We start from the raw sequence: 57052 nt of genomic DNA, 5'->3' as shown, positions 1-57052 counted from the left end.
AAGACCGCGATGTCTTCCTCGACACCGTGCTCAAGACCGACCTTCCGGACAGCCCGCTCGGCAAGGCGGTTCGCTTCGACGACTACGGCAATCCCGTTTACGACGTCGTCATCCGCAAGACCATGAAGAACAAGGACGGCAAATTCTGGAATGTCCCGATCGGGGGTTATCCGCAGGTGTCGCAGTTCTGGAAGTACGACCCCGCGACTTACATGAAGCAGCCGCCCTATTCGCGGGATTTCCAGGGCATCAAGAAGACCTGAGACCATCAAAGACGGCCGGCTCGCCGGCCGCTACGTTCCGCCTGTTGACGAGAAAGCGCGTGCCGGACACTATCCTCAAGCTCGACCACGTCGGCGTCTCCTTCGATGCGTTGAAGGCGGTTGACGACGTGACCCTGCGGGTCAAACGTGGCGAGCGACGAGCCATCATCGGCCCCAATGGGGCCGGCAAGACCACGCTGTTCAACGCCATCACGGGCGTGGTACCTCCGACGTCCGGCCGCGTCGAATTCGATGGATGCGACATCACGAGGATGCCGCCTCACCGCCGAGCCGCTTGCGGCATCAGCCGCACCTTCCAGATCACCAATCTGTTTCCGAGCCTGACGGTCGAGCAGAACATGCAGCTCGCGCTTTGCGGCCTGACGCCGCGCAAGTTTTCGTTGCTCGGTTCGGGCGGGCTGACCGATACCGAACGCGGCCAGGCTGACCGCGCCCTCGGTTTATCGCGGCTCGGTCCACGTGCAAGATCGCTGGTGAGCGAATTGTCGTATGGCGAGCAGCGCCAGCTCGAGATGGCGATGGCGCTGGCGCCGAATCCCCGGCTGCTGCTGCTCGATGAGCCCGCCGCCGGCCTCTCGCCGGCCGAGCGTGTCATCGTCGCCGACGTCATCCGCAGTCTGCCGGCGGAGATCACCATCGTCCTGATCGAGCACGATATGGACCTGGTGCTCTCCCTGGTGGACTGGGTGACCTGCCTCAACAACGGCCGGTTCCTGGCCGAGGGGGCACCGGCAGAGATTCGCGGTAACGTTGACATCCAGGACGTCTATCTCGGCAAGGCGCACCGTCATGCTTGAGATCCGCGATCTTCATAGTTTCTATGGCGAGGCCCATGTGGTGCAGGGGGCTTCGCTCACGGTGCGTGACCGCGAGGTGGTCGCGCTGCTCGGCCGTAACGGCATGGGCAAGACCAGCCTGATCCGCTCGGTGATGGGCTTGTCGGCGCCCCAGGTGCGCCGGGGCAGCGTGGCGTGGAAGGGCGAAGTCCTGACCGGTATGACGTCGCACGAGATCGCCGGGCGCAAGATCGCGCTGGTGCCGCAAGGGCGGCGGCTGTTCCCCTCGCTCACCGTTACCGAACATCTCACCATGATCAAGTCCGTCCGCGCTCGCGACGGCTGGACCGTCGATCGCGTCATGGAGCTGTTCCCGCGGCTGGCGGAGCGGCGCCAGCACCGCGGCAACCAGCTCTCGGGCGGCGAGCGACAGATGCTCGCCGTGGCGCGCGCGCTGATGATCGACCCTGAACTCATCCTGATGGATGAGCCCTCGGAAGGACTGGCGCCGGTCATGGTCCAGCATCTGGAAGGGATCATCGCGCGGCTGAAGGAGGCGGGTCTGGCGATTCTGCTGGTCGAGCAGAACCTCTACAGCGCGCTTGCGGTCGCAGACCGCGTCTACGTCATCGAGACCGGAAAGATCGTCCACGAGGCGGATGCGTCGGCTCTGGTCGATAATCCCCAATCGCTGATACGCTTCCTCGGCGTGCATTGAGGCCCGACTGCATGAAGATCGACATCCATAGTCACGTCATTCCCGATCGCATCGTCAGCGCCATCGCCGCCGATCCCAAGCGCTTCCGTGCGCGTGTCGAAGGCGAAGGTGCTGCGCGCAAGATCATTCATGACCAGGGCTACGTCTATCCCTTGTTCGAGGAATTTCGTCAGACAGAGGCCAAGCTCGCCGCCATGGACCGCAAGGGCATCGAGATCTCCGTGATCTCGCCGGCGCCGCCAATGTTCTATTACTGGGCCGATGCCGATCTGGCGCTTGAAGTCGCCGGCCTCGTCAATGATGGCGTGGCAGACATGGTCGGCGTCCAGCCCGCCCGATTGCGCGGCATGGCGACTGTGCCGATGCAGCATCCGGATGCCGCCGTCGCCGAACTCGAGCGCATCGTTCGCGCCTACGGGTTCAGGGCGGTGGAGATCGGCACCTCGATCGAAGGCGCGCAGCTCGCCGAGGAGCGCTTTCGTCCGTTGCTGCGCCGCGCCAGCGAGCTCAACGTCTTCGTCTTCGCGCATCCTTATTATGTCGGGGCCAAGAGCGGGCTCGAAAACTACTATCTCACCAATCTCATCGGCAATCCGCTGGACACGACGATAATGCTGGCCAATCTCATGTTCTCCGGCCGGCTCGATGAACTGCCCGACCTGAAGCTCGTCCTGGCGCATGGTGGCGGCTTTGCGCCCTACCAGATCGGACGGCTCGTCCACGGACACGCGGTGCGCAGCGAAGCCAACGGCATCAGCAAGTCCTCCCCGAAGGAGCTGCTCAAGCGGATCTATTTCGACAGCCTCGTTTTCGAGCCGCAGGCGCTGCGTTACCTCATCGACCTTGTCGGCGCCGATCACGTCTGCATCGGAACCGATGCGCCCTTCGATATGGCCGATGCTGATCCCGGTGCGACGATAGACGCGGTTCCCGCGATCGCACCGCAGGAACGTCAATGCATCTGCTGCGGCACGGCGCTGAAGCTGCTGTGCGAAGGTTGAAAGAGAGGAAGAGATGTCCGAGCCCGTCGGCAATAGTCTTCGCAACCGGCTGTCCTACAGCCCGATCCACCGTAGACCGGCGCTCAAGCTCCCTAACGATGCGCGGGTGGCGGTGTGGACCATCGTCAATGTGGAGAACTGGAGTCCTAACGGTGCGATGCCGCGCGCTGTGCTGCCGCCGCCGATGGGGCAGCCGCTGCTGCCTGACGTTCCCAACTGGGCCTGGCACGAATACGGCATGCGCGTCGGTTTCTGGCGATTCCTGGAAGCGCTGGGCAGCCGGAATCTGAAGGCGACGTTCGCGCTCAACGGCTCCGTCTGCGAGGTTTATTCCGAAGCATGCGAGGCGGCGCGGGACGCGGGATGGGATTTCATGGGGCACGGCTTCGTGCAGAAGCCGATGCACAAGGTCGAGGACCAGAAGTCGGCGATCGCCGACACGATCGCTGCGATCACGAAATTCACCGGCAGGCCGCCCCGCGGCTGGGAAAGCCCGGGCCTCACCGAGACCGACGAGACGCTGGACCTGCTCGCTGAAGCCGGCATCGAATATGTCGCCGATTGGGTGCTCGACGAGCAGCCGATTCCCCTGAAGACGCGCCACGGCGACATCATCTCCGTTCCCTACACGGTCGAAATCAATGACGTCGTCATCAGCGCGGTACAGCAGCAGCCCTCAGACGAAATCCTGCGCCGCGGCCGTGATCAATTCGATCGGCTCTATTTCGATGGCGCCAAGGCGCCGCGCGTCATGGCCATTTCCATCCACCCTTATCTGACGGGTGTGCCGCACCGGATCAAATATCTCGAGATGCTTTACGACTACATTCTCGGCCACGACGGCGTCGTGATGTGGACCGGGGCCGAGATCCTCGATTGGTACCGCTCACAGGTGCCGGGATAGGACGGCGCCGGTGCGGGCCTGTCATGACAGGAAATCTTCGATCGACCGAATGAAGGCCTCCGGCTGCTCGAGGGGCGGACAGTGCCCGCATCCCGGCAGTTCACGATAGGACGCGCCAGGGATCTTGTCGGCCAGCAACCGGCAGAGGGGAGGCGGGGTGGCGGCATCGAGCTCACCGCACACGACGCGCGTGGGCTTGCGGATCGCGCCGAGCTGCGGCGTCAGGTCCGCCGTCATCAAGCTGCGACAGGCCGCGATGAAGCCGTGGGGATCGATGCCGAGCAATACGCGTCGCCGCTCGTCGACGGCACCGGGATGCGCGGCGAGATAAGACTCGTGGAAGACGCGGCTGGCCGAAATCGTCGCGACCGAACCGATACCCTCGTTCGCCACCTTGGCGGCCATCAGTTCAAAGGCTTTGCGGCCTTCCGGCGGAAAACCGGCAGCTACGTCGGAAAGGACGAGCTTGCCGAACTTCGCGCCGTGCCGCAGCGCCATCGCGACTGCAACCGTGCCGCCGAACCCGTTGCCGATCACCACGGTCTGTTCAGACAGGCCTTGGGGTGTGAAGAGTTGGGCGAGATGATCTGCGTAGCCCTCGATGCCCGGCGGGATGCAGGCCGAGCCGTGGAAGCCGGGCAGGTTCACGAGGGTGACGCGAAAACGCTGCGTGAGCCAGGGCAGGACGGGATTGAAGGCCGTCCGGTCCGCCAGAAGCGAATGAATGACCAGAAGATCGGGGCCCGAACCCGCCTGAACCGCCGTCAGGCGATCTGCGGCAAGGGTGACTGGTTTGAGCTCCACGTGCGACCCCTTGGAATATTATGGCAAGAAAAAATCTAGCCTAGACCTACCCCGATCTAGCTTATTTGAGCACAGACGGAAAGTATTTTCAGTGGCTTGTCAGTCACGGCAAGAAGTCTATAATATATCAGATGAACGAAATTCCCTACCAGCTGATGCGCTCTGATATCTACGGTGTTCTCCGCCGGGAGCTGTTGAGCTGCGCCATCCGCCCCGGCGCCGAGATCAGGGACGCCGAGATCGCCGAGCGTTTCGCGGTGTCCCGCTCGCCGGTCCGCGACGCGCTGCTGCGGCTGGAGGCTGAGGGGCTGGTGGTGATCAGCCCGCGCAAGGGCTATCGAGCCGCGCCGATCTCGATTGCGGACGCGCGCGATCTGTTCGAATTCCGCGCTATCCTCGAACCTGCCTGCGCGGCGAGCGTGGCATCCGAGGCGACCGATGAGGCCCTGCGTGGCCTCGATCACTTCCGCTCCATCGACGGTTTCGCTGCTGGGGTAGCGGAGGCCGAGCCGACCTTTGTGCAATACAACCGCGAATTTCATCTGGCGATCGCGGGTCTGTGCACGAACCAGCGCATGCGGGACGCGGCCATCGATCTGATCGAACAGTTCGATCGTCTCGTCATTGTGAGCATCAGCAGCAGCGAGGCCGGCGGCCAGCAGGAGGCGCTGATCGCCGAGCACTGCGAGATCATCACGGCGCTGCAGGCGCGCGATGGCAAGCGGGCGGGGCGCATTCTGGCGCGCCACGCCGGCCGCGCGCGCAAGCGTGTGTTGTCGGCGCTCTCGCGCTCGCCGATCGTGCCCTAGGGAGCCGGCGATGAAAGCGCCTCCGTTCGCCTATCACGATCCGCGCAGCCGCGATGATCTGATCGGGTTGCTCGCAGAGCTTGAGAACGCCAAGCTTTTGGCGGGTGGCCAGTCGCTGGTGCCGATGTTGAATTTCCGTGTGGTCGCGCCCGACCACGTGATCGACATCAACCGCATTCCGGATCTCGCCGGCATCCGCCTTTCCGCGGACGACGTTGTGCTTGGGGCCATGACGCGGCAGTGCGATCTGCACGCATCCGCGGAGCTCGCCGCAACGGCGCCGATCATTCGCCAGGCGCTGGCTCATGTTGGTCACTTCCAGACACGTTCACGCGGCACGATCGGAGGAAGCTGCTGCCATCTGGATCCAGCGGCGGAATTGCCGGCCCTGTGCGCGCTGCTCGACGCCGAGTTCGACGTCGCGGGGCCAAACGGCGCGCGCATCGTGAGGGGCGGCGACTGGTTCAAGGGCTATCTCGAATCTGCGCTCGAAGAACGGGAATATCTGCAGTCGATAAGGTTGCGCCGCTGGCCGGCCGGCCACGGCTACGGTTTCAGCGAATATGCGCGCAGGCGCGGCGATTTCGCCATCGCCGGCGCGGGTGCGCTGCTCGAATTTGCGGAAGATGCTCGCATCGGGCGCGCTGCGATCGTCGTGTTCGGTGTTGAGCCTGCGCCGATCAGGCTGGTTGAAGCTGAGCGGATGCTGGTGGGGCAGACATTCAGCGAGGCGCTGCTGGCCGAGGTGGCCGCCCAAGCGAGCGCGCTCGATGCGATGGCGGATGTGCATGTCTCCGCCGCTTATCGGCGGCGCCTTGCCGGCGTCGTGACCCGGCGCGCGCTCGCCGAGGCCGCCCGCCCCGCGAGGGAAGCGGTATGAGCGCCCGGAAGATCCATCTGACCGTCAACGGCGAAGCCGTCGAGGCCGAGGTCCAGGCCCGCGTCAACCTTGCCGATTTCCTGCGTCAGGCCATCGGGCTGACCGGTACGCATGTCGGCTGCGAACATGGGGTGTGCGGCGCTTGCACGATCATCGTGGATGGGCGGCCCGCGCGCGCCTGCCTGATGCTCGCCGTTCAAGCCGATGGCGCGAAGGTGGAGACTGTCGAGAGCTTGGGAACGCCAGAGTCGCTCTCGGAGCTCCAGCAGGCCTTCCGTGATCGTCACGCGCTGCAATGTGGCTTCTGCACGCCGGGCATGTTGATGACGATCGAGGCTCTTCTGCGCGTCGAAGCTTCGCCGACGCGCGAGCAGATCAGGGACGTGCTGTCGGGCAATCTCTGTCGCTGCACCGGCTATCAGGCCATTGTCGATGCGGCGCTGGATGCAGCCAAAGCGCGCAGGGGGACGCGATGAGCACGCGCTATTTCGGCGCCGCCGTTCCGCGCCTCGAAGATCCCCGTCTTCTCACGGGCAGGGGGACCTATGTCGACGACGTCGTCCTTCCCGGCATGCTGCACGCCGTCTTCCTCCGTTCGTCGGTCGCGCACGGCCGGGTCAGGAACCTCGATCCGTCGGCTGCGCTGTCGATGCCGGGCGTGCGCGCGGTCTATGCGATGGCGGATTTTGCCGGCTTCGGTTCAGGGCCGATGCCGGCGATGGCGCCTCATCCCCTGCTGAAGAGCCCGGTTACCTGCAGCCCGCTTGCCGTTGACGAGGTTCGCTATGTCGGTGAGGCGATCGCTATGGTTCTCGCCGACAGCCGCGCCGAGGCCGAGGACGCCCTGGCCGCGGTCGAACTCGACATCGAGCATCTCCCGGTGGTCGCAAACGCACGCCAAGGCGTTGCGGACGGCGCGCCGCGGGCCCATTCGGGCCGGGAGAGCAACGTGATCGCCACGCTGCGCGGGTCTCATGGCAATGTCGACGCGGTCTTCGCCGCAGCGGCGCATCGGTTCAGCGAGACGTTCGAAATCCATCGCGGGGGTTGCCATGCCATGGAATGTCGCGGCGTTGTCGCGGCGCCGGAGCCCCGATCAGGCGAATTGTCGCTCTGGACCTCGTCGCAGTCGCCCTACATGGTGCGGCGGCATCTGGCGACATATCTCGGCCGCGATGAAGCCGATATTCGCGTCACGGCGCCGGACGTCGGCGGCGGGTTCGGCCCCAAGGCCAATGTCTATCCGGAAGAATTCGCCGTCGCGCTTGCCGCGCTCGCCTGCGGCCGTCCGGTCAAGTGGATCGAAGACCGGCAGGAGCACTTCCTTGCCACCACGCAGCAGCGCGACCAGTTCTGGTCGCTGGAGGTCGCCTGCGATGCGACCGGCCGCATGTTGGGCGTACGCGGCCACTGCATTCATGACAACGGCGCCTATGCGCCTTATGGACTCATTCTGCCGGCCACGGCCCTGGCGTCCTTTCCGGGCCCTTACGCCCTTGCCGCGTTCGATCTGTCGATCGACGTCGTCCTGACCAATCTGGTGCCGACGTCGCCAGTGCGGGGCGCGGGCAGACCCAACGCCGCCTTCGTGCTGGAGCGCCTTGCCGATACCGTTGCCCGACGTTTGAATCTGCCGCGCGAGGAAGTGCGTCGCCGCAGTTTTGTCCGCGCCGAGCAGATGCCCTATGTGACGGGCGGAAAAATGCGCGACGGCTCACCGGTCGCATATGACAGCGGGGATTACGCGAAGGCGCTGTCGCTCGTGCTCGACAAGATCGGTGCCGCCGGCTTCGCGCGGCGCCGCGCCGAAGCTGCGGCTCGCGGCCGTCTGCTTGGACTCGGCTTTGCGTCCTGCGTCGAGGACACCGGCCTTGGGCCGTTCGAGGGCGCCTCGGTCCGCGTCACGCCGGCCGGCAAGGTTGTAGTCGCGACGGGCGCTGCGAGCCAGGGCCAGGGGCATGCGACGACGTTGGCCCAGATCGCCGCCGATGCGCTTGGGGTCGATCTGTCCCAGGTGACCATCAAGGCCGCCGACAGTCGCATCTTTCCGCTTGGGATCTCCACGATCGCGAGTCGCGTGGCCGTCACCGCGGGGTCTTCGGTCGAGATCGCGGCGCGCAAGGTGCGCGACAAGGCGATCAAGGTTGCCGCTCACATGCTGGAGGCGGGCGAGCACGATCTGGAGATCGAAAACGGGCAGGTTCGCGTGGTGGGCGTGCCCGACATGAACGTGCCGTTATCGACCATCGCGCGGGTTCTGTCCGGCTCCGCCGGCGTGCCCATCCCCGCCGGCGTCGAGCCGGACCTGGCGGCGACCGGCTATTTCGAAGCGAACCAGCTCGCCTTCGCCTACGGGTCTCAGGCCTGCGAAGTCGAAATCGATCCTGAAACCGGTGATACCCGGATCACCCGCTACGTGGTCGCGCATGATTGCGGAAGATTGATCAATCCGCTGATCGTCGATGGCCAGATCAGGGGAGGGGTCGTGCATGGCATCGGCAACGCCTTGTTCGAGCATATGCGGCACGACGAGGCGGGGCAGCCGTTGACCGCGACCTATGCGGATTACCTGCTGCCAGGCGCTGCCGAGATGCCGGATATTGAGATCCATCACATCGAGACGCCGTCGCCGCGCAATCCGATCGGAGCCAAGGGCGCCGGCGAGGGTGGCACGATACCCGCGGCGGCCTGCGTGATCTCCGCCATCCAGGATGCGCTCGGACCAGAAGCGCTCTTCGTCACGATGCATCCGCTCTCACCGGAGCAGATTGTGGAATGGATCGACCAAACTAGAAAATAAAACAGGGGGAAACGATGAGTGTAGTGGCAGAGACGACGGCTTTGACGGCCGCCTCAGCAACGATGTCGGTCCAGTCGGGAGCCAGGCTCGACCGTTTGCCGATTTCAGCGTTCCACACACGAATATTCTGGCTGATCGGGGCCGGGATGTTCTTCGACGGCTACGATCTGTATGTCGGCACCAGCGTGCTGGGCGCCACACTCGCGAGCAAGTTTTCGACCCTGGCGCAGAATGCGCAATTCGTGTCGGTCACCTTCATGGGCATGACGATCGGCGCTCTAGCCGCGGGTTTTCTCGGTGACTCCTATGGACGGCGCTTCACCTACCAGTTCAATCTGCTCCTGTTCGGGATCGCTTCTCTAGGGGCCGCGTTCGCGCCGTCCATGGAATGGCTGATCGCAGCCCGACTGCTGATGGGACTCGGCCTCGGCGCCGAAATCGTCGTCGGCTACTCTTCGCTCACGGAATTCGTGCCCCCCGCGTCGCGTGGCAAGTGGCTGGCGCTGATGGCCATGATCGTGGTGAGCGGCCTGCCCGCCACGACCCTGTTGGGTTCGGCCCTGATTCCACTGGTCGGCTGGCGCGCGATGTTCCTCATCGCCGGCGCTGGCGCGCTGTTTGTCTGGTACCTCAGAAAGGCCTTGCCGGAATCGCCGCGCTGGCTCGAAACCAAGGGTCGTACCGAGGAAGCGGAAGCCATCGTCGCCGAAATCGAGAAGGAGTGTGGTGCGTCCGCCTTGCCGCCATTGCCGCCCCCCGCCGCGGTCAAGAGCTTCAGCGCGGCGGAATTGTTCGGGCCGGTCCTGCTGCCCCGCTTGATCCTCGGGTCGATCGTTCTGATCGTGATCAATACCCTGATCTTCGGCTTCGTGACTTGGCTGCCGACCTTCTTCGTTCAACAGGGCATGACGCTGACGAAGTCGTTCGCTTATACTCTTGTCATGTCGTTGGCCGCGCCGATCGGTTGCGCATTGGGGAGTGTCCTGGCGGACCGTGCCGGCCGACGGCCAACGATCGTCGCCGGATCGGTGTCCACGATCGCGTTCGGCCTGATCTATCCCATGCTTTCCGATCCCGTGGCCTTCGTCGCCATCGGGTTCTGCCTGCTACTGTCAATCTATGTCCTGGTCGCGCTGCTCTACGGCGTCTACACCCCCGAATTGTTCCCGACCGAAGTCCGGCTCCGTGCCAACGGCATTTGCAACATGCTCGGGCGCGGTGCGACTATCGTGTCTCCGTTCATCGTGCTCGGATTGTTCAGGGCCTATGGCATAGGTGGTGTGACATCCCTGATGATCGGCCTTCTGCTGATTCAGATCGTCGCGGTGATGGCTTGGGGGATAGAGCCGGCAAAACGGGGGTTGGAGGAGCTCGCCGACGGGCGCTGATTGTTTCGCTGTCCCGGCGAGGGCGCTGATCGGCCGCGCAAGCCGCGGGCGCTCGCCTTGGGGGCCTGCTTCACCTTTGGATTTTCATCGTTGGGATAAGCAACTGAAATCGCAGCAAACGTGAACGCGCTCCGAGCGCCAATAGGATGTCGTCGCTATTGCACTTCTATGCATGGCGGCCGCTTCACTGGCGTCGCCGGCGCTTTCGGCCCTGCTGACTTAGATTGACCAATCTCGGCGTGGCCGTTGGCTGGGTACGCACAGCAAAACTCGGCTATTGGTCTCGGCATCAGCAATCTTCTTGGTGACAAACTGCCAACACTTCTCTTGTGCGCCGAGCGGACTGAGATGGGCGCATGACCGCCTCCGGTGTTCTAACGGCGGGAAGCCTTCAGCGCAGCTCCTTCAACGGCCGGGCGATCTGGTTCGCGCAGTTGAGTAGCACAGGTAGCAGACGTTTGCGCAGATCGTTGACTTTGACGCGGGCCGTGGCCGCACTCACACTGACGGCGGCGACGATGTCGCCGTCCGCGGCAAGCACCGGGACGGCCATTGATCTGATGCTCGGCGCCAGCTCCTCGTCGCTGATCGCATAGCCGTTCTTCGCTGCGGTCCGGATCGCAGACAGAATGTCCGGGATAGTGGTCAGCGTCCGCGGCGAGCGTGCGCTCATCGGTTGCCGGCTCAGTCGTCGCGTGATGTCGTCATCAGTATGGCCGCCGAGCAGGATGCGGCCTGTCGCCGAGCAATAGAGCGGAAGATAGGCGCCGACGCGAACGCCGGTCTGGACGTAGTGCTCGGCTTGCGCGCGCGCAATGAAGAGCGATTGATTGTCGTCCAGCACCGCCAGCGAAATCGATTCCGCGGCTTCATCGCGGGCGCGCTCCAGCAGCGGCTGTGCGATCTGCACGAGCTTATCGCGGTCGGACATCACGCCGCCGAGCCTGCGAAGACGAGGAAGAGGACGGAAGTCTCGTCCCGACAGCTCGAGGTAATTCAACTCGACCAGGGTGAGGAGGCATCGGCGCGCGGCTGCGCGTGTAGCGCCTGAAGCGCGCGCGGCGTCGGCGACGCTCATCACGGGGTGAACCGAGAATGCCTCGATGATCGCGAGGCCTTTCGCGAGCCCCGCCATCCCTTCACGTCTCTCTTGGGTTTCCGCGATCGCCATAGCTGAGCTCACCTTGACAGCCGTTTTAGAGTGGCTCAAGGTGTTCGAAATAAAGACACTTGTTCGATATTCGAACAGATCGAACGTGAAGTCAAGCGTGAGGGAAGCGCTGATGAACAAGATCGTTTTGCCGCCGGAACGAGCAAATCTGGTCAACTGGCCGGAGGGGCTCACCCGCGTTCCGTATTGGGTGTTCCAGGATCAATCGATTTACGCGGAGGAGCAGCGCAAGATCTTCCAGGGGCCGAATTGGCATTATCTCGCGCTGGAAGTTGAACTGGCGGAGCCGGGCGATTTCCTCACGGCGCACATCGGCGATACGCCCGTGATCGTAACTCGCGACACCGACAATGAAATCTACGCGTTCGAAAACCGATGCGCCCATCGTGGCGCGTTGATCTGTCTGGAAAGCCGCGGCAAGCATCGCAAGGATTTCAGCTGCGTGTATCACGCCTGGAATTACGACCCGCAGGGCAATCTGACGGGAGTCGCCTTCAAGGACGGCATCAAGGGCAAGGGGGGCATGCCCGACTCGTTCAAGATGGAGCAGCACGGTCCGCGCAAGCTGCGCATCGCGATTATTCACGGCCTGATCTTCGGTTCATTCTCTGAGGACGTGCCGTCGATCGAAGAATATCTCGGCGAAGAGATCTTGAACCGCATCGAGCGCGTGCTCGGCGGTCGCACGCCCGTGGTGCTCGGGCGCTTTACCCAGGTGCTTCCAAACAATTGGAAGCTCTATATGGAGAACGTCAAGGACTCCTATCACGCCAGCATTCTGCATCTTTTCTTCACGACATTCGAATTGAACCGGCTGTCGATGAAGGGCGGCATCATAGTCGATGAAAGCGGCGGGCACCACGTCAGCTATTCGGCGATCGATCGCGAGGCCGAAAAGGACGTGGATTACGCCAAGCAGCAGTTGCGCTCGGAGAGCGAGTACAAGCTCGCCGATCCCAGCTTGCTGGAAAGTTTCGACGAATATCGCGATGGCTGCACGCTGCAGATTTTGTCGGTGTTCCCGACCTTCGTGCTGCAGCAGATCCAGAACGCCATTGCGGTTCGCCAGATCGTGCCGCGTGCGGTCGACAGGACCGATCTGAACTGGACCTATCTCGGCTTCTCTGATGATACGCCCGAGCAGCGCCTGACACGTATCAAGCAGGGCAACCTGGTTGGGCCGGCCGGATACATCTCGATGGAAGATGGCTGTGTCGGCGGCTTCGTGCAGCGTGGCGTTGCCGGCGCAAGCGACGATCATGCTGTCCTCGAGATGGGCGGAGCCGATGCCAATAGCAGCGAGAGCCGGGTGACCGAGGCGTCAGTGCGCGGCTTCTGGAAGGCGTATCGCGCCAACATGGGACTCTGAGGATACGCGATGACCAGCAGCGTTCTGCAATATATCATCGAAGCGCAGGCGAAGTACTCGCGCTGCATCGATGACGATCGCCTCGAGGAATGGCCGAGCCTGTTTCATGGCCCGTGCCTCTACAGGATCACGACCGCATCGAATTATCGCGAGGGGCTCGAGGCCGGCATCGTGTTTGCCAACTCCCGCGGCATGCTGATTGATCGCGTCTCGGCGCTGCGCGAAGCCAATATCTATGAGCGGCAGACTTATCGTCACATCCTCGGACAGCCGTCGATCTTGTCGGAAGACGGAGCAAAGGTGCGTAGCGAGACCTCCTTCTTGGTGGCGCGCATCCTGCAGGATGGCGACACATCGATTTACGCCACCGGTCGCTATTTCGATGTCTATGAGATCGCGGACCGATTGGCGCAACTGCAAGAGCGGACCGTCGTATGCGACAGCTCCCGGATCGACACGCTGCTGGCGCTGCCGTTATGACCTCGAGAGCTGTTGCGCTGACCATTGGCGATCCCAATGGGATCGGCCCTGAAATCGCGGTGAAGGCTGCGGTGCTGTGTGCGGAAGCGCAGCCCGGCTCATCTCCAATCCTGGTTGGCGACGAGCATGTCATCCGCTTCTACGCGGACAAATTCGCACCCGGCCTGACCCTGACGCAGGCCGGGGCATCCACTGACAAGCGGCCGTTGCTCTATCATCCTGTTGCCGCGCTTGACCCAAGAGCCTTCACGCCTGGACATGGGCGTGCGGAGGGTGGCCGCGCCACCGTCGCCTATGTCGAGGCGGGACTCGACCTAATGAAAGTGGGGCGGGCTCATAGCATCGTGGCTTGTCCGCATTCCGAAACCAATGTCAACGCTGCCGGCATCAGGTTCTCCGGCTATCCGAGCCTCCTGGCACGGCTGAAGAAGGTGCCGGAGGATGAAGTGTTCCTCATGCTGGTCGGTGCGGGGCTGCGGATCGCTCATGTGACATTGCATGAGCGGCTTGCCGATGCGCTTGAACGGCTTACGCCAACGCTGATCGAGCGCGCTATTCGCACAACGATCGATGCCTTGAAGAATCTCGGCGTTGCACGCCCCAAGCTTGGTGTGTTTGGCATCAATCCTCACGCAGGCGAGGGCGGGCTTTTTGGCGACGATGACGATCGCATCGTCAAGCCGCTGGTCGAGCGACTGAAGGCGGAAGACATCGATATCGAGGGGCCGGTGGGCGCCGATCTGATGCTTGGTCAGCAGGGCTTCGATGCGTTCGTGGCGATGTATCACGATCAGGGACACATTCCGATCAAGCTGCTGGCGGGCCGGAATTCGGCGGCGATTTCGATCGGTGCGGGCCTGATGTTTTCAAGCGTCGGCCATGGCAGCGCCTTCGACATTGCGGGGAAGGGCATTGCCGATCCCACGCCCGTCCTGCGCTGCATCCAGCTCGTCGCAGGTGCCAGTCAATTCAAGGCAATCCCATGACCCACACAATCGCAGTCGAAGGCGCCGACATCAACTTCACGTGCCATGACGGCGAAACCATTCTCGTCGCAGCGGAGCGTGCGGGCTACACGATGCCCTACTCCTGCAGAAAGGGTGTCTGCGCATCCTGCGAAGGCTTTCTGAGCAAGGGCGATGTCAAACAGCGCTCGAAGGAAATGACCGGTCCGGCCGGCAAAGTCCTGTTCTGCACGGCCACGGCCAAGAGCGATCTCACCATCCGGCCGCGCCGCATTCAGCGTCATGATCCGTTGGCGCGGAAGAAAATCCAGGCGCGGGTGTTTCGCATGTCGCGCCCGGTCGATGATGTCGCCATCCTGCAGCTGCGCTTTCCGGCCAGCATTCGTGCCAAGTTCAAGGCCGGGCAGTATCTGCGCATCCGCATGCCGGATGGCGACGAGCGCAGCTTCTCCATGGCTAACGCGCCGCAGGAAAGCGACTGCGTTCAGCTCCACATCCGGCATGTGCCCGGCGGCGCGTTCTCCGAGAGAGTGCTGGCTTCCTTGGAGCTCGACGACGAGCTCGAGGTGGAGGTGCCGTTCGGCGATTTCTACCTGCGCGAGGACGATCAGGCGCGCTACGTATTCGTCGCGACCGGTACAGGCTTCGCGCCGTTGAAGTCCATGCTCGATGACATGATCCGGCGGCGGCTCAACCGCGAGGTACGTTTCTATTGGGGCGGACGCACCGCCGCCGATCTTTATCTCGCGGAGACCTGCGAAAAATGGGCGAAGCGCTATCCGTGGTTCACGTTCATTCCGGTGCTGTCTGAAGCTGACCCGAACTGGGCGGGACGTCGTGGACTGGTTCACGTCGCGGTACTCGAGGATCTTATCGATCTGTCGGACCGGCACGTCTATGCCTGCGGGAATCCGATGATGATCGAAGCCGCGCGCAATGAATTCACGACGCGCTGCGGATTGCCAAGTGATCGCTTTTACGCCGATGCGTTCATCCCGAGCGGATCATCCGACCCAACATTGGTTCAAGTCTTGCAAGCTGCCGGCTGACAATTCTGCGCGCTCTTCGTGTCGGCATAGCCGCGCCGTTTCAAGATCAAGAAACAAATTGGACCAAATCATTTGGCCAGCAAAGGTGAGGAAATGAGCAGTACGGAGGTTGCTTTTGACGTCCCATCCTTCATCAATTCGCGCCGCACCGGCGTCACGCAATACGGGATTGTGGTGTTATGCGGACTCGTCATGTTTCTCGATGGTTTTGACACGCAGGCCATTAGCTACATGGCGCCGTCGATCGCAAAAGAGTGGGGGCTCTCTCGAGAATTGCTCGGGCCGATCTTCTCGTCGGCGCTGACTGGATTGATGGTGGGCTATCTGCTGGTATCGCCGTTATCGGACTGCTTCGGCCATCGCAAGCTTGTGGTCATATCGACGTTTGCGTTCGCACTTCTGACGTTTGCCACCGTCTTTGCAACCAATGTCACTGAATTAATGGCGCTTCGTTTCGTTACCGGTACTGCGCTCGGCTCGGTGGTGCCAAGCGCCATCGCGTTGACGACCGAGTTCAGTCCTGCTCGCTTGCGCGCCACCTTCGTGCTGGCGATCTATTGCGGCTTCTCGCTAGGCTTCGTCGCAGCCGGCGCCGTCGCTGCGTGGGCTATTCCTGCATACGGCTGGCACTCGATGCTGTGGATCGGCGGCGCGGCGCCCATGCTTGTCGCGATCCTGGCGCTGATGTTCTTGCCGGAGTCGATGGATTTCCTCATTCGCACCAAAGCGAAGCCGGATACAGTCTGGCGCGTGGTGCGCCGGGTGGATGGCGCGCTGCCGGTGGAGGGACCGACAAAGTTCGTCACCGAGGTGGGCGAGCGGCGCGGCGCAGTCGGAAGCCTGTTTTCGTCCGGGCGCGCAGCAGGAACGCTGGTGATCTGGATCGTGTTCGTGCTGAACCTTGCGGAGTTCTACGCGCTGCAAAGCTGGCTGCCATCGATGCTGACGAATGTCGGCCATTCCCTCAGCACAGTGGCGCTCGCTACCACCATGACCACCGTTGGTGGCATCGTCGCCGCATTCGCGATCGGACCGGCGATGGACCGCATTGGGCCCTATGGCTCACTTGGCACTGTTTATCTGGCGGGCGTCCTGTTCGTTCTGTCGTTCGGCTATTCGATCGACAAGCCAAGCTGGATCATGATCGTGGCTGGGTTCTGTGCCGGGTTTTGTGTCAGCGGCGGACAGAAGAGCGTGATCGCGTTGGCGGCGATTTATTATCCGACCGCGATCAGGTCAACCGGCGTGGGTTGGGCGCTTGGCATCGGCAGGTTAGGGGGCATTGGTGGCCCGCTGTTGATCGGCGCGTTGCTCGCGTACCACTTGAGCCCTCAACATATTCTCTATGTTGCCGGGATCCCGATGTTGCTCGCCGGATTGCTCATCTTGCTGCTTGGCCATTGGTATGGGTGGGACGCAGCCAAGGGAGAAGGTTGAGAAGACCTTCCTCAACCTCCTTGTGTCCCAGAAATCTGTCGGAATGTGCGAACGGGCGGTTGGATCAGAACCGCCCGTTGCTGGAACTGAGCCCGTTGCACCCAAAGGCGAGAGAGCCTGTAGCAGAGCGAGGGACAGCTCCGGCGTCTTCCTCAACCCGAAAAGTTGCAAGGGCTTCGAGCCCGGACCGAGCAAGGAAGGGAGTGGATGACCGATGGCGACGTGGGGCAGAGGCCGGCGTTCCGCCGCCGCGATCCTGACGCCCACATCATCGAGCTCTATTACGACACAGAGTCGACCAGGTAGTTCGTCGAATAGGCGAAACGCTTGGCCGCCGTGCGCCCCCCGTCGCGCCGCCGGGTCGGAGGGCGATACGAACTTCGGGGTAACCTCGGTCGCGGCTCCGAAAGCGGCATCATCGAGGACAGCCAGATACTCATCAATTGCTCGGCCGGTAGCCTCCGGCGGAAGTCCCTTATCGCCTTCGATCCCCTTCTGCCGATTGGCATCGGCCTTGATTAGGCTCGCATCGACTGCAAATCCTTCACCGCCGACCAGTCGTTCCTCGATGCAGCGGCGTAGCACGCTCTCGAACACGCGACGGAAGAGGTCGCTCTGCCGGAAGCGGCCATGCCTGTTCTTGGAGAATGTCGAATGATCCGGCACCGCCCCATCCAGACCGAGCCGGCAGAACCACCGGTAGGCCAAATTGAGGTGAACCCCATCGCACAGGCGCCGCTCCGATCGGATGCCGAAGCAGTAACCGATCAGGAGCATCCGGATCATCAGCTCGGGATCGATCGAAGGCCGACCGATGCTGCTGTAGAAAGGCGCCAAGTCCCGCCGGACCTGTTCAAGGTCGACAAACCTGTCGATCAACCGCCGTATCTGTCTGCTCGGGGACGCAGCGCACCCGATGCTTCCCACGTTTGGCCAGGGTGCCGCGCAGTCCTTCGAGGACGCCGCCGCGATCGCCTGTGCCTTCGCCCTGCACAAGCGCGATGTGGCTACAGCGATGTTGCATTACGAACGCGTGCGGCATTACCGCGCCACCCGCTTCCAACTCGGATCCAAATTTGCCTTCGATCACTTGCGGGCCAAGGACACCGCTGCGCGGAAGGCGCTACTCGAGACGCTCGACGAGCGGAGGAGCCCGGTCTTTGCCCACGACAAGCGCGGCGGTGATGACGACTCCTGGATCTACGCGTACGACGCCCGCAATATCGGCACCGAATTGCCTTCCAAGAGGCTAGGACCGTGGGACTTCCGCCGAGCCGCCAAGGCCAACTACGCCGCGATCACCTCCAAGCTCTGGAAGCCAGCTGCTCCCGCCAAGGGTACACGCCCGGTCACGCGCGAAGAGGTCGCCCTGCATAACACGCGAGACGACTGCTGGATCATCATCTCGGGAAAAGTTTACGACATCACCGAGTGGGCATCCCATCACCCTGGTGGCGCTGGAATCGCCCGAATGTACGCCGGCAAGGAAGCCACTGCCGAGTTCGGTGACTACCACAGTGCAGAAGCCGTCGCGCACATGGCTCATTTCTGCATCGGAGACCTCGTCGAGGCTCCAAGCTTGCCGTGACTGGCATCTTGCTGTGACCAGACGTGATGGGGCACTGCTCGCAACTCGCTCAGGCACGTTGCGGCTGCGAGGCCCAAAGGTGAACCCGGTGAGCGCTTTGGGGGCGGGCGACAGTTTTGTTAGCAAGTGTTTTGGCGAGGCCTGCTGTCTCGAAAAGAGGAGTCTCATGTTGATGGTGCCGAGCGTCATCGCGCCGGTGGACCACAACACGCTAATCAATCCGGCCCACCCGGAATTCCGTCACATCACCACGGCAGTGCACGAGCCGGTGTTTTGGATCGCCGGCTTTCCGCCGCCGTCATCGGGTCGTGAAAGGCGGATGGTTCGATCGCAGGCTATCGTTGGGGCGTACAGCGCAAGCGACCTCTGATCAATTCGGAGGGAGTGGCATAATCCCTTATGTATACGGGGTCGATGCGTTCGACCGAGACGGTGTGCGGGAGGCGCGGCTTGGGGAGTTTCGAGGAAACACGTCAGGTAGGTGCATGCCGGCCTTGGGCGTTCAGCGGGGCACGGAACGGGCCAGGAAAAGCGCTGCCGTCGCGGCGATCAGCGCCGGAATGGCGGCTACGGCAAACAGCGGCTGTGGTTCCATGTTACGGGCAAGCATGAGGCCGCCGATCAAAGGACCGACGATCGAGCCGATGCGGCCGATGCCTAGCGCCCAGCCCACACCGGTCGACTTGATCGCGGTCGGGTAAAACGTTGCAGTCAGCGCATTCGAGGCGATCTGCCCGCCGACGATGCAGAATCCGGCAGCAAAGATCGCGACGGTGATGAGGCTCGTCGAATGACTGCTCAAGCCGATCGCCGCTACCGCGACCGCAGCGCACAGATAGGTGAGCGCGAGCGCGCGGAACGAGAAGCGGTCGATAAAGTGGCCGAGCGCGAAGGTGCCGACCACGCCACCGACCTGCAGCATCGCGCCGATCGCCGCGGCAACCGACACCGAGACACCGAGATCATGAAGCACCGTCGGCAGCCAGTTTGAGAGAAGATAGAGATCGAGCAAGCTCATGAAGAATACGATCCAGAGCAGTAACGTGACGGCGCTCCGCTGCTCTGTGAAGAGATGGACCACCGGCAGGCCGGCCAGCTTGGGCTCCTGCACGGCGAAGCGGACGTCGCCCGCAAACGTCGCCTCCGGCGTGATGCGCCGCAACAACCCGGCGACCTCGCGATCGCGCCCGCCCGTCAATGCGAGATAGCGGATCGATTCCGGCAGCGAATGCACAAGAACTGGCACGAGCAGGAGCGGCGCGATGCCGCCGACCAGAAACACCGAGCGCCAGCCAAAAGCGGGGATCAACGCAGCCGCGAGCAAACCGCCGAGCGCCGCGCCGACGGAAAATCCGGCAAACATCGCCATCACCATGGTTGCTCGACGGCGGTGCGGGCTAAACTCGGAGGTCACTGCAACCGCGTTTGGCATCGCGCCGCCGAGGCCGAGACCGGTGAGGAAACGGAGCGCCATCAACCATGTGGCATCCTGGGCCAGCATGGTTAGCAGGCTGCCGATGCCGAATGCAGCGGTGCTGGCCACGATGATCCGCTTGCGGCCGATCCGATCGGCGAGCGGGCCGAAGATCAAGGCGCCGATCATCAGGCCGAATAATCCGGCGCTGAACACTGGTCCAAGCGCATCGCGCGGCAGCTTCCATTCTTGCGCCAGGGCGGGCGCAACGTATCCGATGGCCTGCGTGTCGAATCCGTCGATAAAGAGCACCGCCGCACAAATCAGCAGCACCTGAATTTGAAATGTGCCGACCGGCTGTCGGTCGATGTAGCTGGGGACATCGACGACCATCGGGTTGGACTCCTCGTTCACGCCGGTGGCCATGGTGCGATTTCCTCCTGGCGGATCCAAATGTCCCACCGTCTTCTATTTTGAAATCTCTTATAGTGAGATTATGTCGAAGACAATCCTGCTCCGATGTCCCATTCCCGGAAGCGCGGGACCGCGGTACAGGACGGGCGACATTGGAACGGATCGACAGGTGGAGAAGAGAAACAGCCAAGACCGGGTGCTCGCCGTGCTGGAACTGTTCAGCGAAACGCGCCCGCTCTGGACGCCGGACGAACTGATGCGCGAACTCGGCTACACGCGTCCGACGCTCTACCGCTATCTCAAGAGCCTCAGGGAAAGCGGGCTGTTGATGTCCGTCCGTGGGGGCCGCTTCGCCCTCGGGCCTAAAGTCGTCGAGATGGACTATTTGAACCGGCGCGCAGACCCGCTGGTCGCCGCCGCCGCGCCACATCTGGAGCGTCTCACCGCGGCGCATCCCTGTACCGCCCTGATTGTCCGCTGGTATGGCGACAAGATGCTCTGTGTTGCTTCGCAATCGTCGGCGCCCCATCCGGTGAGCAGCTATCCGCGGGGCCGACCGATGCCGATGGGTCGCGGCGCGATTGCCCGCTCGATCATGGCATTCCTGCCGAAACGCAGTCTGGTCCCATTGCTTGAGCGTTATGCCGATGATCTTCGCAGCGTCGGCCTCGGTGCGACGGCCGAGGAAATCGCAGTGGTGCTGAAGCGCATCCGAAGAGCGGGCGTCGCGGTCGCCTTTGGTGAAGTGACCCCCGGGGCAATCGGCATCGCCGCTCCTATCCTCGATGCAAACTATCCGGTCGCGAGTCTCTGTCTCACTATCGCTGGCCAGCATGCGAATGGTGGCCTGATTGATCGGATTAGCGGGGAAGTGCGCCAAACGGCCAACCTGATCTCTGCCGAGATCTTCGAGGAAAATGGATAGAAATCTCAAAATATGAGATTTTAGCTTGACCTGAGCCGCGATGCTCTGCATTGAATTACGGTCCCCCTGCGGCCGGCATTGATCGACTAGCAGTGCGCAAGTGAGGTCGGTGCGAATGCAGAGTCCGGGTAAAGCTGTTCCGGTGGTGATCGTCGGCGGAGGACCCGTCGGGACCGGACTTTCAATCGATCTCGGTCTGCGGGGCATCAACTGCATCGTTGTCGAACGCTACAGCGAGCCGCAGCCGATTCCGAAAGGACAGAATCTCACCCAGCGTACCCTCGAGCATTTCCATTTCTGGGGCGCTGAAGGGGAATTGCGCGCCGCCCGAACCATACCGAGTGATTACGGCATCGGCGGCATGACCAGCTACGGCACCTTGCTGAGCGGTTACCGCTACGACTGGCTACAGCGCGAACTCGTGCGGCCGTTTTATTTCTGCGACAATGAGCGCCTGCCGCAATACGCCACCGAGGCGGTGTTGCGCCGCAGGGCAGCGCAGATCCCAAACATCAATACCTTGTTTGGCTGGACCTGTGAGCGGATACATCCCGACGAAGGCGGGGTGGATGTCGAAATCACCAATCGCGACGGAAACAGGCGAAGCTTGCGCGCCGACTATGTCGTAGGTTGCGATGGGAGTCGATCGATCGTGCGCGACCAGGCGGGCATTCGCCAGACCAGGTCCGACCACGACCGCTTGATGGTGTTGCTCGTATTCCGTTCGACCGGCCTGCACCGGCTGCTTGAGCGCTATCCCGGCAAATCGTTCTACAACGTGCTGCATCCGGAACTCGACGGCTATTGGAAATTCTTCGGCCGTGTGGATCTCGGCACCACGTGGTTCTTCCATGCGCCCGTTCCCGCCCACACCACGCGCGATAATTTCGATTTCCGACGACTCCTGCACGAGGCCGCCGGTGCGGAGTTCGAGATCGAGTTCGATCATATCGGCTTTTGGGACCTACGCTTTGCGCTGGCCGACAGCTATCGCGCGGGCCGTGTCTTCATCGCCGGGGACGCGGCGCACAGCCACCCCCCTTACGGGGGCTATGGGATCAACAGCGGGCTGGAGGATGCCGTCAACCTGTCCTGGAAGCTCGCGGCCACCCTGCAGGGCTGGGGCGGCTCCGGCCTGCTCGACAGCTATGACGCGGAGCGGCGGCCGGTATTCGCTTCGACCGCGCGCGACTTCATCGAGAAGTCGATCTTCGATGATCGCGATTTCCTGCGCCGGCATAATCCATCGGTTGACCGCGCCGACTTCGAAGCGGCCTGGCGCGAGCGACAGTCCGGCGCGCGCACTGAAGTCAACGCTTTCGAGCCGAATTATGAGGGCTCGCCGATCGTGTTCGGGCCGCCGGGTGCCGTGAGCAGTGCGATCGGTTCGCATGGCTATGCGGCCCGCGCCGGTCACCATCTCACGCCGCAGCCTTTATCCTCGGGCAAGAACATCTACGAAGAACTCGGCAGCGGCTTCACGCTGCTTGATCTCGGCGCGCCGAACGCTTTTGTGCAGGAATTCCGGCGCGCAGCCCACAGGCTGCGCCTTCCGCTCAAGGTGATCCAGGACAGCCGTGCCGACGGCCGGGAGCGTTATGACGCTTCGCTCGTGCTGGTCCGTCCCGATCAGTTCGTTGCCTGGGCGTCCAACGAGGGCACCGGCGATCCGGCCGATAGCCTCCGACGAGTTGTGGGTGGCGATCCATGAAATCGGACCGCCTCCAGGCCAGAACAAGAAACTGAAAAGCCGAAACCGGCAGGGAAACGACAGGGAACCAGAGCATGAGCTCTTACAGCGCTGCGCATTATTTCCTCGAAGGTCTCGTGGACCTCGGAGTGGACTATATCTTCGCCAATCTCGGGACCGACCACGTGTCCCTGATTGAGGAAGTCGCGCGGTGGGACAAGCAAGGCCGCAAGCGTCCGCAGATTATTCTCTGTCCACATGAGATCGTCGCTGTCCATATGGCCGGCGGTTACGCACTGGCGACGGGGAAGGGGCAGGCCGTTTTCGTGCATGTCGACGCTGGCACCGCAAATGCCTGCATGGCGATCCAGAACTTGTTTCGCTACCGTTTGCCCGTGATGCTGTTCGCCGGCCGCGCGCCCTACACGTTGCACGGTGAACTGCCGGGCTCGCGCGACACCTATGTCCATTTCGTGCAGGATCCCTTCGATATTGCGAGCATCGTTCGTCCCTATGTGAAATGGGAGTACTCGCTGCCCTCCGGCATCGTGGTCAAGGAGGCTCTGGCTCGCGGCGGCGCTTTCATGCATAGCGATCCTCCCGGACCGGTCTACATGATGCTGCCGCGCGAGACGCTGGCGGAGACATGGGACGAAGCGCGGATGCCGACCTACGACCCAGCCCGCTACGGCGGCGTTCGGTCCGGCGGCATTGATCCGGCAAGAGTCGAGGCCATCGCTGACCAGCTGATGGCCGCGGACAACCCGATCGCTCTGACGGCTTACCTCGGTCGCAAGGCAGAGGCAGTTGCCGTGCTCGATCGATTGGCGCGGACCTGCGGCATCCGGGTCGCCGAATTCAATTCAATCGATCTCAATATACCGCAGGACTCGCCCTGCTTTGCGGGCTTCGATCCTCTGCCCCTGCTGGAGCAGGCGGATCTTGGGCTCTTGCTGGACACCGACGTCCCATTCGTTCCGCAGTACGCCAAGCGCATCGACGCGATCCGGTGGATCCAGATCGACGTCGATCCCCTGAAATCGGACTTTCCGATGTGGGGCTTTCCAACCGATATGAGAATTCAGGGCGATTGCGCGACCGTGCTGCAGCAGGTGCTCGACGTGGTCGAGGCGCGCGCTGACGACAGCTATCGCCGGCGGGTCGCTGAGCGCATCGCGAGCTGGGGTGGGGCGCGTGAGGCCGCCGCGAAACGCCGCGCGGCGCCTGCCGCCAACAAAGGGACTCCGGGTGCGCTCAATCCCAGTTATCTGTTTGCGGTCCTCAATGGCAAGCTGGCGCAGGACGATATCGTTCTCAATGAGGCGATCCGCAACGGACCGCTGCTGCAGGAGCAGCTTCATCGCACGCAGCCCCGAAGCTACGTGGGGCTCGCCGGCGGCGGCCTTGGTTTCAGCGGAGGCATGGCGCTGGGATTGAAACTGGCGCAGCCGCATCGGCGCGTCGTGCAGATCATCGGCGACGGCGGTTTTCATTTTTCCTCGCCCGACTCCGTCTATGCAACCGCGCAGCAGTATGAGCTTCCGATCCTGACCGTGGTGCTGGACAACGGCGGCTGGCAAGCCGTGAAATCCGCGGTTCAGCGCGTTTATCCAACGGGCGTTGCCGCCGAGACCAACTCGTTCCAGTCCAGGTTGAGGTCCGATCGTCAGGGTGAGCAACGCCGTTTCGCCGACGTCGCACGTGCTTTCGGAGCTCATGGCGAGAGCGTGACTGAACCCGATGAGCTTGCCGGGGCGATCGATCGGTGCCTGGCGGCGGTGGACGACGGCAGGGCCGCAGTCCTGCATGTTCACGTCACGCCGCTTTAGTTCACAATGCTGGACAGTGCCGTCGTCACAATAGAAAAACAGACGCGGCGATTGCGAGGGAGAAACGTCACCGTGAAGGTTTTGAAAAGGCGATTCCTGGCCGGCATCTGTGTTGGATTGGTCGCATTGATTTCTCCTCGCACCACCATTGCGGAGCAGGCCACAAAATATCCGTCGCGACCCATCCACATCGTCGTCGGTTTCACGGCTGGCGGCGGCAACGATATTATCGCGCGTCTCTTCGGACAAAAATTGTCCGAGAGCCTTGGTCAACCAGTCATCATCGAAAACAAGCCGGGCGCCGGCGCGATTCTCGCCACCGATTATGTTGCGAAATCAGCACCCGATGGCTACACGCTCCTGATCGGTGCCAGCGGCGCCATGGTCATCAATCCGGCGGTTTACGCGAGATTGCCGTACGATCCTGTTCGCGATTTCATTCCAATTTCGGAACTCGGGTCGTTTCCGCTGATCCTGATCGTCAACGCCGCGTCGCCGCTCAAGTCCGTATCCGGGCTCGTTGCTTACGCAAAGCAAAATCCGAACAAGGCCAACTATTCCAGTTCGTCTGCGGCGTTTCAGCTGGCTACCGAGCTATTCAAGCAGAAGACCGGCGCGCCGATACAGATGATCCCGTACAAGGGCGCCAATGATTCCGTGGTCGCGGTGATCGCGGGCGAGGTGACAACGACGATTGCCGATGCCGGTTCGGTCTGGAGCCAGATCACGGGCGGCCAGGCGCGCGCGCTCGCCGTTGCGGCGCCGAAGCGCATGGAGGAACTGCCTGACGTTCCAACCATGAAGGAAGCAGGTGCAGACGTCGATGCTGTGTTGTGGAGCGGCATTCTTGCGCCCAAAGGGACGCCGCCAGATGTCGTAAGGAAACTGCAGGACGAATTCATGCGGATCGCCAAACTTCCAGACGTGGTTTCGCGATTGAAGCTACTCAACATCGACTCGGTCGGCAGTTCGTCGGACGAATTTTCCCGAATTATCGCATCGGATATCGCGCGCTGGACCGAGATAGCACGGATCGGCAACGTCAAGATCGAGCCGTGAACGGCTCAGGCGGAGAGTGGTGCGATGGCTGGGATGCTTGATGCGGACGTCGTGGTTGTCGGCGCCGGGCCGGTTGGGCTCACGCTTGCCATGGACCTAGCTTGGCGCGGCAGACGCGTGATCGTTCTGGAGACGCGCAGACGTGACGAGCCGCCCAGCGTCAAATCCAATCACGTCTCGGCGCGCTCGATGGAAATCTTCCGGCGGCTTGGCGTCGCTCTAAAGGTGCGCAACGCCGGACTGCCGCCAGACTATCCGAACGATGTCGCCTATCGAACGTCGTTCCTTGGCCGTGAACTGACCAGGATCAAGATTCCCTGCCGCGCGGAGCGATATACGTCCAAGGACGGCCCGGATACGTGGTGGCCGACGCCGGAGCCGCCGCATCGGATCAACCAGATCTATCTCGAGCCGGTCCTGTTCGATCATTTGTCGTCGATGCCCGGCGTGCGCATCCTGAGCGGAACATCGCTCGTCGATTTTCGGCAGAGTCCGGAGGGTGTCATCGCATTCGCGCGGGAGCGCGATACCGCGGAGGAAATCGCAGCATCCTGCCGGTTTCTGGTCGGCTGCGATGGCGGGCGCTCTCTGGTCCGCAACACGATCGGTGGGCGGCTGAGCGGCGATCCTGTTCTGCAACGCGTGCAGTCGAGCTTCATTCGAGCCCCAAAACTGCTCGAGATGTTGAGACAACGCGGCGGGACGCCGGCGTGGGCTTCCTTTGCACTGAACCCGCGTCAATCCGGCAACGTATACGCGATCGATGGCAAAGAGACCTGGCTCGTGCATGTTTATCTGAATGCCGACGTGACGGAATTCGATGCCGTCGATCGCGACGGTGCAATCCGAACAGTGCTCGGCGTGGACGGGGATTTTCAGTACGAGCTGATTGCCAAGGAAGACTGGATCGGGCGGCGTCTGATCACGGACAAGGTTCGTGACGGCCGCGTCTTCATATGCGGAGACGCTTGCCACCTGTGGGTCCCTTATGCTGGCTATGGCATGAATGCGGGCATTGCGGACGCGGCAAACCTGGCGTGGTTGCTTGCGGCCCATCTGGAGGGTTGGGCCGATGAGCGAATTCTGAACGCCTACGAGGCCGAGCGGCTTCCGATCACGGAGCAGGTGTCACATTTCGCCATGGACCACGCCCACGCCATGGCGAAAGCGCGGAAGTCCATTCCACCCGACATCGAAGTGGAGGGGCCGGAAGGTGACGCCGTTCGAGGCTTGATTGGACAATCGGCCTATGACCTCAATGTTCAGCAATATTGCTGCGCGGGGCTCAATTTTGGCTACTATTATCGAGGTTCCCCGATCATCGCTTATGATGAAGAGATTCCGCCGCCTTATACGATGGGTGACTTCACGCCATCGACCGCTCCCGGCGCGCGCGTCCCGCACTTTTGGCTCGCCGATGGCCGCTCCTTGTACGACGCGATGGGACCTTACTACACACTGCTTCGCAGCGATCCAGGCGTCGATGCGTACGGCTTGACGACCGCTGCTTCGGCGGTCGGCATGCCTTTGACAGTTCTCGACATTGCCGCAACGGAGTTGCCCGCCGTCTATCAGCACCCTCTCATACTGGCTCGTCCGGATCAGCATGTCGCTTGGCGTGGCGATCGGCTGCCGAACAATCCCGCAGCGCTGATGAACTTTCTTCGCGGCAGCCAAGGCGTCTAACACAGACAAACATGACCATTGACCAACGCCCGGCTCGCCTGCGGTCACCGCGGATGCTTCCTCCAAGCGCGACGGCTTGGGCTTCGGTGTCTCCCTGACCGGACCTCGCTCGTCGGGCTGGTTCTCTTGAAGCCCGTAAGCCGGAAAAAGTAGGCGCGTCGCCGCGCCATCTTGCGTTTGCTCAAGGCTGTCCTAGCCTGCGGGTCTCTCCTAACAGCTAACGGAGGAGAACACGCGCACCCTCAGAATGGCAGTGGTAGGCGGATTTGCCGGAGCCTTGATGGCCGGCAACGTCGCGACGCTCTATGCGGCTCCTTTGCCGACCAACGTAACAAGCATGAAATCAATGGTTGTCGACAATTCGATCCAGATCCGGTGGGGCGGCTGGCGCGGCGGCGGATGGGGCTACAGAGGTTTCGGAGGCTGGGGTCCTCGAGGTTGGGGTTGGGGAGCAGGCGCGCTGGCTGGTGCCCTAATCGGTGACGCGATCGCGAGCAGCGCCTATGGCTATTATGGCGGCCCGTACTACGGCAGCTACTACCCCGGCCCGTATGACGGCGGCTACTATCCAGCCTACAGCTATTATCCGGCATACGTCGACTACGGTTGGCAAGCAATCCAGGAACCTGGAGCCGCCCGTTTCTACAGACCTTATGGATACGGCGGGCGGCCCTGGGGCTATTGGTAAGCGGGCCGGCCTGCGCCGGCCCTCCAACGCGCACCGCTGAGTGCTCGCGCCGAGCGGATGGGGCTAGCCGGTTAGGCGTTATTCTTAGCGGATGTGGTGCATCTTCCGCGGTGGGAGAAGTACAATGTCCATCTCTATCCTCAAGCAACTCGGCGCGGCGGCGGTGCTGACTGCGATAAGCTGCGCGCCGGCTCCGGCCCAGCCAGTGATATCCGAGCCCGGCTATTGCGCACAGTTCTATCCAAATGCCAATTGTCAGAACAAAGGGCCCGGGAACCCCTACACCGACCCGAATTACCGGCTGTATGGCGGCCAGAGCTCGGGACCGTGGCCGAGCGGTGAAACTGTCGGCATGGCGCCGAAGCGGCCCCGCGGACGCGATCTGTCCCGACGACATCCCAGCACTAGCCCCGGGCGGTGAGTGCTAAAGCGGGTGGCGCGTCACCCGCCGGGCCTATGATCTTCGCTGCGTTCGTTGCGCATCTCCGGCTCCATCGCATTCAGGCGGCGGAGATCCTCGAGCAGACCGCGCTGGATTGGATCAAGGCTTTGCGGAATCTCGCCAGATCCTGCTTGGAAGCGCTCCTCGTCGGGCTCCAATCTGCGCCGGAAGATGAGTCCGCCGCAGACAAGCGCGAAGCCAATGACGATCAGCGCGACACCTAGAGCACGCATTTTGCGACCGCCAAAAGGCGCATTCTATCCCGCGTCGCTGCGGCACCCAATGCGCTATTTCCGCTCGGGAGGCTGCCAGAACGGCCGCGCGAGAACCCATCAGCGGGTTTCGCCACCGCGCGATAGTGTGCCACTGCAGCGAGAGGCGACCGGGGCACCAAGTCGAGGCTGATCCCCGGGGCCGCATTTGGGCCTACGGCTTCTTGACCACGGCACCGAGTCCGAGATCGAGCCTAACCATCATGTGTCGCCATGGCTTGCAGGGTTGTTTGTTGTCCCCGAGTATCGGCGAAAAGGAGCAGGTGCCGTATGGTTCGAGCGATCGAGGATCAAGCGCGACAGCGAGGGCTTTCACGGCTCTACCTGAACACCACGGATGCAGGGGGTCTATGCGAGGCACGGTTGGGCGGACCTTGATCGCACTAACTGGAAGGGCTTCGACACAACTCTGATGGCTCGCGATCTCTAAAGGCGCTGCGAAGGCCGTGGCGGAATGAGGCGCTCAAGAGGAGCAGCGGCTGGATCGACTCGGTGAAGCCGTGATCCAGTTCAGCATAATGTTCGATGATGCCGGCCTGCAAGATGCTTCAAGCTGGTCCGCAATCTGAAGCAGATGTATCCGAACACCGACGCGCTTGGGCGAACGGCTCAAGCTGTATGTTGAGGAGAACTTTCCCGACTAAACCCGTCCACCGCCAGCCTGATCTTGTGCGCGGTATGGTCAATGGTGATGCAGTTTATCCTCGTCAGCGCGCCGCTGGTCCTGAAGAACAGTTTGTGGCCGAGCTTTAGCTCGGCGTCGACGCGGTGGTGCCCCTTGATAAGCATGCCGTCGAGGTTGGTCTCGCCGATTGCATCGCCGGCTTCGTTCACGATTGTTCGGATCATTTCGCCTCTGTGATGTGCTCCGGCGCCGCCGCGATGGTTCGCAGTCTACCCAACCTTGTGCCGGCCCCGGCGTTCCAACCCAGATGTACCCGAGCAATGATACACTCGGCGAGCGCATCAAGCTTTATCATGGCCGGCGTATGCCAGGCCTCCCGGGCGAGGGGATGTTCGTTGTCTATGGCGCGCAATGCGATGATCATAGCCGGATAGCCTGCACGGCACCGGGCTCGCCTGAAATGGCGCGCTGCGGGCTACCGAAGTGGTCTATCGTGATCCATTCGCGGTCAAGTGTCGGCTCATAGAGGTCGAAGCCGTCAGGACCGGAAGCGACGACCGGCATCTCCGGATCGAGCTTCTGCAGCTCAGCTATCAGGTCTTTGACTTTCATGGGCTTGCTCGTTGCTAGTCTGCGCCGCGGTGCCGGAGCGGCCATGCTGGCTTCACAGTCCTCTGCGGCCAGGTCGCTACCGAACCGAAGCAACACATCTTCAGCGCGGCGGCCATGAGGCTTACAATGGAGCCGAGGACAGGAAACGCATCGCTAACTTTGGGCTCTGCTCTTACCGCCTCCATCCAACGCGCCCGGCGTTGCTGACGTTCCTATAGACTGGGCAGCCGCTCTCCGCCCAACGCTCGCCGCCCACGTAGATGTAGGCCTTGAGCGGTGGCCGGTCGGAATGGTTCGGGTGTGCAATGACCTCGATGGTCGGGGTAGTTCGAAAGTGACCGGCCGACTTTCTAAACGCCGTTTTAGACCCACAGGCGGCCTCGGCTGCCGACCGATTCCGCTTCACAATGCGCAGTTCCTTTGTCGAAGCGGAAAACTCGGCTCCTCATTGAAGGCAGAGGTTGTTGGCCGTGACCAAAGCAGATATCCGCGCCGGTTTGCCGGCGGATCGGCCTTTCAGCGATGCGCCGCCAGCCAAGCGATGATGCTTGGCCCGTCCTGCAAGAATTCCGAGGTGCTGCAATGCAACGCCGTCTCGCCGAGGTTTTTGATGAGCGAGACATCCTTGGTAGGCAACGCATCAAGCAACGGTTCAATCGAGGCGAGCGGTGCAACCTTGTCTGCCGTGTTGACGGTCGCGAGGGTCGGGACGTCGAGACATGACGGGCCAATCGTGCGACCCAGCACGGTGAGAGTGCCGCGACAGAACTGGTTTTCCCGATACGGCGATTCGGCAATCTGATGGACCAGCCTCCCCGGGAGGGGGCCTCGTCAATAGCCCAGCGCGCAACCCGCGCATGGACATCCAGCGCCCGCAAGTCGTCAACGCTCATTGCCGCATCCATCGACCGGGACCATACGAACGTATGAGGGGCGACGAAAGCGCTTGCATGCGACAGCAGCGAGCCCGGGATGATGTCCGCTTCACTCAGATCAGGCGGAATCATCGAGACGAGCGCATCGCGAAATCGGTTCGTCGCTGGTTGAAAGCAAACGGGCGCGCCGAGAAGCAATAGACCGCGGACAGCTCGCGGTTCGCGTGCGCTAAAGGCCGCCGCCAACGTCCCGCCAAACGAGTGGCCGATCAGGAAGAGCTTTGTCGCTTACGCGGCCATCGATCTTACGCGGACGTACGAGCCCGGCGCGTTTTCGATAACCGGTAACTTGCCGCCGCCCGGTTCGCGGGCAGGAACGCGGCCTGCATCAAATTGCGTGACCCATTCGTCCCAAAGCGGCCACCACGAGCCTTGATGAGGCGTAGCGCCGGCGAACCATTCCTCCGGACTGGGCGGCAAATTGTCGTTCGCCCAGTGGCCGTACTTGCTGCCTGGCGCGCTGATCACGCCAGCCATATGGCCCGCAGCGGATAGAACGAATTTGACCGGCCCGGAATACAAGCGTGTCGCCGCATAGGTCGATTCCCACGGCGCAATGTGGTCTTCGCGCGTGGCCAGAATGAAGGCCGGAGTCCTGATTTTCGACAGATCGATCGGCATATCCGCCAACGTGATACCGCCGGGTTTTGCCAAGAGATTTTGCTGATACATCTTGCGTAAATAGAATGAATGCATCGCCGCTGGCATGCGCGTCGAATCCGAATTCCAAAACAAAAGATCAAAGGGTATCTGTTCCTTGCCGAGCAGATAATTGTTGACGACGAAAGACCAGATCAGGTCGTTCGCGCGCAACATATTGAACGCCGTCGCCATATCTTGCGCTTCCAGATAGCCGCGCTCGCGCATCCGCCTTTCGAGAGATGCCAATTGCTCTTCGTCGATGAAGACGGCCATGTCTCCGACTTCGGTAAAGTCGACGAGCGTCACGAAATAGGTGGCGCTTGCAATCCGGTCGTCGCCCTTCGCGGCCAGAAAAGCCGCCGTCGAGGCAAGCAGGGTTCCGCCGAGGCAATAGCCAATCGTGTTGACGCTACGCTCACCGGTCGCGGACTCGATCGCGTCCAGTGCGGCCAACGGTCCCTCGAGCATGTAATTTTCAAAGCTCTTTTCAGCGAGCTTCTCATCGGGATTCACCCAGGAGATGACGAACACCGTATGCCCCTGATCGACGGCCCATTTGATGAAGGAGTTCTTCGGCTGAAGATCGAGAACATAGAACTTATTGATCCACGGCGGCACGATGAGGAGTGGCCGCCTCCGGACTTCTCTGGTCGACGTCGCATATTGGATCAATTGCATAAGCTCGTTCTGGTAGATGATTTTTCCTGGCGCCGTTGCGATGTTTTCGCCGAGGCGGAAAGCCTTCATGTCGGTCATTGTAATCGCAAGCCGACCATCGCCGCGTTCCAGATCGACGAGAAGGTTCTCCAAACCACGTAGCAGGTTTTGTCCGCCAGACTCCAGCGTCGCGGTGAGGACCTCCGGATTGGTCGCGACGAAATTGGAAGGCGACAAAGCATCAACGAATTGGCGCGTGTAGAAATCGACCTTACGAGCGCTGGCCTCGTCCATGCCTTTAGTTTCGCGGATTGCGGAAAGAAGCGACTTCGCCGCAACGAGATAGCTGTCCTTCACAAAGTCGAAGATAGCGTTCTCGCTCCAGTCCGGATGCTTGAAGCGTTTGTCTTTCGGGGGACCGGCCTCCCGTGCACGCAGCATGAGCATGCGTTCCGCGGTTTTCTGCCAGATACCTAGCGTGTCGTAGAATAGGTTGATCTGGGCGCGGGCGACTACCACCGGGTCGGTCATCATCTTTGTCACGAGCTCGAAAAAGTCGAACCCGAGCGTTGACGTGTCGCCCATGCCGAACTTGACCGCGTCCGGCTGATGCGACACAAAGCGCTGCATCAGGAGCTGGCTTTGTTTCGCGATGTTCTGCAGTTGCGCCGCAAGGGCAATCGGATCCCAGGTGGGCTGCATCTGTTTGTCGGCCATAGCTCCCTCCTGTCATTGTCAGGCTTTACCAGAGCCGTTCGATTAGGCTCCAAAAGACTAACATTCGATTGGGTGCGGTTGGAGAGCGATGAATCACCGTTTCGCCATCAGGCGAACCTTGGGCAATTGGCCAAACGCAAACGCTACCGTTGTCGAGACGATGACCGGCAAGCGCCGCTCAAACGTGCTGCGATGCAGCTAAGCGTTGTGCATTGCGGGAGTTCCTTCTTGCGACGTCATCCCAAATATTTTCTCCAATGTAGGTAAGGGGGAGCGGAGCTTCCGTCTCTGCAATGCTCCAAGGTAGGGGCTCGACGCGCAATTTGTCGCCCGTCGGCTTGCTCGCCGCTGCAACTCTCCAGATCTCAGAATCCGCATTGATACGTCTGAGGGGACTAGGGCGCTCGCTTACTCTAACGCGATTGGCTTAAGGTGCGTTGGCCATTATCAGAGTGTGGCGAGGAAGCCCTCGACATCAGTAAAATAACTGTCCCACGTGGGCCTCTAAACTCGCGCGCATTGCGGACGCATTTTTCGCGCAGTTCAGAACCCTCTTTTACCATCGACGCTTCCACCCATCCCTTGCCATCAAGCGGTGATCTCAAAAGGGCCCTTCCCTGGCTAATCTCCCGAAACACCGGGGATACCGGAGCAAATCACTGGCGTACTGAGCGACAGAGCCTCCACTACAGGAATGCCGCAACCCTCGGCAAAACTGGGCATCAGAACGGCGACCGCGTTCTGCATCAGTGTCCGAAGATGTGCCGAGGGAAGATTTGGTACTTGGACCACGTGTCCCTGCAGATCCGGTGCAAGAACAAGCTCGCGAAACATCTGTTCGCTCTCCCAGCCGCGCTTCCCCACAAGCATGAGTTTTAGAGGTGTGTCATTCGGCCTGCAATATTGACCCAGTACCTGCAGACCGATCACGTCGTTCTCAGACCAGGACCGGCAGATGAGCAGGAGGTCGTCCGGGAGATCTTCCGGCGCTTCGTAATCGAAAAATGGCCGGAAGGAGGCATGTTGCTAATCACGCGTCCTGACCGAGGCTCGGCGTGGCCAGCTACGTTTGTCACTCGGGCCGCATTCATCGGCTGTGTGGGTCTTCAAGACGAGGAGGCACGTCACCGTTTGATAGAGGCATTTTCGAAAAATTGGGATCGCGTGCGTTCGCTCCGGCTCGACGGATCACCCGATGACAGCTCTTGGTTTGCGGGTGACGGCTGGTGGCTTTCAACGGCAGATGCCTGATGACAGCAATGCCGAGCAACGTTCCAGCCACGGCCCCGCACTGATCTACGTCCCTTGGGCCCAATGCGAAGTCCAGCGCGGCTTTCAAACTGTCAGCTTCCGGAGGTAAAGCGGAAACGGTAGGCCGACCGCCGGAACGGCGCTTTTGACCTTGAGCGGGAGTGCAGTAGCTTTTCCGTAAGGCCGCTTCAGTGGGATGCTGACGTTCGAACGCGGCCTAGAATGAGCAGCGCCAGAAGCGCAAACGGCCCAAAGATTAAGGTCGTCGAAAGTCAAGCCTTTGTTGATCGGCCACGGTCACGCGCCATGTCATAGGCAGCAGGCATGCAGGCTATCGCGAAGAGTTGGAAAATCAGCCACGTCGGCATGAGCAACTCCTGATTGCTATCCGACCATAGTATTGTTTGGGCTTTTGTCAGCTCTAATGTCACTTATTGGCCCGCAGGCGAAGTCGCAGCATGTCCGCTGTCACGTCGGCTAGCGAGTGACTAGCGGACCTGTTGTGCTCAATTTGAGTTTTGCCGCTCGTGACCCGTTTCGGACATTTTCCTCAAAGTCCGGCCGACCTGGGCAGCGCCGGCCGGCTGCGTGCATCAATGGGCTTCGCTAGGGACGAACGCGGATGATCGTATTCCCCTTACGTCGCTTGGTCGGATTCAAGGCGGCGACGGCATCGTCGAGGGTCGAGTCGTTGCCGATGTTCGTCCGCAGTCGTCCGTCCCGCACCCGCTGGACGATCTCTCTCGGTTGGGCACGATCGGACTCGACGACGAAGTCGACCGCCAGACCGCCGGAGGGCCGCGCCTCGGCCGGCCCGACGACGGTCACCAGTGTTCCTCCGGCTCGTATCAGTCCTGCGGACCGCTTCTGGATGTCACCGTCGATGACATCGAACACCAGATCGACTTGTCCCGCGGCCTGGTCCGTTACAACGATCGCCTTCATGGGAGTTGTCTCCTTGGTCGTTTGTCTCTTCGGTGGAAATGTTGCGCGGAGCGTGGACGCGCCGGCTAGCCACACCGATCTCATGTGAAACCAAAGGACTGGGCGCCATAGACACGGGCAGGGGCGTCTGATTTTCCAATCCTGCAAATGCGTTGATCTTACGTGTGGACCGCGGCAGTCATTCGCGAGCGGGGGGTTATTTCGTCTTGTTCACCCTGGTCTTTGGCGAGGAGAGTTTGGCCAAGTCAGCCGTCAGCGACTTCCGCAACCGAGGCGTAGCGAATTCCGTAAACCGCCGGAGCTTGAGGGGCAAGAGCGTCTGTCCCGCGTGCACCAGATGCACCGGGATTGGGTCAGGCTCGTAGTCCTGCAGAATGAGCCTGAGCTTGCCGTCGGCAACCGCGCGCGCGACCTGGTAGGAGAACACGTTCGTGACGCCGACGCCGGCGATCGCCGCGTCGATCGCGGACTCGGCCGTGTTGATCTTCAGCCGGCAGTACGGACGCACGCTCCTGGTCGCCTTGCCGCTCGGGCTGAAGATCCACGGCATCCCTGACGCCAGGGCCGAAAACGTCACACACATATGGTCGGCCAGGTCCTCAGGCGTTTTCGGGACACCGTGGGCGGCGAAATAGTCGGGGCTGCCGCACACCACGCGCCTGATCTCTCCCACCTTCGTGGCGATGAGCGTGCTGTCGGGAAGCTCACCAACACGAACAGCCAAGTCGATGTGCTCGTCGACCATGTTGATTGTGTGGTCGGAGAGCGTTAGCTGGACGCTGATCTGTGCAAAGTGAGCGAGGAAATCGTTCACGACGGGTACGACGTGGAGGCGTCCGAACACAATCGGCGCGGTCATCGTGAGCGTACCGCGCGGAACAGTGTATTCACCGGTGGCCTGAGATTCCGCCTCATCAACCTGTTCCAGGATGCGTTTGCAGGCAGCGACGTAGGTGAGGCCCGCCTCGGTCAATGCGAGTTTCCGCGTCGAGCGGACCAGCAGCTGGGTCTTGAGGTGAGCCTCCAGCTCCGCGACCTTCCGACTGACGGTTGGCAGGGGAACGCCCAGCCGCCGTCCGGCCGCGGAGAAACTGCCGGCCTCGACTGAGGCGACCAAAATCGACATTGCTTCAAGTCGGTCCATCTTCTCTCACATTCCGAGAGGTCATTTCTCAGGATTACCGGATTATGCGGGCATTCGATAAGGGATATCGGAGTGCGTTAAGGCCTCTACCGGCCGGAGTTCACGGAGAAGAAAATGTCCCGCATCGCTATCCCGGAGCTGGGTGAGTCACCCGCCGAATCGCAGGCAATTCTGGACAACGTCAACAAGACGCTTGGCTTCGTGCCGAATCACTATCGCCTCATGTCCATCAGTCCGAACGCCCTTGGCGGTTGGGCGGGCCTGATGGGGCCGGCGTCGAGGACCCTCGACCTGAAGACGCGGGAAGGGATCGCGCTCGCGGTCTCGGAGGCTAACGGCTGCAACTACTGCCTTGCCGCGCACAGCTACGTCTCGACGAATCTGGCGAAGATTCCCCCGGAGGAGATCGCGCTGAATCGGCAAGGCGATTCAAGCGACCCGAAGCGGCGGGCTGCGGTGGCGTTCGCAAAGGCCCTCATCGAGACGCGCGGTAAGGTTTCTGACGCGCAGTTTGCGGCAGTAAAAGACGCCGCGTGGACCGACGCCAACATTGTCGAGATGATAGCGTTGACAGCCCAGTTCCTGTTGACCAACTTCATGAACAACGCGGCGCAAACCCCGATCGACTTTCCAGCGGTTAGCCCTGCCAAGGCATAGCGTAAATTCTCAAGCACAATCTTCAATGGAGGGATCGCACTTCTCTCAGCCGGCAGAGATAGTCGCATGAGCGCATCTCGATGAGGCGCGACACGGCCCGCCTTGACTCGAGCAATTCGGGGAAAGTGTCAGAGTGATTGGGTGGCGGACCCATTGCCCCACCGAAAGCCGCAACCATGCCAAGATAAATGCTGTGTGGGTCGCCATCTGCGGAAACGATGAGCTTCACATGCTGTTCGTGGAGAACATCGATAAGTGAGCAGAGGCGCTTAACGTGATTCCGATGACCGAATCTCGCGGGCAGACCCTCAATAATGAGGGTATGAAACCTCTGTGCTATGGTGATGTAATCTACGCTGCCATGGGGGTGAGGCACAAATCGCGGAAACTGAAGCGAGCGACGCCACGCGCCTGAAGCGGTACGCGGATCGTTCGACCTACTACGGGCAATGTTAACGGCTCGGGTGGAACATTATCGGTGAGACGAGTGAAGACAAGATCAAGTTTAACCTTAGCATTCGCATCCGGGGGCGTATACCAGCCCCCTTCTGCCTCCCGTTTTTCTAAACGAAAGTCGGTGCGGGCATCGAGGTTCACGACATCAACATGCAATTTCAAACGTGCCACGAAAGGCAAGAACAATTCACGATAGATACCGCCTTCATAAAGGTGATCCGGATCGACATTGGAGGTCGCAACCAGCACCACGCCTTGAGAAAGCAATTCGGTTAAGGCGCGTCCGAGCATCATGGCGTCTGCGATGTCCGTAACGGCAAGTTCATCGAAGCAAAGAAGTCGTGCCTCGGTCGCGAGTGTTCGAACTACATGTGAGAGTGGATCACCATCGCTCATATCGCGATCTTCCATCTTCTCGCGAGCTTTCCGAAGGCGGTCGTGCACATCCGCCATGAACTCGTGAAAATGTATCCGGCGCTTGGCTTCCAGCGGGACACTCTCGAAGAAAAGGTCCATGAGCATAGTCTTGCCTCGACCGACTCCGCCAAAAAAGTAAATTCCGCGCCCCTTTTTGCCGGAGTTGTCTCCCCGATCGAGAAGTCGGGTCAAACCGAAGCGGGTCTGCTTGATGTCCCTGAGTCGGTGTGCCAACGCATCGAGCACGGCCACCACTCCCTCTTGCGCCGGATCACGCTCAATTGTTCCACTTGCAACGAGAGCGTCATAACGCTCGGTGACGGTGGTGGGGCCCGGTGGGAACGGGTGGGCTTTCGATCTGGGGCATCGTCATCTGCCTCAGAAGAAGAGTGGGCGAACGACGAGTTCAAGGCCAAGAATGGCAAGGAAGATCAGAAACCAGCGCCGAAAGGTTGCAGCGCTTATGCGCTCGCGGACCGTTGTTCCGACCCACATGCCCAGCAACGAGGGAATGATCGCGAGTGCGGACAAAGTAGTATTTCCAAGATGGAAAGCTCCGCCACGAGCCAAGCCCGCCGCAAGCGCAATTGTTGAGACCGTGAACGACAGTCCCAGTGCCTGGATAAGATCATCTTTGGAAAGGCCGAGGGCCTGGAGATAGGGAACGGCGGGAAGTGTGAAAACCCCAGTTGCTCCGGTGATTGCCCCGGTTGTCAACCCAATAACAGGCGACAGTAAACGCTCAAGGCGCGCAGGAACCGACAATGGCTTCGCCCACAGGCTGTGCACCGCATAGAGAACCAAGGCGGAGCCCAATCCAACACTTGCGTATTCCGTATTGGCGCTCGTCAGAAGCCATGAGCCGGCGAGTGTGCCAACCACGATGCCGAGCATCATCGGCCAAAGCCTTTTCATCAGGGCCAGGAAATCCGGCCCCGTGAACAGCTGCCAAAAATTGGTGACAAAGGACGGAATGACCAGCAGCGAAGCTGCGCTAACTGGCGACGTGATCGCACCGAGGATACCCATTGCGACGGTCGGCAGGCCCATCCCCGTCACGCCCTTGACGATCCCGGCGAGGAAAAACGTCGACGCGATAATCAGAACATGCAGCGAAAGATAACCATTCATGTTGACTCGCTCGGATTGGGCGGTGTTGCATTTGAAAACTTCGCGCGAGCCGATGGCACCCGTGCGCATATGGCGTGACAGATTGGCGAGCAAACCTAGCTCTCATCAAGGGCCACCTCTCCAATCCCTTGTGTCAACGTCCAAAATCGGAGAATATGGCGTCGCATGTAGTAAAGTACGCTCGCCGACCAAGCGCCACAATTGGTCATTTCCGATGGAAGAATTCGGCAAAACCGAAGGAAAAGCATTGCGCTTCGATTTGACGGATATGCGGTTGTTCCTGACCGTGGTGGAGCAAGGCAGCCTCACCAAGGGCGCCGAGAACATGAATCTGGCTCTCGCTTCCGTGAGCGAACGCATTTCCGGAATGGAATCTGCGCTTGGCGCGCAGCTCCTGGAACGAAACAGGCGGGGGGTCACGACGACTGCGGCCGGTGATGCCCTGATCCGCCATGCCCGTTTGATCCTGGACCAAGTGGAGCAGATGCGCGGAGAACTGCGCACCTATGGCGCTGGCCTGAAAGGGCGCATCAGGCTCTTGTCCAACACGGCTGGGTTGGCCGCTTTTCTACCGCCGCGACTCCGCCGATTTTTGGTCGCTTATCCGGACCTTTCCATTGATCTCTATGAACGCCCGAGCACCGAGATTGTCCGGGCCATCCTGGAAGGTCGGGCTGATCTCGGTGTTGTAACCTACATGGCTGATCTGGCAGCGTTGCAGACCCGCGTTATTGCGCAAGACCAGCTCGTCGTTGTGGCGAGCGAAACACACCGCATCAGCGATCAACAATCGATAGCTTTTGCGGACGTCGTGGGTGAGCCGTTCGTCGGTCTGGCCGACACTGCACTGGAAGCTTATCTGGGAGAACGGGCTGCCCGCCTGGGCCGCCAGATTTACTACCGCATTCAACTCAGGCGGATTGAGTACATCGCAATGTTGGTCGAGTCTGGCGTTGGGATCGCCATTTTGCCCGAGGTTTCCGCCAAAGAGTTGGGGCACCTCGGCTTGGCGATCGTGCCGCTGCAAGACCGCTGGGCGCTGAGGCAACTTCATCTTTGTGCGCGTGATTTCTCAGCGCTCACGCCGCACGCCGGCTTGCTCGCGCAACAGCTTATGGAGCCGAAGGTCGCTATCCCTTAAGTGCTTCCGGGCGTCGCTCGGTCGGGTTCAAGGCGGCGATGGCCGCCTCGAGATTGAGGCGGCCGATCCGCGCCTCGCCCGATGGCGCCGAGAAGAGTGGCTCCGGCGCCAAGAGCTGTCGTGGCGGTGTCAGGCGGGCTTTCGCAATACCGTCCCTTGATTGTTATCGATTATGAACCGCCAGCGCCCATCCGCGCCGCGGCGCACGATATCGCACGCCGTGCCTTTGAGGTGCACCTCCTTGCCGTCGCGACCCGTGCCATCGATCCACCAGTCATACACGAGCTGGGCGATATCGTCGGCGACGAAAATATGGCGCACCTTTGTCACGAGCGGCACGCCGGGCTCGACAAAGCGCTCGAGTCGGACGGTGATGTCTGCGTGACCAGTGACGGTTCGCCCGTCATCCTCGACGAACACGCACTTCGGGTCGAACATTTCAATCAACGCGCTGACCTTGCCGGAGTTGAGTCGCTCGATCAGCGACGGGACAACGCCTTCGGGTTCAGTAGGGAGTGGAAAGGACTCAGACATCATTGATCTCCTGTTCGTGCTGGTTGAAACGGTTTTTGATAGTAGGTGCTCGGCTGGCGCATATGTCAGGCGGGCTTTCGCACTGCCGTCCCTTGATTATTATCGATTATGAACCGCCAAAATCCGTCCGCACCGCGGCGCACGACATCGCATGCCGTGCCTCCGAGGTGCACGTGCTTGCCGTCGGGCCCTGTGCCATCAATTGACCAGTCCACCACGAGCTGGGCGATCTCGTTGCCGGCGAACACATGGCGCACTACGGTCTTCACCGGCAGGCCGAGCATGATATCGCGCTCGAGTTTGGCGGCGATCTCTGCGTGACCAGTGATGGTTCGCCCGTCATTCTCGACGAACACAGACTTCGGTTCGAACAAGGCCATTACCTCGCTGACCCTATCGGATTTAAACCGCTCAATCAGCGACGGGACAACGTCTTCGGGCTTAGTAGGGAGTGGAAAGGACTCAGACATCATTGATCTCCTCTTCGGGTTGTTGAACCACAATGCGGGACGAAATTTTCCAATTGCCGTATGTATGGTTCCGATTGCAGCTTCGGCGAATATGCCGTCGCACGTCGCAAGTAAGCTCGCCGGCTAGACGCCACAATTGGTCATTTCCGATGGGTGGGTTCGACAGGACCGAAGGAAAAGAATTGCGCCGCGTCGATGGCAATCGATTCAATAACCGATGGTCATTAGACATCGAGTTTCGCGTTCCTATTTTCGTCTCGTCTGCAAAGGAATTCGGAAAATTAGATTATAGTGAAATACACAACGAGATTATTTGCCGAATTTCTTGCGGTTACCTTCGTGGGAGGAATTGGGTTTGCGGTCGATACCACGGGTATATCTCTTATCCTGTTTCCCGAGATGGCCGCTTTAGCGTATGATGTATTCACGCGCCCCCGCGGAAAATGGGCAAGCCAACCAATCAGACTGATTGCTACCCCTACGATCACCGCGATCCTGGGGGTGATGATTACTCGCCACTGGGAATACAGCGCCCTCGCGGTAACTGTTGTTGCCCTCCTGAGCCTATTTGTTATTAAACTGCTCCGATCGAACATCGGAGCTGCGATCTCTGCCGGCGTGCTTCCAATGGCCCTCGGCGTGATGAGTTGGGGTTACCCCGCCGCCATTCTCGCGGGACTCGCCGTACTCGCCATTGCGTTGACGTTCTGGAAGCGCCTTGATCCCGATAGTTACCTATCTGAGGGGGGCAAGGAGAGCCGGATTATTGAGACCGCCGAAACTCCGCCGAGAGATCGGTTCTGGATCTTCGCACTGACGGCATTCGTCTTCGCGCTGGGAGCGGTGGCGCAAACAACGGGATTGCGCTTCCTGTTATTCCCTCCGCTGATCGTCGTAGCCTATGAATTATTTGGTCACCCGGACCTTCCTGGCTGGATGTCACGGCCGGTATTGTTTCCTCTCGTATGTTTCCTGACCGCATCCGTCGGCTTACTCTTGAGCACGGGCTTTCACACAGAATTTTTGGGCGTGACGGTTACCATGCTTTGCTCGATTGCTATTTTACGGATGTTTAAAGTCCATATGCCGCCTGCCCTCGCCGTTGGTTTGATACCGTTCGTCATCGACCATCCCACCTTTTGGTATCCGATCTCGGTGTTCTTGGGCGCCGCCGCACTAATCGCGGCCACCGGAACATACAGCTTTATTACTAGTAAATATTTCCGCTAACGCTTCATGCTGAACCATCAGATCGCCGGTCAGTGTCTCACGTTGTTTTCGTGAGGCTGCAATCTTATTACGCTCAGAAGGCTTACTCATTCGTGTTGCCCCTTGAGTCGGCTGCACCGGACCCGAGGCCACCAAATCGGACGGCGGCGGGAGTGGCGTTGCCGGGCTTGCCGTGGCCGCTGGTCGATCGCCTGTAACGAAAATGACGCCCATCGCTTTTCTTCATCATTTTCCGATTCTGGTTGCCCTGCCGACATGAAAAAGCTGTAGCGCGCCTTAGACGGTTATAACGTAAACGTAGTGCGCATCTTCATCGCTCCCGGCACGCCAGCCGCCGATGTTTGAGCTGCGTCTTTAGCCATCACACGCAACGACGGAACTGAGCAATCGTAGCCCACAGTGACCCCGCGCAATCCTTGCTGTGCTCGCGCGACATCTACGAAGTTCTCAGAGCTCACCGAGCGAAGTTCGCGACGTCGTTTGTGCAAGCACGACGGCATTGATTGCCGATTCAGCGACTGAACGTGGCTTACAAGTCTGTGCAGAAAAAAACGTAGGCGTCGACTGCCATGCGGCTCGTGGCATTCCTCGCTACGGCATCACGCTGCGCGGCGGCAATAACGATCGTCTATCGAGACTATGACGAGAGTTGATTTCCCTCGCCGGCGCTGCAAGGTCATTCTCGTCATGTGGTGGATAGGTATCTTTAAAACGCATGGGAGCTACGATGAAGATTCAAGTCCGCAGCCTCGCGATTGCGCCGGTGGGGAGTGCCCATGATCAGTTACGCTAAAGACATCTATCCGCTCTTCACGGACAAGGATGTCCGGGGCATGTCCAAGTTCTTCGACCTCCGCAGCTTTGGAGACGTCAAAGCGCGGTCCGAGCAGATCTCCAATCGAATTCGTGGAATTTGGCGGCTCGGTCATACCGCCGCCGCCGCCGAACGGCGATGGTCCTTGGTCGCAAGAGAAGATCGATCTATTTGAAGCGTGGGTGAAAGAAGGATGCCAGCCGTGATTGAGCAACGCTGCTGCTAATTGCGCGTCGGTTAGCCAATCCCACTGCGAGATCATGATCACCGCTTCGTTGGGGTTTTCCCAGCGGGCAAGCCGGCCGAGGAAACAGCGCTGGTTGACCGTTTACGACCCTATGAGCGCAAATCGCGGCGGCATTCGCCGGAGCAAATCGAGCAAATCGCTGCGTCAATCCGAGTTGGATCATTCCGATCTCGGCGCCGATGACGGCGCGGTTCTCGCCGCTCACGGCCGGTTAGCGGCGGGGAAATTGCTCGAGTCGCCGAGGTACCGGTCATCGTGGCGCGCGGCTGGTCGGAACAGCAGAAGCGCGCCTATGTCATCGCCGACAATCGGCTCACCGACGCGACCGATTGGGATGACGAGATGGTGCGGCTTGAGTTGACCGATCTGCTTGAGGGCGGCTTCGAGCTATCGCTGACTAGGATCACCGAGGACGAGTAGGCAAGATGAGGATAGTTTTCGCGTTAGCCGTTCTTGCAGTGTCGTCATCAGCATTTTCAAAACAATCGCCGCTAACGGGAGAGCCTTACTGACTGCATTTGCTGTGCAATAATTCTGGAGCGAAAATCTCGGGACTAACCAAGATTTGCTACTATAGCTGCGCAAATCCGAGCGTGCCATGACGGCGAGGACGTAGGAGGCCAGCCCGCGTTGGACCACACGCTGGAAGTCGAACCGAAACGCGCAATTCCGCCCAAGGAGAATTCACAGTAGTTGAGCACGCGATTGCCACTCCACTCAAGACCGCCAAGGCATTCGGCATCGATATCCCGGCGACGTTGCTCAGTCGCGCCAACAAAGTGATCGAATTGAGATGCTGCTTGCTGCGGTGCATAAGTCTCTTGTTGGCCCTTCGCGACAGTTTGCGCAGCGCGGAGACATGTCCGCAGTTGGGGGTAGACCGGAAGTCTCGGGCTGCGGGGCAAACCGGCGCGATTGACCCGTAGCGGACTCGCCAACGTGTTTAGCCGAATGCTTTTTCTAATTGAAACTTGCGCCCAAATTAAACGCCTTGGCAAAGTCATAACATTCACCACACAAAACCTTTGGCTGCAGGTGTTCAAGCGCAGGTCCAACCCATTCGCCTGTTAGCTTCACTCTATCGTTGCAATCGGAGCACCAAGCGTCTCCCCTTGGATTATTGGGATCGTCTACGCTCCAAAAGAAGCCGACGCGCCGTCGGTCTATCAACCCTTGAACGATATGCTGGCAGACCAAGGTTTGCGGTTGGTCGCCATGAGTAGCGCATCGAACCCGCAGCATGACAAATTGATCCTCTTAGACCAACTCAGTTGGTGGCGTCTTTCATATCAAACTACGCGTAGACTGTCGCCTCTTGGCCCTTCAGCGACATGCCACGGACTCTGACCATGTCCGTTCATCGGGCTAGACCGGAAGCGACCGACCAATGGCCTAAACGACGCTGATGACCCGAACCGGACCATGCTACTGAAAAAAGCGGCGGCCGATCTCCCAGCCGCCGCCATGTCGCATTGGGAATGTCAAAGCTGCGATATGCCGCCATCGATGGCCAGTTCCGATCCGGTCATGAAGGAGGAATTGTCGAGCGCCGCCTGGCGATTTCTGCGGCGTCGCTGAAGCGATGTAGCGGGACACGATCCCGACCCGGCATCGGTTGGCACATACTGCCTCTCGAAGGCGGCTCCAGCTCCGCCCCAGGCGCGGAAATCGCGACCGCGCATTACATCTGCGCGAGTGGCACGATGCACGCTGTGGGCTTTGCACGACGGTGGGCATAGGAACTGGCGTTCAATTCCTGCGTTGCGCCGCTGGGACTGGGGCACATCCAGAACGGGAGCCCGCCCATGTTAAATCCGACACGCAGAACTCTCCTCGCCGGTGCCGTCGCCCTTGGCGCAACGGCCGCGTCAGCTCAAGAGCAACCGGTCGAAGGCAAGCGCGGTGCACCGATACTCGGTCCGCATAATGCAGCCCGGGAAGCGCAGAATCCCGATATCCTGCGGCCGCCCGAAACCGACAGCGGGGGAATCCCAAATTTGCGTTTCGCTTTTGCCGATGCGCACGTCAAAATGCGCGAAGGCGGCTGGTCACGGGAAGTCACGCAACGCGAAATGCCAATTGCGACCACGATCGCCGGCGTGAATATGCGTCTAACCGCTGGAGGCGTGCGCGAACTGCATTGGCACAAGCCTGACGAATGGGCCTTTATGTTGGCCGGCAAGGCCAGAATTACCGCGATCGACAAGGACGGGCACAATTTCGTGGACGACGTCGGTCCAGGGGATCTCTGGTATTTTCCCGGTGGAATACCGCATTCTATCCAAGGCCTCTCACCGGAAGGTACCGAATTCTTGTTGGCCTTCACGGACGGTGGTTTCTCGGAGGATAGCACTTTCGCGATAACTGACATGTTCGCGCACTTCCCGCCGGAGGTTCTCGCCAAGAACTTCATGGTCGACAAGAAGGTCTTCGACGACATTCCGAAGCACGAGAAGTTCATCTTTCCAGCCGCGGAGCCACCCTCGCTGGAGCAAGACAGGATTCAGAGCCCCGCTGGGCCGCTTCCGCGGGATAGGAACATGAGTTTCCGCCTGATGCAGATGCAGCCCACCCAAGCACCCGGCGGTACTGTACGGATTGCCGATTCGAGCAATTTTCCTATTTCGACAAACCTTGCTGCAGCGCTGGTCGAAGTTCAGCCAGGCCACCTGCGCGAGATCCATTGGCACCCGAATGCCGACGAGTGGCAGTACTACATCTCCGGGAAGGCGCGCATGACCGTGTTCGCCGCACAAGGTGCTGCGCGCACCTTCGACTATCTTGCCGGCGATGTCGGCTACGTGCCATTGTCCATGCCGCATTATGTCGAGAACACCGGCAGTGATCCGCTCCGGTTCCTCGAACTGTTCCGCGCGCCCCATTTCGAGGACATTTCGCTCGCGCAATGGATGGCGCTCTCGCCGCGTAATCTCGTCACAGCGCACCTCAATCTTGATCGCCAATTCCTGGACAACATCAGCAAGAACAAGCAGCCGGTCGTGTAGGTTGTTTGCTGCGGGCCGCCTTGGTCAAGCGGCCCGCTATTAAGACACCGCGTTTGGTCCTGCAGGCACAATGCGAATGCGGTGGGACCGTCTTTTCCGCACGACCCCCAGACTCCGCAATATCCCTGAGTAGCCTGACAATTGGGCATTGCATGCGCTCAGACGCAGGCCCCTTCGATGAAATGCAAACTGCGTGCCCGTCGGTAGCACTCGCTTGAGGGCATTCCCCGCTGCGGCGAATAGGTCGACAAATTCCTAGTGACTGCGTTCCCGCCCGCTCGCAGCGACCATCATGTTGAGGTCGCCAAACTTCTCGGCGGGCGCAACATTCAGGGCACCGATGATGCGCTCTAACACCAATACCCGACCATTTGGTGTGACGGCAGCCCGGCAGCTTCGCAGGATCGCCAGCGCCTGCTCGTCGTTCCAATCGCGCAACACACTTTTCAGCATATGCAAGTCGCCCGGTGGCACGCTGATAACCCCCGCGGATGACCGCCACCAGAGCGATAGCGATTCCGGTGAGGAACAGCGCCTCATCAAAACCCTGCCACGCAAGGGCTTCCGTTTCGTCGGGAGAGTGCGGGAAGCGCAGAGGCCCGCAAGCGTCGCGGCCACCGATACCCGGCGCAACAGCCGAAACCGCCCTCCCGCTTCCCGATAAACCTTCGGTCGCCGCTCTCCCCTTCATCAATTTGAGCTCCGATCCGGAGCAGGAGTACTTTGCCGACGGCATGGTCGAGGACATTTGGACAGAAGTAAGCGTGGGGGTGGACAAGGAATGCTGCCCAAGAGCGGGCTGAAACCCGGCAGCTTGCCGAACGAGCGATACAGCTCGACCAGGATGATCCTCTGGTGCTTGCGTTGTCAGGACAAGCGTACTCATACGTACTCGAAGAGCCGGAGAAAGGCAGCAGCTTGCGACGGTCAGCAGCATTCGCAGTTTCTGACTGCGGAGCGTCTTCACATGCACCGGGCGATAAAGTCCAGCCCGCATCATCTGCGCCATGCCGCGCGCATCGTTGCGGTCGGTTTTATTGATCTGCGCCTGCAACACCGCCCGCATGTGCCGTGTCCCGACACAGATTGCCGGCAAACCTGCTTCAGCAAGCGCGCTGAAAAGCCATTGCGATAACGGCCCGGCTTCCAGTCCTATCCGTTTGAAGCGGTAGATGGGGTTCCCCAGAACCTGCAGCAAAGCTTCAGGTAGCAAGCAGGAGCGGCGGGTTGTGAGGTCGAGCGCCTTCGGTTTTGAGGCTGGACCGCACACGACCCAAGTCCTAAGTTTCCCTCGGTCTTCACACGCCATCTCATTCCCTGGCATCCGAGCCCTTGCCGTCTGGAGGGGCGGTAGGTTCGGGGTCGCATCCGAAGGTGCTGAAGGAGAGCAGCCATGTTCGGCCTGACCGCACTGGAACTCGCGCGGATCCAATTCGGATTCACGATGTCGTCCCACATCATCTTCCCGGCAATCACCATCGGCCTTGCGAGCTATCTCGTGGCACTGGAAGGCCTGTGGTTGTGGAAGAAAGATACCGTCTACCGCGACCTTTATCATTTCTGGTCGCACATATTTGCCGTCAACTTCGCCATGGGCGTCGTGTCCGGCATCGTCATGGCCTATCAGTTCGGCACCAACTGGAGCTATTACTCTGCCTTCGCAGGCTCCATTACGGGCCCGCTGCTCAGCTACGAGGTGTTGACGGCCTTCTTCCTTGAAGCCGGATTTCTCGGTGTAATGCTGTTCGGGTGGAACAAGGTCGGGCCGGGCCTGCACTTCTTCGCCACCCTCATGGTGGCGCTCGGGACGCTCATTTCGGCCACCTGGATTCTCGCCTCCAATAGCTGGATGCAGACACCGCAGGGTTTCGAGGTCGTCAACGGGCGGGTCGTGCCGGTCGAATGGCTGAAGGTGATCTTCAGCCCGTCCTTCCCATACCGCCTCGCGCACATGACGGTTGCGGCCTACCTTTGCGTGGCCCTGTTCGTCGGGGCATCTGGCGCGTGGCATCTGCTCAAACGGCACGACACGCCAGCCATACGCACGATGTTATCGATGGCCATGTGGATGGTGCTTATCGTCACGCCGGTACAGATCGTTATCGGTGACCAACACGGGCTTAATAGTCTTAAGCATCAGCCTGCGAAAATCGCCGCGGTCGAGGGTCATTGGGAGAACAAGCCGGGCGAGAGCGTGCCGCTCATCTTGTTTGGTTGGCCCGACATGACTGCCGAGACGACACGTTACGCTTTGGAAATTCCTCATTTAGGCAGCCTCGTCCTGACCCATAGCTGGAACGATCAGATTCGCGGGCTGAAGGATTTCGCCCCCGAGGACCGGCCGAACTCGCCGATCGTTTTCTGGACCTTCCGGACCATGGTTGGGCTGGCCTTCCTCATGCTGTTGCTTGGCCTTTGGGGCGCCTGGGAGCGCTGGCGCCATGAGCTCTACCAGTCGAAGCTCTTTCTACGCTTTGCGGTGCTGATGGGCCCCGCTGGTCTGGTGGCGCTACTGGCCGGATGGTTGACCACGGAGATCGGACGCCAGCCCTGGGTAGTCTATGGTGCGATGCGGACGAAGGATGCGGTGTCAGACCACTCGACGCTCGAACTTTCGATAACGCTAATCGTGTTCATCGTCATGTATCTAGCCGTCTTCGGCACAGGCATCAGATACATTGTGATGCTGGTGGCGAAAGGCCCCCAGCCGCAAGGCGAGCACCCACCCGAACCGGAAGCACAAAGCGGGCGACCAGCGCGTCCTATGTCCGCCGTTCCCGACCGTATTGATCCGGCGCTTGAGTCGCCGGCCAGCACGAGGAGATAACGGCAATGGGTATCGATCTTCCCGTCATGTGGGCCGTGATCATCGGCTTCGGGCTGATGATGTACGTGGTAATGGACGGTTTCGATCTCGGAATAGGCATTCTCTTTCCATTCATCCGCGACAGGGGCGATCGTGACACCATGGTGAACACGGTTGCGCCGGTTTGGGATGGCAATGAGACCTGGCTGGTTCTGGGGGGAGCTACCCTGATGGGGGCATTCCCGCTCGCTTACTCCGTGCTGCTCAGCGCGCTCTACATTCCGGTCTTCTTCATGTTGGCGGGTCTGATCTGGCGGGGTGTCGCCTTCGAATTCCGCTTCAAGGCGGCCGAATCGCACAGGCCTTTCTGGGACAAGGCATTCGCCTGGGGTTCCTACATCGCGACCTTCTCGCAAGGCGTGGCGCTGGGCGCCTTCATCAACGGCTTCAAGGTGACCGGGGCCTCCTACGAGGGCGGCAGTCTTGACTGGTTCAGTCCATTCAGTCTCTTCACAGGCGTCAGCCTCATCGTGGCCTACGCGCTGCTTGGCTGCACCTGGCTCATCATGAAGACCGAGTGCGAACTCCAGCACCGGCTGAAGGCGTTGGCACGTCCGCTGACGCTCGTCCTTGTTGCGGCGATCGTCATCGTGAGCGTCTGGACTCCGCTCACGCATCCGAGCATTGCCGCCCGGTGGTTTTCATTTCCCAACATCGTCATCTTCTCGCCGGTGCCGGTGCTTGTCGTCGCCACGACTTGGGTCACGATGAGCGTGCTTCGGAGCGAGACGCACGCAACGCCGTTCCTGCTCGCGCTCCTGCTCGTGTTCCTGGGCTATACCGGTTTCGCGATCAGCCTGTGGCCAAATATCATTCCGCCGGCGATATCGATCCGGGAGGCCGCTGCGCCTCCGGAAAGCATGGGCTTTATGCTGGTCGGCGCCCTTTTTGTAATCCCGTTCATCCTCGCCTACACCGCAATGTCCTATTACGTGTTTCGCGGCAAGGTAAGGGCCGGCGAAGGCTATCACTGATGGGGGCGCGCCCTCCCATCGGGGCACAGACATGGCTTCGCCGCGTCGGCTGGCTCGTCCTGATCTGGGCGGCCAGTGTCCTGGCCCTCGGCATTGTCGCGGGCCTAATCAGAGTGCTGATGAATCTGGCCGGGCTGACTGTGTGAAGCTCCCAGACACTTTGTACGTATTGCTGTCGTTATATCGGCGTTGCTGGGGCCTTTGCGCATTATTCACACCATCTGATCCAGCTGTCGGCTGACGTGCGTGATCTTGGTCGCACCTATGTGACCAAGCTCTCCGTCGTCGGCGAGATCAAGGCTTCGCCTCTCCCGCAGCCTTCCGAGGCAACGAAGAGCAATCGCCGCGTGTACGCGGCGCTACTTCAGAAGACCCGAGAGGCTGCGCAACGCCGGTCGCTCTCGGAGAGGGCGGATGCCCAGATGAATCGCCCTGGCACCACGCCACTGGTCGCTGCACGGGAACACGAATGTCTTGAAGTTCCGATCAGCGTCGGCTGATCCGTCAACTCAATCGTGCCTGCGAGATCTATGAGGCATAGCTGATGCTCAAAGTGAAGATACAGCTTGCGGAGAAAGATACCGGTTGATCTAGTCATCTGGAACGCAAGTTCGTCACATTATATGATGGCTCGAATCTCTGTGGAGGAGAGCGCTTGTGGCGAATGCAGGTGTGAGAGGCCGGCCAATCGAGCCGTCGGTGCTGAGCTCGCACGAGCGCGCATATTTAGAGAGGCAAGTTCGTCGTCATCGTGTAACCCGATCGCTTTCTGAGCGATGCCGCGCGATCCTGCGGTGCGCAGATGGCTTGCCAAGCAAGTCTGTGGTCGCCGAACTCGGCCTCCATGAACAGACCGTTGGCAAATGGCGCCGCCGATTTTTGTAAGGATCGCTGTGACGGCCTGCTCGACGAGGCCCGCCCTGGCCGCCCTCGCACCATCAACGACGATCAGGTTGCTGAGGTAATCGAGCGGACATTGCGTACAACGCCGCCCGACGCGACGCACTGGTCGATCCGCTCGATGGCTGCGGAAACTGGCTTTTCTCACACCACGATCCGCCGAATGTGGACGGCGTTCGGCTTGCAGCCGCACCGCAGCCAGACATTCAAGCTGTCGAGCGATCCGCTGTTCGTCGACAAGGTGCGCGATATTGTCGGGCTTTACCTGTCCCCACCGAACCGAGCCGTTGTCCTCAGCGTTGATGAAAAGAGTCAAATACAAGCACTCGATCGCGAGCAACCGGTCTTGCCGATGATGCCTGGCGTACCGGAACGTCGCAGGCACAGCTACGTGCGGCATGGCACGACCACGCTTTTTGCCGCGCTCGACGTCGCTTCCGGGTTTGTCATTGGCAAATGCTACAAGCGCCATCGGGCGGTCGAGTTCTTGAAGTTCCTCAAAGAGATCGACGCTCAAATCCCTGAGGGGCTCGCTGTCCATATCGTCGTGGACAACTACGCGCGACGGCGTCATGTCCGGTCTTGCCCATGGCCGAAACTCGGATTGAAGATCGCACGTCAGCTCACCGGGTAGGCCGGACGCCGCTCTAAGTCGCTATTGCCCTAAGCGGCGGTTGGTGGATGTCTACTATTCCGCCGCTGTTAAGGGCTAACCAGACCTCCCTCGAACGGGCCGAAAACGACGCGAGTGACCCAGGTTGTGTGAAAAGTCACGAGTCGGCTACGATCCCTCGGTTTCCTGATGGGGGATGCGGATGGGTCGTTTCGTTGAAGGCGCGGATCGATCTCAGCTGACGCTCCTGCCGGAATGCCTGGAGGATTGGGTAAGCGAGGACAACGCGGTCCATGTGATCGATGCGTTTGTCGAGGCGCTCGACCTACATGGAATCGGGTTCGCGCGTGCGATCGCGAAGGAGACGGGCCGGCCCTCCTATCATCCGGCGGTCCTTCTGAAGCTTTACATCTACGGTTATCTCAATCGGGTGCAGTCCAGTCGCCGCCTGGAACGTGAGGCGTGCCGCAATGTCGAGGTGATGTGGCTGATCGGCCGCCTGGCTCCCGATCACAAGACGATCGCCGATTTCCGGAAGGACAATGGCGCGGCGATCCGGAAGGTTTGCGCGAAGTTCGTTGCACTATGCCGGCAAATGGGCCTGTTGCAGACCCCAGGCGTCGCGATTGACGGCAGCAAGTTCAAGGCGGTGAACAACCGCGACCGCAACTTCACGCATGCCAAGATGGCGAGGCGGATGGCGCAGATCGAGGAAAGCGTCGGTCGATACCTGCGTCAACTCGATAGCGCCGATCGGCAGGAGCCTTCGGAAGCGATTACCATCAAGACGACGAGGATCAAGGAAAAGATCGCTCGACTGAAGCAGGAGATGAGCCGTCTGGAAGTGCTTGACGCGCAGATGCGCAACACGCCGGATCACCAGATATCGCTCACCGATCCGGATGCCCGTTCGATGGCCACCAGCGGACGCGGATCGGGCGTTGTCGGCTACAATGTCCAGATCGCCGTGGACACCGAACACCATCTGATTGTTACGCACGAGGTCATAAACGTCGGCAACGACCGTGGGCAGCTTGCGCGGATGTCGAAACAAGCCAAAGAAGTGCTCGAAGTGGACAAGCTCGAGGCAGTCGCCGACCGTGGCTACTTTGACGGACAGGAGATACTGGCCTGTGAACAGGCTGGCGTTGCAGTCACCTTGCCCAAGCCCATGACGTCAGGCGCGAAGGCGGAGGGCCGGTTCGGCAAACAGGACTTCGCCTATCTGCCTGAAGAGGACGTCTATCGCTGCCCGTCCGGCCAGCTGTTGCCCTATCACTACACCAACGTCGAGCATGGGATGTCGCTGCGCCGTTATTGGTCGACGGCGGCTTGCCAAAGTTGCGCGATCAAGAGCCAATGTACGCCGTCCAAGGAGCGCCGCATCACGCGCTGGGAGCATGAGCATGTGGTCGAGGAGGTCCAGCGACGGCTTGATTCCAATCCCGACGCCATGCGGACGCGACGCGAGACCGTCGAGCATCCCTTCGGCACGATCAAGGCCCGTATGGGTGCGACCCATTTCCTGATGAAGCGTCTACGGAACGTCGCCGCCGAGATGGCATTACACGTCCTTGCCTATAACCTCACACGGGTGATGAACATCGTCGGCAAAACGAGCCTGATTGCAGCCATCCGCGCCACCTGAAGCCGGAAGTACCTCCAAATGCACGACAACGGCGCGCTGTAACCACCTGGGCCGATCCGACGCGGAAACATCCGTGACCTACAACGATGGCCGACCACGGCAGCTTCCAGCTATCCGTTTCCACACAACCAAGACCCAACTCGGACATCAGAGACACTGGTTTTGACCAGATTGCTTGTGCGACATTCTTGCCAGTTTGAAGGTCTTTTGGATGAGCGTAGTGTTCTTGAGAGCGGCTTTCCGAGACGGGAGGTGCCGACGTCTCCGTCCGACGCGAATGGCAGGAATGCCATCGGCAGGCATTACACTCTCATTAAAACCGACAGTCCTTTTGTGCCGGTCTCACCGAGCGCTGGCCGTGCGCGCGGACACGCGGGTTCATTCGGGCGCAACCAGGGAGTCCTGCTCATGGTTAGAAAAACTCGTCCCGAACCAGGCGATCCGACGGCCGGCAATGGTATTCTAAGCCGCCGACTCTTTCTCGAAGGCACGATCGTTGTCGGTGCGACCGGCGCGGGCCTATCCCGCGGATCGGCAGAACCACTTACGGTGCAGCCATGGATGAAGGTGCCAGGTCGCGGATTTGAGGGCTACGGCCAGCCCTCACCGTTCGAGAGCAAGGTCGTCAAAGTCTTTCCGCCGCCCCCCAACCCGGCCGGTGTCGGCGCATCACGCACGCCGCTGCATATGCTCGAAGGAATGATCACGCCATCCGGGCTGCATTTCGAGCGTAGCCATTCCGGCGTCCCAGAAATCGATCCCGATCAACACCGGCTGTTGATCCACGGACTTGTAAAGCGCCCGCTTGTGTTTACGGTCGAAGCGCTGTCGCGCTATCCGATGCAATCGCGCATCGCGTTCATCGAGTGTGGCGGCAACAGCCAGGCGCTCAACGCGCCTCAGGCCCAGCCGCTCAATGTGGCGGCTATTCACGGCCTCTTGGGTTGCGCGGAATGGACCGGCGTGCGGTTCTCCACGTTGCTCGACGAAGCCGGCATCGAACCTGAGGCGCGCTGGGTGATCGCCGAGGGGGCTGACGCCGCCGCCATGAGCCGCAGCATCCCGCTCACCAAGGCGATGGATGATGCGCTCGTCTGTCTCTATCAGAACGGCGAGCGAGTGCGACCTTCGAACGGCTACCCGGTGCGGCTGCTGCTGCCTGGTTTCGAGGGCAACATGAACGTGAAGTGGCTGCGCCGGCTCAAGCTGATTGCCGGCCCCGCCATGACCAAAGACGAAACATCGAAATACACGATCCTGCTCAAGGATGAAAAAGCCTGGCAGTTCGTGTTCCCGATCGAAGTAAAATCCGTCATCACGCGTCCGTCGCCGGGACTCGCGCTGAGGGGACCGGGATTCTACGAGATTTCCGGGTTGGCCTGGTCGGGCAACGGCAGCATCCGGCGGGTCGACGTGTCGGCTGACGGCGGACGAAGCTGGGCGCCCGCAGCTTTGCAGGGCCCGATCCTACCAAAGGCGCCCGTGCGTTTCCGCGCGGCGTGGCAATGGAATGGCGGTCCCGCCGTGCTGCAGAGTCGCGCCACCGACGACACGGGCATGGTGCAGCCAACACGCGCGCTGTTCGCCGACGAGCGCGGCTTGCGTGGGGTCTACCACTACAATGCCATCGCAAGCTGGCGCATCGACGAGATGGGGGAGGCCAGCAATGTTTACGCTTAAACCCATTGCAGTAGTCTGCGTATCTATGCTGACCATTGCACCGGCGGCCCTCGCCCAGGCCCCGCAGTTCGGGCAACCGATCGCGCCCGCCGATATCGCAGCGTGGGACATCAGCATCGGACCCGATGGCGCAGGTCTGCCGCCTGGTCGTGGCACCGCAATGGAGGGGGAAGCCATCTATGTCGCGAAATGTCAGGCCTGTCACGGCGAGAAGGGAATCAGCCCCAGTGTCCCGCTCGCTGGAGCGCTCGTCGGCGGCATTGGCACACTGGCGCCGGACAAAACACCGATAAAGACTGTGGGAAGTTTCTGGCCCTATGCAACAACGCTGTTCGACTACATCCGCCGCGCAATGCCATTCCAAGAGTCGAAATCGCTCACCGCGGACGAAATCTACGCGGTATCGGCTTATATCCTCAATCTCAACGGGATCGTCGGATCGAACGATGTGATCGACGCACAGTCGCTGCCCAAGGTGAAAATGCCGAACCGGGACGGGTTCATCCCGTTCCCGCGCAATCCGAAGTAAGGGGGCCGGACATTGGTCCGCTTCCGTGAAGTTTGAGACATGCCGGGCGGTCTGACGACGTCCGTTCACAGGTGTTGAACGGAAGATCACGGCACGCGGCCAAAGGGACGCGATTGACCTGAGCTGACCTCGCCCATCGGTGACGATTCCGACGACCTCTACGCGCTTAAGTGAACGATTTTGGCACGCATGACCTTGAACAAACCCCTCCAGCGGTCGAGATGCTGGCCTACACGCTACGTGCATGCTGGAATGCGCGGTGATCTTCCGGCACTCAAGGTGGCGCCCCTGCGTGATCGGGTACGCGGAGATCGCGACGCGGCTTGCATCTCGACCCGATGCGGACGCTAGGATGATATTCCTAGCGCATGTGGATCGATGAGTATGCCGGCGGGCCATACCAGAAGGTCGCCGCGAAGGCGCGGGCGTCTTTGGAACATTCCGCCGATCTCTACGCCACGCCGGCTCGCGAAACAGAGCTGATTGCGATCTTCAAGGAAGCCACCCGGCTCGAGGCAGGCTTCTGGGAGATGAGCTGGCGCGTGGGCCAGCGTGTTGAATCACCATCAGCAATCGTCAATCTCAAGCCCATAGGTCAAAGACTCAAATTCCGTCTTAGCGTTCCTCGATGCTATTGCGAGCCTCGTGGTCGTTTGTCCAGATTTCTAGGTTTGGGCGCCGATGTCGCCTTCTGGCCCATCGCTGCCGCCGACGCGGTAGCGCCACACGTCCGGTCGCAGGGAGAGACCGGAAGTTTTGAGCCGGGCGCTACGCCCACGCTTTTTGGACCCTAAGCCGACAACGCAGCAGAGCCGCCATGTCACCGGTCTGTGGAAGGCCCGACATTGTAGGATGGTGGCCTTCACGCCCGATCTTGCCCCTAGGCCGAGGCCGAAGATTGCTGCGATTGCAAACACGTCAGGTACTCGGCCATATCCGACGTAGCGCAGCAGTGATATTTTTATCGAGAGCGGGCCCTTTCTCCTGCACATTACCTCGGCCCGAAGTTCGGCCCCCGGAAGTAACCCTAAGGTTCTCGAGGCGGTCCCGATGCCTACGAATCGCCGCAACTTGTTGTTGGCGGGATGCTGCGCCGCCTCCGCTCCGCTGCTTTGGGGCATTACCACTCGGCTCAGGGCCGAAGAGCGCGATCCGCCGCCAGAGACCACTACGCTGCGCCTCGCGAAGAGCCCAAGCCTTTGCATCGCGCCTGTCTACGTCGTCAGAGACCTGCTGAACGCCGAGGGGTTCACAAACGTCGTTCACGTCGAAACCGGGTTCGTAGGTAACGGCTCCGCACAAGACAAAGCGATCTGGAGAAGCAGCGATGTCGACTTCAACCTGAATTTCTCTGGGCCGCTCCTTCTTGA

Annotated in this window: 50 protein-coding genes and 9 pseudogenes (1 of these 59 cut by a window edge); 39 read left to right on the top strand and 20 right to left on the bottom strand. The window is 60.7% G+C overall.

All coding sequences use genetic code 11. From position 1 onward, the window contains the following. The 5 genes in view from AC5ZG5_RS32850 to AC5ZG5_RS32830 are tightly spaced (at most 59 nt apart) and all read left to right on the top strand, a layout consistent with a single transcriptional unit that may run on beyond the window. Positions 1-263: the 3' portion of an ABC transporter substrate-binding protein gene (locus tag AC5ZG5_RS32850; RefSeq protein ID WP_456645867.1), read on the top strand. Its footprint begins 997 nt before the window's first position; only the last 263 of its 1260 coding nucleotides appear in the window; its start codon lies off the left edge, out of view; the stop codon is at positions 261-263. Positions 264-322: 59 nt separating this feature from the next. Next, complete coding sequence (locus tag AC5ZG5_RS32845; RefSeq protein ID WP_130226059.1) at positions 323-1081, top strand: ABC transporter ATP-binding protein; 759 nt, start codon at positions 323-325, stop codon at positions 1079-1081. Then, complete coding sequence (locus AC5ZG5_RS32840; RefSeq protein ID WP_194392549.1) at positions 1074-1778, top strand: ABC transporter ATP-binding protein; 705 nt, start codon at positions 1074-1076, stop codon at positions 1776-1778. Before AC5ZG5_RS32845 ends, AC5ZG5_RS32840 begins: the two co-directional genes overlap by 8 nt. Positions 1779-1789: 11 nt before the next feature. Then, entirely contained in the window at positions 1790-2779 is a 990-nt protein-coding gene (locus AC5ZG5_RS32835) for an amidohydrolase family protein (protein ID WP_456645866.1), read from the top strand. 13 nt (positions 2780-2792) lie between these two features. Then, positions 2793-3683: a polysaccharide deacetylase family protein gene (locus tag AC5ZG5_RS32830; protein WP_456645865.1), complete on the top strand. Its 891-nt coding sequence runs from the start codon at positions 2793-2795 to the stop codon at positions 3681-3683. A gap of 21 nt (positions 3684-3704) precedes the next feature. Here the strand turns inward: AC5ZG5_RS32830 and AC5ZG5_RS32825 are convergent, their stop codons facing one another. After that, a complete protein-coding gene (locus AC5ZG5_RS32825) occupies positions 3705-4487 on the bottom strand; it encodes an alpha/beta fold hydrolase (protein WP_130226063.1) in 783 nt (260 codons plus the stop codon). A gap of 131 nt (positions 4488-4618) precedes the next feature. Between AC5ZG5_RS32825 and AC5ZG5_RS32820 the strand changes: the two genes are divergently transcribed. The 5 genes from AC5ZG5_RS32820 to AC5ZG5_RS32800 are packed head-to-tail and all read left to right on the top strand — an operon-like array spanning position 4619 to position 10364. Beyond that, positions 4619-5296 carry a GntR family transcriptional regulator gene (locus tag AC5ZG5_RS32820; protein ID WP_130226064.1) on the top strand — a complete coding sequence of 226 codons (678 nt, stop codon included), beginning with the start codon at positions 4619-4621 and terminating at the stop codon, positions 5294-5296. A 10-nt stretch (positions 5297-5306) separates the two neighbouring features. Beyond that, positions 5307-6176 (top strand): FAD binding domain-containing protein, encoded by an 870-nt coding sequence (locus tag AC5ZG5_RS32815; protein ID WP_456645864.1) that lies wholly within the window; start codon positions 5307-5309, stop codon positions 6174-6176. Beyond that, on the top strand, positions 6173-6652 hold the full coding sequence (locus tag AC5ZG5_RS32810; RefSeq protein ID WP_028168269.1) for a (2Fe-2S)-binding protein: 480 nt from the start codon (positions 6173-6175) through the stop codon (positions 6650-6652). The genes AC5ZG5_RS32815 and AC5ZG5_RS32810 overlap by 4 nt, the downstream gene beginning before the upstream one ends. Further along, complete coding sequence (locus AC5ZG5_RS32805; protein WP_456645863.1) at positions 6649-8976, top strand: xanthine dehydrogenase family protein molybdopterin-binding subunit; 2328 nt, start codon at positions 6649-6651, stop codon at positions 8974-8976. Before AC5ZG5_RS32810 ends, AC5ZG5_RS32805 begins: the two co-directional genes overlap by 4 nt. Positions 8977-8990: 14 nt before the next feature. Then, positions 8991-10364: an MFS transporter gene (locus AC5ZG5_RS32800; RefSeq protein ID WP_456645862.1), complete on the top strand. Its 1374-nt coding sequence runs from the start codon at positions 8991-8993 to the stop codon at positions 10362-10364. A gap of 391 nt (positions 10365-10755) precedes the next feature. Here AC5ZG5_RS32800 and AC5ZG5_RS32795 read toward each other — a convergent pair whose 3' ends face one another. Further along, positions 10756-11655: an IclR family transcriptional regulator domain-containing protein gene (locus AC5ZG5_RS32795; protein WP_456645861.1), complete on the bottom strand. Its 900-nt coding sequence runs from the start codon at positions 11653-11655 to the stop codon at positions 10756-10758. Between AC5ZG5_RS32795 and AC5ZG5_RS32790 the strand changes: the two genes are divergently transcribed. From AC5ZG5_RS32790 to AC5ZG5_RS32770, 5 genes are all read left to right on the top strand, one after another. After that, entirely contained in the window at positions 11648-12904 is a 1257-nt protein-coding gene (locus AC5ZG5_RS32790) for an aromatic ring-hydroxylating dioxygenase subunit alpha (RefSeq protein WP_456645860.1), read from the top strand. The genes AC5ZG5_RS32795 and AC5ZG5_RS32790 overlap by 8 nt on opposite strands. 9 nt (positions 12905-12913) lie before the next feature. Next, entirely contained in the window at positions 12914-13384 is a 471-nt protein-coding gene (locus AC5ZG5_RS32785) for an aromatic-ring-hydroxylating dioxygenase subunit beta (protein WP_456645859.1), read from the top strand. After that, positions 13381-14370, top strand: coding sequence for a PdxA family dehydrogenase (locus tag AC5ZG5_RS32780; protein ID WP_456645858.1), 990 nt, complete (start codon positions 13381-13383; stop codon positions 14368-14370). Before AC5ZG5_RS32785 ends, AC5ZG5_RS32780 begins: the two co-directional genes overlap by 4 nt. Further along, on the top strand, positions 14367-15398 hold the full coding sequence (locus tag AC5ZG5_RS32775; protein WP_456645857.1) for a 2Fe-2S iron-sulfur cluster-binding protein: 1032 nt from the start codon (positions 14367-14369) through the stop codon (positions 15396-15398). Before AC5ZG5_RS32780 ends, AC5ZG5_RS32775 begins: the two co-directional genes overlap by 4 nt. 93 nt (positions 15399-15491) lie before the next feature. Next, complete coding sequence (locus tag AC5ZG5_RS32770) at positions 15492-16835, top strand: MFS transporter (protein ID WP_456645856.1); 1344 nt, start codon at positions 15492-15494, stop codon at positions 16833-16835. Between the two features lie 293 nt (positions 16836-17128). On the opposite strand, the pseudogene AC5ZG5_RS32765 reads toward AC5ZG5_RS32770, so the two are convergent. Continuing rightward, positions 17129-17735, bottom strand: a pseudogene (locus AC5ZG5_RS32765) (transposase); the annotation flags it as partial. Positions 17736-17751: 16 nt separating this feature from the next. Here AC5ZG5_RS32765 and AC5ZG5_RS32760 point away from each other — a divergent pair. Both AC5ZG5_RS32760 and AC5ZG5_RS32755 read left to right on the top strand, forming a co-directional pair. Continuing rightward, positions 17752-18423, top strand: coding sequence for a cytochrome b5 domain-containing protein (locus AC5ZG5_RS32760; RefSeq protein WP_456645855.1), 672 nt, complete (start codon positions 17752-17754; stop codon positions 18421-18423). A 166-nt stretch (positions 18424-18589) separates the two neighbouring features. Continuing rightward, on the top strand, positions 18590-18793 hold the full coding sequence (locus AC5ZG5_RS32755) for a hypothetical protein (RefSeq protein ID WP_456645878.1): 204 nt from the start codon (positions 18590-18592) through the stop codon (positions 18791-18793). 132 nt (positions 18794-18925) lie between these two features. On the opposite strand, the gene AC5ZG5_RS32750 is transcribed toward AC5ZG5_RS32755, so the two are convergent. Further along, positions 18926-20263 carry an MFS transporter gene (locus AC5ZG5_RS32750; RefSeq protein WP_456645854.1) on the bottom strand — a complete coding sequence of 446 codons (1338 nt, stop codon included), beginning with the start codon at positions 20261-20263 and terminating at the stop codon, positions 18926-18928. 157 nt (positions 20264-20420) lie between these two features. On the opposite strand from AC5ZG5_RS32750, the gene AC5ZG5_RS32745 reads away from it, so the two are divergent. From AC5ZG5_RS32745 to AC5ZG5_RS32715, 7 genes are all read left to right on the top strand, one after another. Continuing rightward, positions 20421-21176: an IclR family transcriptional regulator gene (locus AC5ZG5_RS32745; protein ID WP_028168260.1), complete on the top strand. Its 756-nt coding sequence runs from the start codon at positions 20421-20423 to the stop codon at positions 21174-21176. Between the two features lie 115 nt (positions 21177-21291). After that, positions 21292-22887 carry an FAD-dependent monooxygenase gene (locus AC5ZG5_RS32740; protein ID WP_456645853.1) on the top strand — a complete coding sequence of 532 codons (1596 nt, stop codon included), beginning with the start codon at positions 21292-21294 and terminating at the stop codon, positions 22885-22887. A 74-nt stretch (positions 22888-22961) separates the two neighbouring features. Then, positions 22962-24695, top strand: a complete 1734-nt coding sequence (locus AC5ZG5_RS32735) for a thiamine pyrophosphate-requiring protein (protein ID WP_456645852.1) — start codon at positions 22962-22964, stop codon at positions 24693-24695. Positions 24696-24767: 72 nt separating this feature from the next. Beyond that, entirely contained in the window at positions 24768-25754 is a 987-nt protein-coding gene (locus AC5ZG5_RS32730; RefSeq protein WP_456645851.1) for a Bug family tripartite tricarboxylate transporter substrate binding protein, read from the top strand. A gap of 24 nt (positions 25755-25778) precedes the next feature. Next, positions 25779-27440 carry an FAD-dependent oxidoreductase gene (locus AC5ZG5_RS32725; RefSeq protein ID WP_456645850.1) on the top strand — a complete coding sequence of 554 codons (1662 nt, stop codon included), beginning with the start codon at positions 25779-25781 and terminating at the stop codon, positions 27438-27440. A gap of 280 nt (positions 27441-27720) precedes the next feature. Next, positions 27721-28128, top strand: coding sequence for a hypothetical protein (locus AC5ZG5_RS32720; RefSeq protein WP_496135726.1), 408 nt, complete (start codon positions 27721-27723; stop codon positions 28126-28128). Between the two features lie 124 nt (positions 28129-28252). Next, positions 28253-28549, top strand: a complete 297-nt coding sequence (locus tag AC5ZG5_RS32715) for a hypothetical protein (RefSeq protein ID WP_456645848.1) — start codon at positions 28253-28255, stop codon at positions 28547-28549. A gap of 20 nt (positions 28550-28569) precedes the next feature. Here AC5ZG5_RS32715 and AC5ZG5_RS32710 read toward each other — a convergent pair whose 3' ends face one another. The 9 genes and pseudogenes from AC5ZG5_RS32710 to AC5ZG5_RS32670 form a co-directional block, all read right to left on the bottom strand. Next, on the bottom strand, positions 28570-28803 hold the full coding sequence (locus AC5ZG5_RS32710) for a hypothetical protein (RefSeq protein ID WP_456645847.1): 234 nt from the start codon (positions 28801-28803) through the stop codon (positions 28570-28572). 648 nt (positions 28804-29451) lie between these two features. Beyond that, entirely contained in the window at positions 29452-29691 is a 240-nt protein-coding gene (locus tag AC5ZG5_RS32705; RefSeq protein WP_028168715.1) for a hypothetical protein, read from the bottom strand. A gap of 196 nt (positions 29692-29887) precedes the next feature. Continuing rightward, positions 29888-30079, bottom strand: a complete 192-nt coding sequence (locus AC5ZG5_RS32700) for a hypothetical protein (RefSeq protein ID WP_130231321.1) — start codon at positions 30077-30079, stop codon at positions 29888-29890. Positions 30080-30595: 516 nt separating this feature from the next. Beyond that, positions 30596-30826, bottom strand: a complete 231-nt coding sequence (locus AC5ZG5_RS32695; RefSeq protein ID WP_456645846.1) for a hypothetical protein — start codon at positions 30824-30826, stop codon at positions 30596-30598. Between the two features lie 308 nt (positions 30827-31134). Then, positions 31135-31224 (bottom strand): annotated as a pseudogene (locus tag AC5ZG5_RS32690) (hypothetical protein); the annotation flags it as partial. A gap of 18 nt (positions 31225-31242) precedes the next feature. Continuing rightward, the gene (locus AC5ZG5_RS32685) at positions 31243-33030 is read right to left on the bottom strand and encodes a PHA/PHB synthase family protein (RefSeq protein WP_456645845.1); all 1788 of its coding nucleotides are present in this window, start codon (positions 33028-33030) and stop codon (positions 31243-31245) included. A gap of 621 nt (positions 33031-33651) precedes the next feature. After that, entirely contained in the window at positions 33652-33960 is a 309-nt protein-coding gene (locus AC5ZG5_RS32680) for a glycosyltransferase (RefSeq protein WP_456645844.1), read from the bottom strand. A gap of 927 nt (positions 33961-34887) precedes the next feature. After that, positions 34888-35202 (bottom strand): annotated as a pseudogene (locus tag AC5ZG5_RS32675) (zinc-binding dehydrogenase); the annotation flags it as partial. A gap of 220 nt (positions 35203-35422) precedes the next feature. Further along, positions 35423-36370, bottom strand: coding sequence for a LysR family transcriptional regulator (locus tag AC5ZG5_RS32670; RefSeq protein ID WP_456645843.1), 948 nt, complete (start codon positions 36368-36370; stop codon positions 35423-35425). Between the two features lie 114 nt (positions 36371-36484). Here AC5ZG5_RS32670 and AC5ZG5_RS32665 point away from each other — a divergent pair, with 114 nt between their 5' ends. Next, on the top strand, positions 36485-37027 hold the full coding sequence (locus AC5ZG5_RS32665; RefSeq protein ID WP_130229277.1) for a carboxymuconolactone decarboxylase family protein: 543 nt from the start codon (positions 36485-36487) through the stop codon (positions 37025-37027). A gap of 22 nt (positions 37028-37049) precedes the next feature. Here the strand turns inward: AC5ZG5_RS32665 and zapE are convergent. Together zapE and AC5ZG5_RS32655 are read right to left on the bottom strand one after the other, a co-directional pair. Further along, positions 37050-38182: pseudogene (zapE, locus tag AC5ZG5_RS32660) on the bottom strand (cell division protein ZapE). A 96-nt stretch (positions 38183-38278) separates the two neighbouring features. After that, the gene (locus tag AC5ZG5_RS32655) at positions 38279-39031 is read right to left on the bottom strand and encodes a sulfite exporter TauE/SafE family protein (RefSeq protein WP_456645875.1); all 753 of its coding nucleotides are present in this window, start codon (positions 39029-39031) and stop codon (positions 38279-38281) included. 214 nt (positions 39032-39245) lie between these two features. Here AC5ZG5_RS32655 and AC5ZG5_RS32650 point away from each other — a divergent pair, with 214 nt between their 5' ends. Further along, positions 39246-40172 carry a LysR family transcriptional regulator gene (locus tag AC5ZG5_RS32650; protein ID WP_456645842.1) on the top strand — a complete coding sequence of 309 codons (927 nt, stop codon included), beginning with the start codon at positions 39246-39248 and terminating at the stop codon, positions 40170-40172. A 129-nt stretch (positions 40173-40301) separates the two neighbouring features. Here the strand turns inward: AC5ZG5_RS32650 and AC5ZG5_RS32645 are convergent, their stop codons facing one another. Next, positions 40302-40706, bottom strand: a complete 405-nt coding sequence (locus AC5ZG5_RS32645) for a YybH family protein (RefSeq protein ID WP_165435509.1) — start codon at positions 40704-40706, stop codon at positions 40302-40304. A 65-nt stretch (positions 40707-40771) separates the two neighbouring features. Continuing rightward, positions 40772-41176: a YybH family protein gene (locus tag AC5ZG5_RS32640; protein WP_130229280.1), complete on the bottom strand. Its 405-nt coding sequence runs from the start codon at positions 41174-41176 to the stop codon at positions 40772-40774. A gap of 291 nt (positions 41177-41467) precedes the next feature. On the opposite strand from AC5ZG5_RS32640, the gene AC5ZG5_RS32635 reads away from it, so the two are divergent. Next, a complete protein-coding gene (locus tag AC5ZG5_RS32635) occupies positions 41468-42406 on the top strand; it encodes a hypothetical protein (RefSeq protein WP_130229281.1) in 939 nt (312 codons plus the stop codon). Positions 42407-43128: 722 nt separating this feature from the next. On the opposite strand, the gene AC5ZG5_RS32630 is transcribed toward AC5ZG5_RS32635, so the two are convergent. Beyond that, positions 43129-43482 carry a hypothetical protein gene (locus AC5ZG5_RS32630; RefSeq protein ID WP_456645841.1) on the bottom strand — a complete coding sequence of 118 codons (354 nt, stop codon included), beginning with the start codon at positions 43480-43482 and terminating at the stop codon, positions 43129-43131. Positions 43483-43722: 240 nt separating this feature from the next. Here AC5ZG5_RS32630 and AC5ZG5_RS32625 point away from each other — a divergent pair, with 240 nt between their 5' ends. Both AC5ZG5_RS32625 and AC5ZG5_RS32620 read left to right on the top strand, forming a co-directional pair. Beyond that, positions 43723-43887 carry a ParB N-terminal domain-containing protein gene (locus AC5ZG5_RS32625; RefSeq protein WP_165435510.1) on the top strand — a complete coding sequence of 55 codons (165 nt, stop codon included), beginning with the start codon at positions 43723-43725 and terminating at the stop codon, positions 43885-43887. Positions 43888-45272: 1385 nt separating this feature from the next. Beyond that, positions 45273-46472, top strand: a complete 1200-nt coding sequence (locus AC5ZG5_RS32620) for an oxalate decarboxylase family bicupin (protein ID WP_456645840.1) — start codon at positions 45273-45275, stop codon at positions 46470-46472. 255 nt (positions 46473-46727) lie between these two features. On the opposite strand, the gene AC5ZG5_RS32615 is transcribed toward AC5ZG5_RS32620, so the two are convergent. Next, positions 46728-46925, bottom strand: coding sequence for a methyltransferase (locus AC5ZG5_RS32615; protein ID WP_456645874.1), 198 nt, complete (start codon positions 46923-46925; stop codon positions 46728-46730). A 61-nt stretch (positions 46926-46986) separates the two neighbouring features. Between AC5ZG5_RS32615 and AC5ZG5_RS32610 the strand changes: the two are divergent. Next, positions 46987-47236: pseudogene (locus tag AC5ZG5_RS32610) on the top strand (adenylate cyclase 3); the annotation flags it as partial. A 161-nt stretch (positions 47237-47397) separates the two neighbouring features. Here the strand turns inward: AC5ZG5_RS32610 and AC5ZG5_RS32605 are convergent. Beyond that, positions 47398-47631: pseudogene (locus tag AC5ZG5_RS32605) on the bottom strand (IS110 family transposase); the annotation flags it as partial. 234 nt (positions 47632-47865) lie between these two features. On the opposite strand from AC5ZG5_RS32605, the gene AC5ZG5_RS32600 reads away from it, so the two are divergent. From AC5ZG5_RS32600 to AC5ZG5_RS32560, 9 genes and pseudogenes are all read left to right on the top strand, one after another. Beyond that, the gene (locus tag AC5ZG5_RS32600) at positions 47866-49299 is read left to right on the top strand and encodes a cytochrome ubiquinol oxidase subunit I (RefSeq protein WP_456645839.1); all 1434 of its coding nucleotides are present in this window, start codon (positions 47866-47868) and stop codon (positions 49297-49299) included. Positions 49300-49304: 5 nt separating this feature from the next. Continuing rightward, on the top strand, positions 49305-50312 hold the full coding sequence (cydB, locus tag AC5ZG5_RS32595; protein WP_456645838.1) for a cytochrome d ubiquinol oxidase subunit II: 1008 nt from the start codon (positions 49305-49307) through the stop codon (positions 50310-50312). Beyond that, a complete protein-coding gene (locus AC5ZG5_RS32590; RefSeq protein WP_456645837.1) occupies positions 50312-50458 on the top strand; it encodes a DUF2474 domain-containing protein in 147 nt (48 codons plus the stop codon). Before cydB ends, AC5ZG5_RS32590 begins: the two co-directional genes overlap by 1 nt. 511 nt (positions 50459-50969) lie before the next feature. After that, positions 50970-51804, top strand: a pseudogene (locus tag AC5ZG5_RS32585) (IS630 family transposase); the annotation flags it as partial. A 223-nt stretch (positions 51805-52027) separates the two neighbouring features. Then, on the top strand, positions 52028-53473 hold the full coding sequence (locus AC5ZG5_RS32580; RefSeq protein WP_456647158.1) for an IS1182 family transposase: 1446 nt from the start codon (positions 52028-52030) through the stop codon (positions 53471-53473). Between the two features lie 252 nt (positions 53474-53725). Further along, positions 53726-55153 (top strand): sulfite dehydrogenase, encoded by a 1428-nt coding sequence (gene soxC, locus AC5ZG5_RS32575; protein ID WP_456647159.1) that lies wholly within the window; start codon positions 53726-53728, stop codon positions 55151-55153. After that, positions 55140-55682: a c-type cytochrome gene (locus tag AC5ZG5_RS32570; RefSeq protein ID WP_456647160.1), complete on the top strand. Its 543-nt coding sequence runs from the start codon at positions 55140-55142 to the stop codon at positions 55680-55682. The genes soxC and AC5ZG5_RS32570 overlap by 14 nt, the downstream gene beginning before the upstream one ends. A 191-nt stretch (positions 55683-55873) precedes the next feature. After that, positions 55874-56242, top strand: a pseudogene (locus AC5ZG5_RS32565) (thiaminase II/PqqC family protein); the annotation flags it as partial. Positions 56243-56753: 511 nt separating this feature from the next. Then, a pseudogene (locus AC5ZG5_RS32560) lies at positions 56754-57052 on the top strand (ABC transporter substrate-binding protein); the annotation flags it as partial.

This window comes from Bradyrhizobium sp. Ses1, assembly GCF_059512365.1.
Note: the sequence above shows the minus strand (reverse complement) of the source record. Positions and strands in the feature narration are given on the sequence as shown.

Bases quoted from the DNA above. Each gene is read 5' to 3' on its own strand.
- AC5ZG5_RS32580 (WP_456647158.1), top strand. From the start codon at position 52,028: ATGGGTCGTTTCGTTGAAGGCGCGGATCGATCTCAGCTGACGCTCCTG.
- AC5ZG5_RS32815 (WP_456645864.1), top strand. From the start codon at position 5,307: ATGAAAGCGCCTCCGTTCGCCTATCACGATCCGCGCAGCCGCGATGAT.
- AC5ZG5_RS32720 (WP_496135726.1), top strand. From the start codon at position 27,721: ATGGCCGGCAACGTCGCGACGCTCTATGCGGCTCCTTTGCCGACCAAC.
- AC5ZG5_RS32705 (WP_028168715.1), bottom strand. From the start codon at position 29,691: ATGATCCGAACAATCGTGAACGAAGCCGGCGATGCAATCGGCGAGACC.
- AC5ZG5_RS32835 (WP_456645866.1), top strand. From the start codon at position 1,790: ATGAAGATCGACATCCATAGTCACGTCATTCCCGATCGCATCGTCAGC.
- AC5ZG5_RS32670 (WP_456645843.1), bottom strand. From the start codon at position 36,370: ATGGACCGACTTGAAGCAATGTCGATTTTGGTCGCCTCAGTCGAGGCC.
- AC5ZG5_RS32600 (WP_456645839.1), top strand. From the start codon at position 47,866: ATGTTCGGCCTGACCGCACTGGAACTCGCGCGGATCCAATTCGGATTC.
- AC5ZG5_RS32665 (WP_130229277.1), top strand. From the start codon at position 36,485: ATGTCCCGCATCGCTATCCCGGAGCTGGGTGAGTCACCCGCCGAATCG.
- AC5ZG5_RS32645 (WP_165435509.1), bottom strand. From the start codon at position 40,706: ATGTCTGAGTCCTTTCCACTCCCTACTGAACCCGAAGGCGTTGTCCCG.
- AC5ZG5_RS32785 (WP_456645859.1), top strand. From the start codon at position 12,914: ATGACCAGCAGCGTTCTGCAATATATCATCGAAGCGCAGGCGAAGTAC.
- AC5ZG5_RS32630 (WP_456645841.1), bottom strand. From the start codon at position 43,482: ATGATCTCGCAGTGGGATTGGCTAACCGACGCGCAATTAGCAGCAGCG.
- AC5ZG5_RS32735 (WP_456645852.1), top strand. From the start codon at position 22,962: ATGAGCTCTTACAGCGCTGCGCATTATTTCCTCGAAGGTCTCGTGGAC.
- AC5ZG5_RS32830 (WP_456645865.1), top strand. From the start codon at position 2,793: ATGTCCGAGCCCGTCGGCAATAGTCTTCGCAACCGGCTGTCCTACAGC.
- AC5ZG5_RS32820 (WP_130226064.1), top strand. From the start codon at position 4,619: ATGAACGAAATTCCCTACCAGCTGATGCGCTCTGATATCTACGGTGTT.
- AC5ZG5_RS32685 (WP_456645845.1), bottom strand. From the start codon at position 33,030: ATGGCCGACAAACAGATGCAGCCCACCTGGGATCCGATTGCCCTTGCG.
- AC5ZG5_RS32650 (WP_456645842.1), top strand. From the start codon at position 39,246: ATGGAAGAATTCGGCAAAACCGAAGGAAAAGCATTGCGCTTCGATTTG.
- AC5ZG5_RS32740 (WP_456645853.1), top strand. From the start codon at position 21,292: ATGCAGAGTCCGGGTAAAGCTGTTCCGGTGGTGATCGTCGGCGGAGGA.
- AC5ZG5_RS32790 (WP_456645860.1), top strand. From the start codon at position 11,648: ATGAACAAGATCGTTTTGCCGCCGGAACGAGCAAATCTGGTCAACTGG.
- AC5ZG5_RS32840 (WP_194392549.1), top strand. From the start codon at position 1,074: ATGCTTGAGATCCGCGATCTTCATAGTTTCTATGGCGAGGCCCATGTG.
- AC5ZG5_RS32725 (WP_456645850.1), top strand. From the start codon at position 25,779: ATGGCTGGGATGCTTGATGCGGACGTCGTGGTTGTCGGCGCCGGGCCG.
- AC5ZG5_RS32805 (WP_456645863.1), top strand. From the start codon at position 6,649: ATGAGCACGCGCTATTTCGGCGCCGCCGTTCCGCGCCTCGAAGATCCC.
- AC5ZG5_RS32755 (WP_456645878.1), top strand. From the start codon at position 18,590: ATGTTGATGGTGCCGAGCGTCATCGCGCCGGTGGACCACAACACGCTA.
- AC5ZG5_RS32620 (WP_456645840.1), top strand. From the start codon at position 45,273: ATGTTAAATCCGACACGCAGAACTCTCCTCGCCGGTGCCGTCGCCCTT.
- AC5ZG5_RS32700 (WP_130231321.1), bottom strand. From the start codon at position 30,079: ATGAAAGTCAAAGACCTGATAGCTGAGCTGCAGAAGCTCGATCCGGAG.
- AC5ZG5_RS32655 (WP_456645875.1), bottom strand. From the start codon at position 39,031: ATGAATGGTTATCTTTCGCTGCATGTTCTGATTATCGCGTCGACGTTT.
- AC5ZG5_RS32715 (WP_456645848.1), top strand. From the start codon at position 28,253: ATGTCCATCTCTATCCTCAAGCAACTCGGCGCGGCGGCGGTGCTGACT.
- AC5ZG5_RS32590 (WP_456645837.1), top strand. From the start codon at position 50,312: ATGGGGGCGCGCCCTCCCATCGGGGCACAGACATGGCTTCGCCGCGTC.
- AC5ZG5_RS32770 (WP_456645856.1), top strand. From the start codon at position 15,492: ATGAGCAGTACGGAGGTTGCTTTTGACGTCCCATCCTTCATCAATTCG.
- AC5ZG5_RS32615 (WP_456645874.1), bottom strand. From the start codon at position 46,925: ATGCTGAAAAGTGTGTTGCGCGATTGGAACGACGAGCAGGCGCTGGCG.
- AC5ZG5_RS32775 (WP_456645857.1), top strand. From the start codon at position 14,367: ATGACCCACACAATCGCAGTCGAAGGCGCCGACATCAACTTCACGTGC.
- AC5ZG5_RS32810 (WP_028168269.1), top strand. From the start codon at position 6,173: ATGAGCGCCCGGAAGATCCATCTGACCGTCAACGGCGAAGCCGTCGAG.
- AC5ZG5_RS32710 (WP_456645847.1), bottom strand. From the start codon at position 28,803: ATGCGTGCTCTAGGTGTCGCGCTGATCGTCATTGGCTTCGCGCTTGTC.
- AC5ZG5_RS32640 (WP_130229280.1), bottom strand. From the start codon at position 41,176: ATGTCTGAGTCCTTTCCACTCCCTACTAAGCCCGAAGACGTTGTCCCG.
- AC5ZG5_RS32780 (WP_456645858.1), top strand. From the start codon at position 13,381: ATGACCTCGAGAGCTGTTGCGCTGACCATTGGCGATCCCAATGGGATC.
- cydB (WP_456645838.1), top strand. From the start codon at position 49,305: ATGGGTATCGATCTTCCCGTCATGTGGGCCGTGATCATCGGCTTCGGG.
- AC5ZG5_RS32570 (WP_456647160.1), top strand. From the start codon at position 55,140: ATGTTTACGCTTAAACCCATTGCAGTAGTCTGCGTATCTATGCTGACC.
- AC5ZG5_RS32750 (WP_456645854.1), bottom strand. From the start codon at position 20,263: ATGGCCACCGGCGTGAACGAGGAGTCCAACCCGATGGTCGTCGATGTC.
- AC5ZG5_RS32800 (WP_456645862.1), top strand. From the start codon at position 8,991: ATGAGTGTAGTGGCAGAGACGACGGCTTTGACGGCCGCCTCAGCAACG.
- AC5ZG5_RS32760 (WP_456645855.1), top strand. From the start codon at position 17,752: ATGCTTCCCACGTTTGGCCAGGGTGCCGCGCAGTCCTTCGAGGACGCC.